Here is a 57,671-nt window from a genome sequence, read left to right as displayed (position 1 = left end):
TCTGTTTTATATTGAAATGTTGTAGGGAATTCTATCATCGATATCTCCCAAATTTATTACCCGGTTGGTCGAAGCCAAGCCCCAACTATAGCAATGGCCATACCCAAAAAGGTCGTCCCCATGTTAGCTACGTTTTGTGGGACATTTTCTGTTTTGGTGCTGAGAAAGGCCCAAATAACCACTGAGGCCAAACCAATTAGAATATAGGCCCAAGCATAAATGGACCCAAACAACTCCTTTTGCTTGTCTTCCTTGGCAGGAGAAGAATAGGTGCCGAGGCTCTGCATTTTTAACTGTCTTCTGGATATGGGTATGTTGACGCCCTTGGGTGGAGCAGATTTAGGAACCTGCACGCCAAATGCTGTTGCGACGATTCCCCCAACCAGTCCGGTAAGGGCACTAGTAATGTTCATGAATACCAAGTTCGGGGTCAAATCTGGATTGGCTACAATTTGAAAAGCTTCCTTGAATAGGGTAATGCTGAAAATAACATAGCCGACCAAAAAAGCTCCAGCCAAAAAAACGATAATTGCTTTTCTTTCTTTCATCATGGGATTTAAAATGAATTTTTACTGTTTCTATACATTCTGAAGTTTGTTCTTTGCATTTTCTACCGACTTTCTTGCATTGATTCTGCCATAGCCATAATAAATGCTATGCCCATTAGCGTCATAATTCGCATTTGCCTCATCTATTTTATCACAACTTTGCCGCATAACTTCTTTGACTTCTTCCAAATTCAGATTTGGATTTACTGCTAAAATAAGGGCAATTACCCCGGCTGCTCCAGGACATGCACTGGAAGTTCCCGAAAACGTCGCTGTATAATTTCCCGCTGCATCGCCAACCAAGGGGTTGGTTCCAAAGTCACCAGGGTTGTATCCCCTAGGGCCCGTAACGTCTGTGGTCCAAATCCCAGGGGTTAAGGGTTTTGGATGGTTGAACAATGGGTAACCAAAGTCTCCACTGGGAAATGCACAAAAAACCTCCTGTCCAAAATCACTGTACACCGATCTCTTACCTGTATCATTGCAGGCTGCAATGGCCAAAACCTTTTCGTAACTGGCATAGCCATCGTAGAAAGTATCTTCCCTGCCATTTCCTGCCGCCCAAGTAATGATGCAGCCTTTTCCATTACGCCCACTGGTCGCCGCATAGTCAATCGCCAAACGGGTACTATCTGGTAAATCAATTTTGTTGGTGTGGTTGGGATCACTTGGGTTCGACCAATCGCCATCTGGTGGCCCCCAACTGCACGAAATTACATCCGCACCATTTTCTACGGCCCAAACAAAGGCCTCTGCCTCTTGCATAGAACCCAAATTTGCGTTCAACTTAATCGGCATCAAAACGGATTCTGGAGCCACTCCTGCCGCAGAATCCAAACCAGAGGCACAAGCCACACCCGCACATGAGGTTCCATGTGCTTGTGTAGGGAATGTGGGTTTTGCATCAGACGAACCCGTAGCCATATCCTTAGGTGCTACAATTTTTCCGGAGGATATAAATTCAGGGTGGTCCGTGTCCACGGAATCATCAATAACGGCAATAACAATTCCCTCACCCTTGGTATGCTGCCAGGCAGAACGCACCTCAACGCTCGCATCCACAAAAACGGACATGAACGTAGTCTTTTCCAGATGCCATTGCTGTTGATAGATACTATTTTTATATTTTTTCTGGCGAATCAACTCAGGATGACAATACTCTACCTCATCTTTATCCAGTAAGTTTTCGGCCACTTGAAAAATTTGTTTGCCCTCAGCCTTTTTCGATTCCACAAAAAATGCATTCTTTGCGTAGACCACCTCTTTTTTAATGACCAAGTCATTTTCTTCTAAAATCCTTTTGCTTTCCGCTTCGCTTATATCATCAAAGAACTTAACAAAGATATTTTCAGTGTAAATCGAGATGGTTCCCTTATCGTCCACTAAAACCCTCCCCGAAAATTTAATGTCCTCCTCCATTGATGACATTTTCCGAACTTGGTTTCTAACCTGTTTCGCAGACTTCTCGCCCAAGGGATTGCATCGATAAATGTTCACATTGGCTTCAGGGAATGAATGAACCAACACCAAATTGTTTATCAATGTTTTTTGTTTGGTGCCCAAGTCGATACTATTGAAGTCTTTGTTCTCCTCAAATCGAACAACAACCAAATCATCGGCCTCTTTCAATTTTTGTTTTTTGGCATTTTTACCGCCCATTCTATAGGTTACCATACTTCTCTTTTTAGGGGTTATAATAGATTTTCCAAAAGATTCAACGAAAACCTTGCATATCGGGATTGGTTTTCGGTATTCATAAAATATGATTTTCGGGTTTCGCCTGAATTTATATTCTCGATTGCCGGTGTAAATGTTAAGCTGGCAGCAAATTCTATGGCATCCACATCGACGATATAGGGAATCAAATCTTCGTCAAGATCGGAGAATGGGTCCTTTACAAAGGCTTTACTTCTCACCCTATCACTGGGAAAGTAAATGAAATCAAGCTTTTTTAAGGCCATCTCTTGACTCAAAACAAATCCAATGCGGTGTAGTTGATTATTTTTAACATAGTAAACAACTTTCCAAAACTTAAGGGGAATGTGGAGGTTTTTGACTTCTTTGGATTCGTGTCCCGTATAAACAGCCACGGGGTCACTTTCCTGAAAAATGCAACCTGAAAGTACCGAAACCTTGTTTTGAACCTTGTCTATAACATAATCTTCAAGCTTTTTCCAATCGCCTTGATTGAGCAAATAATGCTGGGGAGCGATATTGGTGAAAAAAAATGTCTCTTTGGATGCGATTTCTGCTCTTTGCTTTGTTCCCCATTGCGGATACTCCCTTCGGATAACATGGCCACGATCTAAAAGATTTTTATTGTTAATGACAGGATGATCGTTTTCCTTGCATTTATAGAAATCATCTCCCACCTGTTCTTCCTTTTTAAGGCTGTTGGTATCTTTTCTGAATTTTTTGGGTCTTTCAATATCAATCCTTTGATCATGTTTGGGAATGTTGCAAGCACAGTACAGCGCAAGCCTTCTGTCCTGGTTGAAAAAAGTACTGAAGTGGGTATAATCAATAAGTTCGTATTGATTATCTTGGATTATGGGAGTTTCAATTTTAAACTTGTCACCATCACCCAAAAACCCCATATCAAATCCTTCTTCCGTAGACTCTGGCATGATTCATATTTAAAAAAGTTTTGTTCTAGAACAGTGGTCAATTGAACTAGTAATCAAAGCTTGGGAAGGGGAACTCTTTAAAGTTAACCAGAAATTTTGAAAGACGATTATACAAAAACTGCAAAAATTGTATGGTTTTTTATGTGGGCATATTAAACTACAGATGCTATTCACGCGGCCTTGGGAATCCGATGAAAGACGCTGTTTTCTGGTTTAAAAAAATAGGTTAAATGCATCTTTATTCGATAAAAATTGGGTGACAGGTCGTTTAACCCAACTTCTTTACATTAACCGATAGGTTTTTAAGACTGTAGCGTTTCTTGCCAATTTTAGGTCAAAAGTTACCCCAATGAAAGTCTTAGTTCAAAAACTCAAAAAAGAATTTACACCTGAAAATCGATTGGCCGCCATCAGTTGTTTGGTCTTGTCAATTACCGTTTACTTTATTATGGCCATCATGGAACGTAATATTCCACTCTAACAAAACCAAATAACCAAATATCTAAGGCCGCCATTTTTTGGCGGCCTTTTACTTTCTATGTACTTTCAATGTCGTTTATAGAAGATTACCTTGTACACCATCATCGACATAGAGACCACAGGAAATGGAATAAAGGGAAACAAAATTACCGAAATCTCCATATTTAAGTTCGATGGAGCACAGATTATTGAAGAATTCACTTCATTGGTGAATCCACAATGTCCCATTCCAGCCTTTATAACCGGTTTAACCGGGATTGACGACAACATGGTGCGCAATGCACCAACCTTTTCAGAAATCGCGACGGATATTTTGCGGCTTACAGAAAATTGTGTTTTTGTTGCCCACGCGGTCAATTTCGACTACGGAGTAATCAAGGAAGAGTTTCGACAAATTGGGACAGATTTTATCAGAAAGAAATTATGTACGGTCCGATTGTCCCGAAAACTGATTCCAGGGTTACACTCTTATAGTTTGGGCAAACTTTGCTCTTTAGTGGGCATCCCTATCATAGACCGGCACCGTGCCAGAGGGGATGCCCATGCCACCGTTTTACTATTTGAAAGATTGATGGGCATTCCAAATGCCGAGATTACTTTCAAAACCTTTTTAAATGCACGAAGCCAAGAGGCAACCTTACCTCCCCATCTGCCCAAATCGGTTTTTGATGCTATTCCTCACAAACCGGGCATTTATTATTTCAAAAACAAAAAAGGGGAGATTATTTATGTCGGAAAGGCCATAAATCTTAAAAAAAGGGTTCTTGGGCATTTCTATGATAAAAGCACTAAAGAGATCCAAATGTGCAATGAAACTGCATATATTGAATTTGAACTGTCTGGAAGTGAACTGATTGCACTACTTATGGAATCCGCCGAAATAAAAAGACTGTTCCCCAAATACAACCGAGCACAAAAACGGGGGCCAAAACAGTATGCCATCTTTGATTATGAAGACCGAAACGGTATTATACATCTTGCCTACAATATCATTAAAGCGGTTCCCAACCCGATAAAAATATTTTACAATCCAACGGATTGTAGGACTTTTTTGGAGAACATATGCAAGGAGTTTTCACTTTGTCCCAAATACTGTCATTTACTGCAAACCCAAGGGGCCTGTTCACACCATGAAATTGAATCTTGTGATGGCATCTGTACTTCAAATGAACCCGTGGCCATTTATAATGAAAAGGTAAGAACAGCCATTGCCTACATGAAAAGGGCTGAGAAAGAGGTGCGGATAATTAAAGAAAAAGGGAGGAACCCAAATGAGAATGCCGTGGTGCTCATCAGCCAAGGTATGTATAAAGGGTATGGTTTTATCGATTGTCAATTGGAGATTTCTACCTTGGACGATATCGAGGCCTTTATCATTCCACAAAAAAATACATTGGAAACCCAACGGATTGTTGAGTCTATGCTCTCCAAGACCAAGACTTTCTCTTTACAATCCTAGCTTTTTATTTTTCTATACATACGAACTACAAAAACAAACCAGGCCACAAAGAATATGCCCACAATAATGGAGTATGCCAAAATAAAATCCATTACTCTCTATGTTTAAAGTAGTTCATAAAGCCCAATATGGTGGGCGCCCAGAATGCAATAAAAATTGCTTCTAGTTTTTTTCCATTAAGGAACATGACCTCCGAAACGATAATTATAGATAGTACTACAAGGAGCATGATACAATTCATTACCCCGATTTTCTCAATAAAATTTTTGAACATCAATCTACATTCAAATAAACCACAGTCTAAGATAGAGATTTAATGCGTGATCTTTTTAACTTATTTTAAGATTTTTTTAACTCTTTTGAGGTTTTGGATGCAGCGCTACCTTAAAAATACGATGATCACCATCTAAACAATCAAATCCAAGGTGGATTTCTCTTTGCTCCACCGCATAGGGATAAAATGTAATAGGTTCAATGCACACCATGTTCCTTACCTCTGTCCAACACATGAAGTGCCCAAATCCTTCTGTTTGAATAGTGATGTGGTGTTTATCTTTAAGTGTGATTGAAGTTGTATCCGCAACTTGAAGCGCCCTACTACCTACCTCTATTACTTCGTCAAGAGAGATGGTTCTTGTAGGTGTAACAATCGTCGGATGCTGCGTCTGAAGTTTAAAAGCAGGATGATATCCCAACATGAAAGGCATGCCCTGTTCACCGCTAATCTTAAAGGTGATTTCTAACTGATTTTCTTTTAGGGAAAATGATTTTTCAAATTGAAAACCATAGGGCCATTCCAAATGTTGTTTTGTTGATTTTTCAGGGTATTTGGAATTTTCAACAGGCGTGCCTGCCCTATACTCCTTTACGTAAACTGCTTCGTTTTGGCTCTCCGAAATTAGGACATATGGCAATTCCCTCAACAAACCGTGCTGGTCTTGAATTGCATTATTGCGAGGCACCTGGACTCTGAACCCAGCTTGGTCAACGGGGCCAATTATCGGAAACATCTCTGTGTCCGAACTCCGCCATCCGGGACTGCCTTTTTGATGAATAAACTGATGCCCCTCCACTTCAAAACCAACCAATTCTCCCTGGTATATACGAACCAACGAAGCATCACTTTTAAGTTCAACCATTATTTTGAATTTATGAGCCTGTAAATTAAAATGGCAGTTCGTTTGGTCAGTGCCTCTATGGTATTGAGATTAACCGTTTCTTCTGGTGTGTGGGCCCCAGTACCCATGGTTCCCAAACCATCCAAACAATCTACATACTCGGCCACAAAGGAAACATCGGCAGCTCCCCGTTTTCCCGGGTCATAAGCGAGCACCTCCCCTTGATTCAAATCGAGACTTACGCTATTGAGCGTTTTCAAAAGTCCAAGGTTTCCCTCGGTAGGCTGCATAGCCGGGTAACTGTCTGTAAAACTGATGGATGCTGAGGTATTGGGCAGATTATTGGAAACAATGCTTCGCATTTTTTCTCTGGCCCGCTCTTTTTGCTCTTCAGAAATAAATCGAAGACCACCATGTACCATCGCCCTCTGGGCCACCACATTAGTCTTCCCAAAAACCTCACCCTTACTGGTAGACTTATCAAAATTGACAAAAGTTCCTCCCAACAATGTACCAGGATTGAAGGTGAGCAAATCCTCCCCTTTTACATCGGTATAAAATTGGTGCAGAATACGTGAAATCTCAAAAATGGCCCCAGCACCTACCCGGTCATTAAAAATTCCCGAAGAGTGCGCTCGTTTTCCTTCCACCTCCAACGCCCAACCAGAGGCACCTCTTCGAGCTACAGTGGCATAATTGAATCCGGTAGAGGTCTCAAAACCCAGGGCAATATCACTTCGTTTCGCAGCTTCCACTAAAGCTTTTCTGCTGATGGACAATGGCTTTCCGGTGCTTTCCTCATCGCCTGTTAACGCCACAATAATTTGGGCATTCTTAAGCAAACCGTGTTCTTGTAATGCTTTAAGTGCATATAGTATAATGACATCTCCACCTTTCATATCATTGCCTCCAGGCGCATGGGCAATACTGTCGTTGACCATGGTAAAGGTTTGAAAAGGACTGTCTTCTTCAAAAACCGTATCCAGATGTCCTATAAGTAGTAGTTTTTTTCCTTGGTCGCCCGAAGTTTCCGCAAATAAATGGCCCGCTCGATTCATTTCGTCAGGCATGGCTATCCAACGGGTATCAAAACCAATGTCATCAAATTCGTTCTTGAATACCATGCCAACCGCTTTGACACCTTTTGCGTTCAAGGTGCCACTATTGATATTCACCACTTTCTCCAAAAAAGTAACGGCTTCTTTGTTGTTTTTTTCAATGGAAGCAACAATCCTTTTTTCGGTTCTGGAAAGCTTTTGGGCTGTTAATGATAAGACAAACAGTAAAAATAATGGGGTTAACAAATACTTCATGGCAATGGTTTTGTGTTTTCCCCGAATTTATCAAAAATTTACTCGATAAACCCCTGTTCACGCATCCAATCGTCATTGAATATTTTGCCCACATAGCGACTGCCGTGGTCATGAAATAAGACCACGACCACATCATCCTCGTTAAAATGTTCTTTCAATTGAAGTAATCCTTTGACCGCAGCACCTGCAGAGTTTCCCAAAAACATGCCTTCCTCCTTCGCCAATCGCTGGGTATACACCGCCGCGTCTTTATCCGTCACTTTGGTAAAGCCATCAATGATGTCAAAATCAACATTCTTGGGCAATATGTCCTCTCCAATGCCCTCTGTGATGTAAGGGTAGATCTCATTTTCGTCAAAAATGCCAGTTTCGTGATATTTTTTGAACACGGAACCGTAGGTGTCAATGCCCCAAACTTTAATGTCAGGGTTCTGTTCTTTGAGATATTTTCCCACTCCAGAAATGGTGCCTCCTGTGCCCACGCCTACCACAAAATGGGTTACCTTGCCATCGGTCTGCCTCCAAATCTCAGGGCCTGTCGTTAAATAATGCGCTTTGGCATTACTTGGATTATCATATTGATTGACATACCAAGAATTGGGGATTTCTGTTGATAATCTTCTTGCTGTGGAATAGTAACTTCTGGGATCATCCGGGGCAACATCGGTGGGGCATACATGAACCTCACTTCCCACGGCTTTTAAGATATCGATTTTTTCTTTGGACTGCTTGTCACTTATTACACAGATCATTCGATAACCCTTCACAACAGCCGCCAAGGCCAAGCCCATACCTGTGTTTCCAGAAGTACCTTCAATAATGGTCCCCCCGGGTTTCAAAATTCCGGCAGCTTCAGCATCCTCTATCATCTGGAGCGCCATTCTGTCCTTTACGGAGTTCCCAGGATTAAATGTTTCGTATTTGGCCAGGACCAAACAGGGCAGTTTGGCCGTTAATTTGTTCATTTTCACCAAGGGCGTGTTTCCAATGGTTTCCAAAATATTTTCTGCGTATTCCATAGTTGGGCACAAAGATAGTTTTTTGGGGTGCACATCAACCCTAAAATTATTCCAAAAAAAGATTAGAAAAAGCGGAACATTGGACTTCTTTATTCAAACTTAATCGCTTTCACGGGTGTTATTTTGGTGATGATGTAGGAGGGCAACAGAAGCATCAAAAGACACAAAAACATCACGCCCAGATTGAGCAAGATGACCATTGGCGCATTTAGATAAACCGGAATATAATCAATATAGTACTCCTCTGGATTCGGAAACTTCAGAAATCGGTATTTATGTTGAAAGTAGAGCAGTCCCAAACCTATAAGATTGCCCCAAAACAAACCAACAGCAATAAGATAGGTGGCATTGTACAGGAACACTTTTCGAATGCTCCAATTGGCAGACCCCAAAGCCTTCAAAATTCCTATCATTTGTGTACGCTCGAGAATCAAAACCAAAAGTGCCGTAATCATATTGATGCCTCCAACAATAATCATTATACCAATGATCAGAGCAATGTTAAAATCAAAAAGACCGATCCATTCGAAAATCCGGTAGTATTTGGTTTTGATGTTTTGGGTATCCAGACTTGAAACGGTCTTCCCGTATATTTCATTGCTTTTTACCTCCAACTTGTCAAAATCATCCAGAAAAACTTCAAAACTTCCAATTTGGTCCGCCTCCCATTTGTTCATGCGTTGAATATGACGGATGTCCACAAAAACATAAGTGGCGTCAAATTCTTCGAAGCCACTGTCATAGATACCAACAATCTCAAACTTTCTATTGTTAGGTGCTTTGGAAGCATCTCCATCCTTCAGAAAAAAGGAAAAAAAGGAATCACCAATGTTCAATTGCAGTCGATTGGCCATCATTCGAGACAACAAAACCTCATCATTCAACTTTTCTGAATAATTTGGTAATCTTCCTGCTACCAAATACTCCATGAAAGTGTTCCAGTTATAATCCTTACCCACCCCTTTGGCAAGCATTCCCTCGAAGGTTTCCTCGGTTCTAATAATGCCCCCTTTCAAGGCCACGGCCTGAATATGGGCCACCCCTTCTACATCTTTGAATTCTGGGTAAAACTCCTGATTGAGAGAAATTGGGGTTACCGAAACATCAGAATTATTGTTGTCGTAATTGGAAATTTGAATGTGGCCGTTGAACGCAGCTACTTTCTCCCGAATTTTGTGTTTAAGCCCCACACCGGTGGCTATGGCAATGAGCATCATGACCACTCCAATGGCAATGGCTGCAATGGCTATTTTTATTATAGGGGCGGAAATGCTAATTTTATGCTCCTTCCCTGTAATCAGGCGTTTGGCAATAAACAATTCTAAATTCAACGAATGCCCATTTTATCAGTTTTCAAAAGTACGGTTTTCTTGTTGGTTTTGGTGTTTTCTTCCTGTAAGGGACAACCAAAAGACAATGTTAAATCCCATCGCCAAGTGGATTTGGACCGCCTGCCCCAAATTGAGGTGGCCGCCAACCGTATGAATTTGTACCTGCCTGATCTCTTCGAAAAAAAGGTGGGGATTGTGGCCAACCAAACGAGTGTCGTATTTCATAACGTAGGCTACACACATTTGGTAGACTCCTTATTATCCCACAAAGTGGATGTTGTCAAGGTCTTTGCCCCAGAACATGGATTTCGGGGCACAGCGGATGCTGGAGAGCATATCAAAGATGGCGTGGATGCAAAAACTGGCCTCCCTATAATTTCATTATATGGAAAAAACCGCAAACCTTACCAAGAACAATTAGATGGTCTTGACGTTGTCGTGTTCGATATCCAAGACGTAGGCGTCCGATTCTACACCTACATCGCCACCTTGCAATTGGTCATGGAGGCTTGTGCCGAAAAAGATATTCCTGTTATCGTTCTGGATAGGCCCAATCCCAACGGTCATTATGTGGATGGCCCCACAATGATGACGGAACACTCAAGTTTTTTGGGAATGAATCCTATTCCTTTGGTTTATGGCATGACCATCGGGGAATATGCCCAAATGCTGAATGGTGAGGGTTGGCTACAAGACAGTAAAAAAGTGGAATTAAAGGTTATACCTCTCAAAAATTATACACATCAATCGGAATTTCATTTGCCAATACGGCCCTCACCGAACTTGCCCAATGATGTTTCCATAACGTTGTACCCTAGTTTAGGACTCTTTGAAGGCACCAACGTTAATGCGGGAAGGGGAACGGAGTTTCAATTCCAGCGTTACGGGGCTTCCTTTTTGGATAGTACCGCGTACGATTTTAGCTATGTGCCCCAACCAAATTTTGGCTCCAAATATCCTAAGGAAGAAGGTAAAATTTGTTATGGAAAGGATCTTTCACAAAGTGAAAGAATGAATCGGGTATCGCTTCGCTGGATTATCGATGCTTATCAAAATGCCTTGGATAAATCCAAGTTCTTCAACACGGATGGATTTACAAAACATGCAGGAACTCCCTTGCTACAACAACAGATTGAATCTGGCCTTTCCGAAGCAGCGATAAAGGCAACTTGGCAAGAAGATTTAGAGGCCTTTGAAAGAATTCGAGAAAATTATTTGATGTACGAAGAGTAGTTCATTTGCCAATTGGAAAGCTATACGTTTTTGAACCAGTTCAAGGTTTTTGGCCACAGTGAGTTTTGAAATCTTCGACTGAAAAATCCAAAATGGCCTATTTGGGATACGCCAACGTCTTCCGGGGAAATAGAAACATAGTCTTTTTCAGCATGTACAAAGGCATCATGAACGCGCATCAAAGCCTGCTTGGTGCCTATCGGATCATCAGTAATGGCAAAAGTCAACAATTTTCCTTTGAACATATCAAAATAGATTTGGTGCCCATCTTCAATCAACTGTCTGGACATATTGGAATTCAATCGTCTGGCATGCCACTGTTGTATGACCCCTTTGGGAATATCTTCCAAGATGCCCAAATGCTTCCCAGGAAAATATCCAAAAACACGTGTCAACCCTGGTAAAAAAATGTGCCACATCAAGTACAATTTCATGCTATCTCTTTCCCAGTCCTTATAATAGGCCGTTTGTGCTCCGATAGTCAATATCCCATCGACCTGTTGATTCAAAGGGCAAAGCCCCAGAAGTGTTCCGCCAATGCTGTGACCCAACATCAGGATGGAATGTTTGGTATAGTTGCGCTTAACATAGTTGATAACCGCAAATAAGTCCTTTTGGGCCCAATCCACAAAAGACGCCCTAAATCCTCTTAATTTTTTGGGTCTGGAGCCGGCAATACCCCGATAGTCATACGTAATAACCTCGAATCCATTTCCGGACATATACAAAGCATAGTTTTGATACAAATCTTGATTGACAGCGGTAGCTGAATTGATGATTAAAACCTTCTTTCGATTCTTTGATTTTTGGGCCACAAATACTTTGGCGCAAAGACCGTAACCATCACTGCAAGTAATGATAATCTCTTCGTGCATCAATAACAGTTTAGATTTGAAGGGTCATTCAAGGCTTCGCCTTTTCGGTAGTTGGTCTTCTATACTTGTGAAAAGGTTGTTTCAACAGTCCTATGATACTACTATTTTCTTTTTCGTCCGGAAAGGTATCCACACCATAAATGATTTTATCCAGGTTCATGGTCATATAGGTGCCGAACAAGCGGTCCCAAATCGAAAAAATATTACCGTAATTGGAATCGGTATAGGGTAGTTTATAATGATGGTGTACTTTGTGCATATCGGGACTAACAATGAACCAACTTATGGCATTATCCACCATTTTGGGCAGTCGTATGTTTGCATGATTGAACTGGGAAAGCACCACGGACATACTCTGGTACAACATGATGATGCCAATAGGTGCTCCAACAAGAAAAACTCCTATCAATGTGAAGAAATATCGAATAAGACTTTCCAAGGGATGATGGCGATTCGCTGTGGTCGTATCCACATTATGATCAGAATGGTGCACCAAATGCACCATCCAAAGTAGCTTTACCTTGTGTTCCACCCAATGGGCCGTGTACGCACCTATCAAATCCAAAAAAAGTAAGCCTAGCAGCACATAGAGCCATAGCGGCATCTCTGGTAACCAATTGATAATCCCAAACTGGTTGGCCACTGCCCAATCTGATGTTTTGAGCAACAAAAAGGCCAAAGGAAAATTCACTAAAATGGTCGTTAGAGTAAAGAAAAAATTGGGAACCGAATGTCGCCACTTTTTGTATGGTGCATTAAATAGGGGCACAATACCCTCTAAAATCCAGAAAAAAGTAATGCCTCCCACCAAAATAAGGCTTCGATGCCAAGAAGGTATTGTTTCGAAGTAGGTAATGATTTGTTCCATACTTCCAAAGATAAGAAATGATTAAATTTTGATTCTTCGCTTCATTTGTTCTACAATGTTGAAAGCAGCAGGACAAATGGCTACGTTCTTTAAAGTAAGATTACTGATTTGCTGAAACTTTTTTCGGTCCGTATGGGGGTATTCCCGACAGGCTTTCGGGCGCACCTCATAGATGGAACAGTAATTATCATCTCCCAAAAATGTGCAGGGAACGCTCTGGAGTACATGGTCATTGTCTTCGTCCAGTCTCAAATACGTCTTAATAAATTGGGAGGATTTCATTCGAAGATGCTTTGAAATCCGTTCAATATCCGCGTTGGTGAAAAGGGGACCCGTGGTTTTACAACAATTGGCACAGGTAAGGCAATCTGTTCGTTCAAACTCATCATTATGGAGCTCCTGCATGGTATAATCCAAATCCTTGGGAGGCCTTTTCCGCAACTTGGCAAAAAACCTCTTATTCTCTGCATGCTTTTCCCCAGCTTTTAGAGACAGTTGTTCCAATTTAATTTTCATGGAAACAAACATAAAAAAGAGATTTCAATTAAACCTTTATCTCCAATAAAAGTCACAACTTTGTAATCCAAATCAATATGGATGGAAGATGTTTTCGGAAAAGCTTTGATGGACTACCATCTTGGAAATTATACGGAAGATATCCTAACGTTTTCCTCCCTGGATGAGGAAGACGCGATTCCGCTACCCTATCTATTTCGCAATTTTGAAGCAATGCCCCTGTTGGAACAAAAGGCTATGGAAATGGCCAGGGGTTCAGTACTTGATATTGGCTGTGGAGCGGGAAATCACGCACTGTATCTTCAGGAAAAGGGAATGAAGGTAACAGCCTTGGACTCATCTGCAGGGGCTATAGAGGTTTGCAAAAAAAGAGGTGTTATAAACCCGATAAACCAGACTCTTCTCGAATACAAAGAAGAAAAGTTCGATACCCTACTACTACTGATGAATGGCGTTGGATTGGCAGGAACTCTAGACCATCTAAATGTTTTTTTACGGCATTTGACATCTCTTCTGAAACCCAATGGGCAAATACTACTGGATTCCAGTGATATCATCTACATGTTCAACCAGGATGATGATGGTGGCTATTGGATTCCATCGAACGGCAATTACTACGGCGAGGTAACCTTTGTGATGCGTTACAAAGGCAATAAAACCGCTCCATTTCCTTGGCTTTACATTGATTACAATACGCTTCAAAATGCATGCGCCGCGAACAATTTATCCTGCGAACTGGTACTATTGGGCCCGCATTACGACTATTTAGCTAAACTTTCATTAAAAGAATACTAGAAATAACCTTTATAACGTTCTTCTTTAATAGTTTTAAAGCATGAAAAAGAGAAAGTTGTTTTTGCCATTAATGGTAATGGTGTTTTTATTCGGGTGTTCTTCAGACAATGAAACCAACTCTGGAGGCACTAATGTCACTATAGATAAATCTGCAAATCTTTTGGCAACGGGTGCTTCTGCCAACGACCTTTTATCCAATAACAATTTTGATCAATTATTGATTGAAATCGCATACGTTACTGGCTTTAGACCAACTGACGAGGCCTTGGAAAATTTTGAGAATTTTCTAATGCAAAGAACATTTAAGCAGAACATTCAATTTAGCTTTAATGAACTGCCATCCCCCAACGAAGAAACTCTTTTGTTGGATGAAATAGTAGACCTTGAATCCGAAAATAGAACCGCATACAATCAAGGGGGGACCTTAGCGATATATATTTATTTTGCTGATGCCCCAGCAGATTCCGATGATGAGAGCGAAGGGGTTGTCTCCCTAGGTGCCGTCTACAGAAATACCTCTATGGTAATTTATGAAAAGACACTTCGCGATTTAGTGGGGAATAGTGTTATCGTAACCGTTTCTGATGTTGAAACGGCGACGTTGAATCACGAATTTGGCCATTTATTTGGATTGGTCAATTTGGGCACTACCCCGGTAAATGACCATGAAGACCCGGATGCTGAAAACCACTGTGTTGTGAATGGATGTTTGATGCGTGCCGAACTTCAGTTTGGTGGAACGATGATGAAAGCTATGGAAAGTAATACTTCAAAAGGTCTTGCTGCGGTACCGGAACTCGACGCAGAATGTATTTTGGACCTGCAAAGTAATGGCGGGCGCTAATTTATAGTGTATTAGGGTATATTCAGGTATTTATGTGTTTGTAGGGACACTTTCCATTTAGGATTTTTCATTACGTAGTCCACAATTAAGGGAACCACTTTTTCCCGAACACTCCATTCTGGTTGAAGATATAACACACAATCTTCACTTACCTTGGCAGCCTGTTCTTCTGCAAATATAAAATCGTGCTTGTTGTAAACAATTACCTTGAGCTCATGAGCCTTTTTATGGATATCGCCGACAGGAAGCTTGTTTTTCTTTGGGGATAGACAAATCCAGTCCCAGGTTCCGGTCAAGGGGTATGCCCCTGAGGTTTCGATATGGGTTTTTAACTCCCTTTCTTTTAGACCAAATGTCAGCGGGCCCATGTCCCAGGTTAACGGCTCACCTCCAGTCACCACAATAGTATCGGAAAATTTGGTGGCATTATCAATAATGCTATATATAGGCGTAGGAGGATGGGTCTCGGCATTCCAACTTTCCTTAACATCGCACCAATGACATCCCACATCACAACCTCCCACCCGTATAAAATACGCCGCGGTACCTTTATGAAATCCTTCCCCTTGAATGGTGTAAAATTCCTCCATTAAGGGCAACATCAGTCCTTTTTCCACCAAGTCCATTACGTTTTCACTAACCATAATGCAAAGATAGGTATATGGCAAAAGAGCGGACAAACTATTTGGCGGGAAGTGGTAACAAATCAGCAATAAATACGTCTACTTCCTAAAACCATCCCTATGAAAAACAATAAGTCCAAGGCCCGTGTGGCCGGATTGCTTTACTTTATTGTAGTTATCACTGGAATTTTTTCGTTGATGTATGTTCCATCAAAACTTATTGTTTGGGACAATTCGCAGCAAACCTTGGAAAACATTCAAAGCTCTGAAAGCCTATTCCGGCTGGGAATATTGGCAGAATCCATCAGCTTTACCGCTTTTTTGCTTCTTCCACTGGTCCTTTACAGTTTATTAAAACAGGTGAACAAGTCCTATGCCGTTGTGATGGTGGCCCTGGTGCTACCAAGCGTTCCCATTTTTTTCAGTGCTTTGTTGAATAAATTTGCTGTACTCTCAACAATCTCCGGACCTGAAAATTCCGCATGGTCCAAAGCGGAACAAGTCATGTTTTACATGCATCAATTTAACGATGGTAACCTTTTGGGACAGAATTTTTGGGCTTTATGGCTTTTTCCGTTCGGGTATCTTGTATTCAAATCTGGGTTTCTTCCCAAATTATTGGGTTACCTTCTTATGGTAGGAAGCGTAGGTTACTATCTGGACTTTTTGGGAAGAATAGCGATTCCCAATTATTCGGGCTTCATCATTGCCGACTATATCACTATTCCTGCCAGCATTGGAGAAATAGGGATCTGCCTGTGGTTATTGATAATGGGCACCAAGGAAAAGGAATGACTATTTAATCGCCATTGCTTCAATCTCAATTTTGGCATTTCGAGCCAAACCACTGGCAGCAAAGGTAGTCCTGGCAGGTTTTTTGGTAAAATGCTTGGAATAAATCTCATTGAAGGCTCCAAAATCGTCCATGGTGCTCAAAATCACCGTGCACTTGACCACATTGTCCAAGGTCATGCCATGCTGGGCCAAGACAGCTTTGATGTTCATAATGACCTGTTCGGTCTCTGCCTGTATGCCACCTTCAACCATGGTTCTGGTGGAATGGTCCATGCCAATCTGCCCAGCCAAAAAGAACAGGTTTCCTGCCTGAACGGCATCACTGAATGGAGCTTGCTGCTTTTTCACTTCGTGGGATTTATGGAAAACCAGTTCCGTACCTTCTTGGGCATGGGTTGAAAAACTCAGTCCAAGCATCAAAACAAAAAGCAAAACATATTGAAAGCGTTTCATAAGCGCATTTTTAGATTTGCTTAAAATTACCCTATTTTTATCGGAAATTGAACGGAATGGACCGCAAAGAAAAATTCTTTAATCATATTGAAAAGGGATACGCCACCAAAGGTGACTTCATTACCATGGGTGCTGGCATGCTGGATGGTGAAACGGTGACCAAGGCTTTTATAAAGATACCCCTAAAAACTCTGAACCGCCACGGCCTCATTGCGGGAGCCACAGGAACTGGAAAAACCAAAACCTTGCAAGTATTGGCCGAAAATCTTTCCGAAAAGGGCATTCCGGTTCTATTGATGGACCTAAAAGGTGATTTGAGCGGTATAGCCCAACCTAGTCCGGGACATCCCAAAATTGATGAACGTCACGAAAAAATTGGATTGCCCTTTGAAGCTAAAGGGTTTCCCGTGGAGATTTTGTCACTCTCGGAACAAGATGGGGTCAGATTGCGAGCCACCGTATCTGAGTTTGGTCCTGTCCTACTTTCCAGAATATTGGACCTGACCGTTACCCAAGAAGGGATTGTGGCCGTTGTCTTCAAATACTGCGATGACAACAAACTGCCCTTGTTGGACTTAAAAGACTTTAAAAAAGTATTGCAATATGCCACCGGAGAAGGAAAGAAAGAGTTCCAAGAATCCTATGGTCGTATCTCCACCAGTTCTACTGGCACCATCCTTAGAAAAATCATTGAATTGGAGCAACAAGGAGCTGACTTATTTTTTGGAGAAAAATCCTTCGAAGTTGATGATTTAGTCCGAATTGATGAAAATGGCAAGGGGTATATCAATATCATTCGCCTTACCGATATTCAGGACCGACCCAAACTATTCTCCACATTTATGTTGAGCCTTTTGGCCGAGATTTACTCGACCTTTCCTGAGCAGGGCGATAGTGATAGACCCGAACTGATTCTCTTTATTGATGAAGCACATTTGATTTTTGACAATGCCTCCAAAGCGCTTTTGGACCAGATTGAGAGCATTGTGAAATTAATACGTTCCAAAGGAATCGGACTTTATTTCGTGACCCAAAACCCCACCGATGTACCCGATGATGTGTTGGCACAGCTTGGGTTGAAGGTACAGCATGCCCTCAGGGCTTTTACGGCAAAAGACCGAAAAGCGATAAAGTTGACCGCGGAGAACTACCCCATTTCGGAATTCTACGACACCAAGGAGGTACTGACCTCTTTGGGAATTGGCGAAGCATTGATATCCGCTTTGGATGAAAAAGGTAGGCCAACGCCTTTAGCCGCAACCTTGCTACGTGCACCGATGAGTCGCATGGACATTTTGACGGATGCTGAATTGAAGAAAACCATCGGAAAATCGAAGCTGGTCAAAAAATATAATGATGAGATTAATCGCGAAAGTGCTTATGAAATTTTGAATGAAAAAATTAAAAAGGCAGAAAAGGAAGCAGAAAAAGAGAAGGACCAAAAAACATCCTCAAGAAGAAGAACTTCCACAAGACGAAGCACGAGAATGAACCCGGTGGTAAAAGTCCTTACCAGCGCCACCTTTATCCGTGGGGTTTTAGGTGTGCTTAAGAAAGTGATTCGTTGACGCTAAAATTATTACAGTTTTGAAAAGGCACATCGAAAATGCGGAACATTACCATTGGGGAGAAGGTTGCGATGGATGGCATCTCGTCAAAACTGATTCATTGAGCATTATACAAGAGACAATGCCCCCCAAAACAGCAGAAAAACCCCATTATCATAAGTATTCGCAACAGTTTTTCTATGTTTTGCAGGGCAGACTCGTAATAAAACTTCAGAATGTGTCTTATAGTCTGGCAAAGGGCGAAGGTTTTCATTTAGCACCTGGAATCCAGCATCAGATAATAAACGATTCGGATAGCTCATCACATTTTCTGGTCATATCCGAACCAACAACCAAAAATGATAGAATTGAAGAATCCACTTAGAAAAAAATGAAGAACCCATATCATGTCGCCTTATATTTTTTGTTATTAACGGTTTCCTTCAACTGTTCGAAGAAAGACACCGCTTTTCTTATTACCGAACAAAGTGTGGGTCCCTTATTGAAAACGACTCAAGTATCCCAATTGGAATCGGTTTTTGTGAGGGATTCGATAGTACAGGATACTTCAACCATTAAAGTGGGAAAAACAACGAAAATCAAGATTTTCACAAAAAGCGGAAAGCATCTGTTAACGCTTACCCCTTCATTAGATAGTATTCCCACCATTGAAAATGTAAGGGTTTTTGATGCTCGCTACCAAACTGACAAAGGTATTGGCCTAAGAAGTACTTTTCGCGAAATCCAAAAAAATTATTCCATCAAAAAAATAGTGACCACTTTGAACAGCGTGGTTATTTTTCCAAGGGAAAGCAACCTATATTTTACTATCGACAAGGAAGAACTGCCTACCAACCTACGATATACAACATCCAATATTGAAGCGGTGCAAATACCTGGAACGGCCAAAATAAAGTATTTGATGATTGGGTGGGATTAGTCACACCGTTAACAAATTCCTAAACCTAAAGGTTTTCTGGCCGCATTTGGGTAATTTGTGTGAAAACCAATCCAAATGAAAAACCTTTTATTATCCCTGTTTCTGTTTCCTTTGACTTTGTTGGCTCAATATGATTATGAGCCTTCATCAGAACATCCGTATGGGCTCCCAAACCCTGAAGCTCCCAAAGAGTTGTTGGATTTTGCACCTATGATCGGGGAATGCAACTGCATATCGGAGTTGCGAAACCCTGACCAAACGTGGGCTGAGCCAACAAACATGGTTTGGCGTTTCAAATATATCATGAATGGCATGGGGGTTCAGGATGAAACCCTAAAAGAAGACGGCACCTATTCCGGAAGCATCAGACAGTTTATCCCGGATAGCACCAAATGGTATGTGCACTATTATAGTCATCCGAGAGCATCTCCTACATTGCCAGCCTGGGAAGGAGGAAAAACTGAGGACGGAAATATAGTACTCTACCGCGAGTCAAAGGCACCAAACGGAATGGACGGTTATTACAGACTTACCTTTTATGACATGGATGAGAAAGGTTACAAGTGGGTTGGGGAATGGGTCGACAAAACGGAATCCATAGTATTCCCAACTTGGAAAATCGACTGCTCCGGAGCAAAAGTTTCAAAAAATGAGGCCCATGAAAAGGAGAAAATACTGGAGGCTACCCGAAATTTTTCAACCGCTTTTATCAATGGTGATTATGAAACTATTGCCAACAGCTATACCTTGGATGCCAAGATTTTTCCAAATAATGCCGATATCATCTCCAGCAGGGAAGCAATCAAAGCCAAATGGATGCAAGGGGCTGGAGCCAAAATCCTCCATCATGAAATCCTACCACAAGAAATCAAGTTTTTTGGTAATTACGCCCATGATTACGGATACTATCAGGGAAAAACCGAACGTAAAGATGGTTCTGTGGTCGACTGGAAAGGAAAATATGTAGTAGTCTGGAAAAAAGAAAATGGCAATTGGAAAATGTACTTGGATATTTGGAATCGAATCCAGGACTAAAGCAATCCATATTTTTCGCGATTCGCCAATACCTTGGGACTGTTGGTCTGCATCCACTCGGTCAGTTCCAATAATTTTTCCACATAGGTCTGTCCAAATTCAGTTAAACTGTACTCTACTCTGATAGGAACCTCTTTGTATGCTTTGCGCTTTAGATATCCATCAGCCTCCAATACTTTTAGTCGCTGACTTAAGACCTTGTTGGAAATTCCGTAGACATATTTTTTAAGCTTGTTGAATCGTAACACATGAAAAAAACCCAGCCAAAGAAGAATCAAAGTGCTCCACTGGTCAGAAGCCACCGACATCACATCCCGCACTGGACAAAGTTCAGGCGGATTCTTGTAATCAATATGCCCAAACATTTTTTCTAATTTTTTTGCCGTTCTAATCTTCTGATTTTCAACTACAGTTTCCATTGTTATACTTGGTAGGGGTTAAGTGACTTCTTTTATTTTACAAAATGAATGTGTATTTTTAGTTTCTTTAATAGAGTAAGTTACAAAAAGTAACCTTATGAAAAAACTCCTGACCAAAATACTTCCATTGGCTTATGGTCAATTTTTTAACCTCTATGCCTTTTTTGCTCCCCAAAAAGCCGCTCATTCCGCTTTTACCCTATTTTGTAGAGTACGAAGAGGTCGTGTTCTGCCACAGCAAAAGACATTTTTAGAAGTATCCAAGATGGACATTGAAGAAGTTTCGGGCCATCAACTGCAATCATATCGATGGGAGGGGCGTAAAGAGACTGTGCTGTTGGTGCATGGTTGGGAAAGTAATGCCTTTAGGTGGCGAAACCTCATCAAAAAGCTTAAAGAAGCTGATTTCAACATCATCGCTTTTGATGCTCCCGCACATGGCCATTCCTCCGGAAAATTACTGTATGTACCCCTTTATGAAGAAGCAGTTCACCATATGATAAAAAAATATGACCCCAAACATGTAATCGGACACTCTGTGGGTGGAATGACCTTAATCTACAATGAATACAATAATCCAAATCCACAAGTTGATAAGATGGTCATTATCGGAGCTCCTTCGGAGTTCCACGAAATAATGGGACACTATCAGGATTTACTTCGATTCAACGACAGAGTGATGCAGACCTTGGACAATTACATCTTAAAACGTTTTGGATTCCGCATCCATGATTTTTCAGCGTCCAGGTTTGTAAAAAACAATACGAAAAAGGGACTTCTTTTTCATGACCGATTTGATGCCATTGCACCTTATCATGCTTCGGTTGCGGTGCACGAAGCGTGGAAAGGAAGCCAATTGGTAACTACGGAAGGTTTGGGACATTCCATGCATCAGGAAGAAGTCAACAATCAAATCATTGATTTTTTGGAAGCTTAGCAAAGAAGTTTTACTTTACTTAAAAAATCATTCATGCAAAAAATAACTCCTTTCCACATCGCCATTCCGGTACATAATCTGGATGCATGTAGAACATTTTATAGCGAAATTCTTGGGTGCGAAGAAGGTAGAAGCAGTGATCATTGGGTAGATTTCAATCTTTTTGGGCATCAATTGGTCATTCATTACAAGCCCAAGTCAGAAGAAGATTTGCACACCAACCCAGTGGATGGTAAAAATGTCCCTGTGCCCCACTACGGCGTGGTGCTTCCATGGGATACGTTTCAGTCATTTTCCAAACAATTGAAAGAAAAGGGAGTTAAGTTCATTATTGAGCCCTACATCCGTTTTGAAGGTGAAGTAGGAGAGCAAGCGACCATGTTTTTTCTAGATCCTGCTGGAAATGCCTTGGAATTTAAAGCTTTCAAGGACATTGGGCAACTGTTTGCCAAGTAGGTTTAATCTATCGTAAGCCCTTTTCTACGAACCCATAAGTGGGCAAAAATGATATTGGGTACCCAGCAAAGCCAGGCCACTATCTTGTAGGCTATCAAAAACTCGCCGAAAGCCATGGTCAAAAGTGGTAACCATATTCTCAAAGTAACAGCTGCAAAACAGGCAGCGTAACTATAGATCATCATGCCTTGGTGCAAGGATAAATCGCCTCGTTTTATTGCCAAATAGGCCTTTCCGGTGGTAAAAAGCCAAACCAAGCCCAATAAAATGAATCCCAAAGCAGGAATAAATCCACCTGTTGCGAAAAATCCAATATATACACCGCATACACCACTTATCAGAACAGAGAATACATATATCTTGCCTAGGTTTCTATGCAATTGCAAGTTCTTGGCCCTAATTTTTTTGCTAAACTGTGACCACCCCGTGAGCAAAGCCAAACCCCCAAATGAAATATGTCCATAAAATCCAATTTGCCATACCACATTGGTCAATATTTCGCTGGATTTACTTGCCAATAAACCTGCATCCTGAGGCATAATAAGATACATAGCGGGATATAGACCTATGGAAATTGCCAAAGTCGCAAACACAATCCATGCTATTTTATTTCTGGTACGTCCCATGTCTTTATTTATATCGCCAGCTTGTCAAGTCCGCACCTTTCGGAGCGCTCTCCGCAATACGTTTCATAATCTTGGGCACATACATGCTATTGTAACGCAAACGGCTTATATGGTTCGGGAGTTCTGGGTCGCCATTCCAGCAATGTTCTGCCCTATCGCCATACAACACCTCACCATCGTAATAAGGATCTGAAGTATTTTCCAGAAAATCTTCCATCAAATAAACGGCATTGTTCAAATAATAGTTATCCATATCGCCGCAATAGATATGAATTTTGCCCCTCAATTTTTCTCCTAATTTCTCCCAATCCCTTTCCAAAATATACCTCAGATCATAGTTTTCTTTCCAATATGCTGCCACTTTTGGATCAATTTCTCCTGTCATTTTATCCCAAAGGCGTTCTGGATAGCCATCTTTTCCTTGGGGTGAATAGGTGGCTTCCCAAATATCCCATTGTTGTCCGGACCTGGATTTGGTGCCCAAGACCAATTCCAATTGATTGTATTCCCTGGTCGTGGTCTGAACATGCCCCAGATAGTCCCGATGCGCGGGAACCTCTAATGACTTGTGCTCACTATCATAGTAATACGCATTTGTGTCCTCATAGATATTGGTGAGGCAATATGCCCTAAAATCGATGGGGTCCGGACATGCGGCAAAGCAACCATTATATTCTTCTGGATAGTTTACCTGAACGGCCAGGGCTTCCCAGCCTCCTGTGGAACCGCCGTACAAAAATCGAGACCATCCTTCGCCGATACCCCTAAACTCTTTCTCGATATACGGAATCAATTCGTGTGTGATTGCATCGCCATAGGGGCCTTGACTGGCGGAGTTCACGGCATAGGAATCATCATAATAGGGTGTGGGATGCTGAATCTCAATAATCAAAAATCTGGGGAAATCAGGTTCGTTCCACCTTTTGTAAAAATCATAGGCCTCTTGTTGCTGAATGATATTATATCCTTCAACATCGAATCGTGCTGAGTATTCGGGTTTTAGATTCGGGTCTGGCGGTGTCGTCCTAAAACCACCAAAGTCGTCTGGAAAGTGCCCATGAAAAATCATCATCGGATACTTGGCTTCTGGATGCTCCTTAAAGCCTTTTGGCAGTAAAACGTGGGCACCCAAATACATGTCCCTACCCCAAAACTCCGATAGTTTTTCTGATTTTATCTTGATGTGTTTTATCCATTCGGTATCCTCTGGTTCTTCAATGGGCGAAATTACCTTTTCCATGACAACCTTGATATCTTGGATTCCTTTTTCACCAATACTGATCTTGAACGGCTCGCTATACAGATTTCCGGGTGACCTGTTCCATTGTTGTCCTTCGCCATTGTCCATGGGCAGTTTAACCGTGTGGCCCGTAGCCAAATTAAAGGTCTCATAGGTGTGCAACAGTGCTTGCACATTGTATTCCCCCTCAGGGATTTCATCTAAACTTGTATAGGGAAATCCGAGAATGGTATCATCAAAAATGATTTCATCTCCCGGATTCATACCATCTACATCCACCCCAAAAATCAATTGCGTATTTAAACCCCCATTTATCTGAAATCGGGGTTCCTGATCATCATTTGTGGAAAGCATTAGAAGCAATCTTCCATCCAAGGCTTTTTCATTAGCTGCTTCTGTAAATGAGACGAAAATATGGTTTTGGTTTTCTTTTTTTGCACATGCGCCCAATAATAACAATAAGAGCAATGTCAGTTTTGCCTGGATTTTCATGGATGGTCTAGTTTGAATGAAAAAGATACTGAATTTAAATTGCTAATCAAACGAAAACCTTTTTGATCTTCTGCAGATACTATTTGGGGAGTTTGAAACGTTATTATATGGAAATCATATGGGTATGACACCTACTAAATTACCAGATGATGAAAACCATTCTCCTCTTAATAAGCATACTGTTTAATAAGCATACTGTTTGCTTCGTTCGCGATTACCGGTTGTACCAATGATGAAAGTGATAATGATTTGGATTTTATAACCCCCGATGAAGAGGAACAGCTTGCACTTGTCGATACTGAAGTCGAAAATGTAGATTAGGCATTGGAAGCATTGTGCCTTTCCCTGGCCAATAAGGTGTTTTTAAGCAGCATGGCAATGGTCATCGGACCAACCCCACCAGGCACAGGTGTAATATGGGACGCCTTTTTGCTGACGTTTTCAAAATCAACATCTCCGGTAATGTAATACCCTCTTTTTCGGGTTTCGTCGGGAACACGGGTTATACCCACGTCAATTACTACGACGCCCTCCTTAACCATATCTTCTTTTAGAAAATTGGGCACACCCAGGGCAGAAATAATGATATCCGCCTGCACAGTAATCGCTTTAAGATCCTTAGTTCGGCTATGAGTAAGAGTGACCGTAGCATTGGCAGCTTTTCCCTTTTGGCTCAGCAATATGCTGATGGGGCGACCCACAATATGGCTCCTTCCTATCACCACAGCATGTTTTCCTTCGGTATCGATGTTATACCTGCGAAGCAGTTCCATAATTCCAAAAGGCGTGGCTGGTATAAAAGATTCCATATCCAAGGCCATTTTACCAAAATTTGCAGGATGAAATCCATCCACATCCTTATCAGGGTCCACCGCCATTAACACCTTTTGCTCGTCGATATGTTTGGGCAAGGGCAATTGCACAATATAACCATCAATGTCTGTGTTCTTGTTTAAGTTCTCCACTTGCTTCAACAATTCCTCTTCGGTGGTTTCCTCGGGTAGATGAATCAAAGTAGATTCAAAGCCTATTTTTTCACAAGACCGTACTTTGCTTCCAACATAGGTAAGACTGGCACCATCATTTCCCACAAGTACTGCAGCCAAATGAGGAACTTTTTCGCCTCGTGCTTTCATCTGGGCGACCTCCACGGCAAGTTCTTCTTTGATTTGGTTTGAAACTTTCTTTCCGTCCAGAATTTCCATGGATTGTATATCTTTTTGCTACTGACTACTGACTACTGACTACTGACTACTGACTACTGACTACTGACTACTGACTACTGACTACTGACTACTGACTAAAATTACCGCATATTCTGCATCATCTGCATCATTTTTTTACCTCCGCCGCCTTGCATCATTTTCATCATCTTGCTCATTTGCTGAAACTGTTTCAACAATTGGTTCACCTCTTGAATAGAAGTGCCGCTACCTGATGCTATACGTTTTTTGCGACTTGCATTAAGCTTGGAGGGGTTGGAGCGTTCATCTGGGGTCATGGAGTGGATTATGGCCTCAATATGCTTGAAAGCGTCATCATCAATATCCATCCCTTTTAAGGCCTTTCCGGCTCCTGGTATCATTCCCATGAGGTCCTTCATGTTCCCCATTTTTTTTATCTGCTGAATTTGGCTCAGGAAATCATCAAAACCAAATCGATTTTTTGCAATCTTCTTTTGAATTTTTCGTGCCTGTTCCTCATCAAATTGTTCTTGGGCACGCTCCACAAGGGATACCACATCCCCCATACCCAAAATACGGTCCGCCATCCTGGAAGGATAGAACACATCAATGGCCTCCATTTTTTCTCCAGTCCCAATAAATTTGATGGGCTTGTCCACCACCGATTTAATGGAAATGGCCGCACCGCCTCGAGTATCACCATCCAACTTGGTCAGGATAACCCCATCAAAATTCAATACGTCATTGAAGGCTTTTGCGGTATTCACAGCATCCTGCCCCGTCATGGCATCCACCACAAAAAGTGTTTCTTGCGGTGATGCTGCTTTATGGATATTGGCAATTTCGGTCATCATTTGTTCATCCACCGCCAAACGTCCTGCCGTATCTATAATGACCACACTGGCACCAATTTCCTTAGCATGCTTTACCCCTGCCCTAGCTATTGCCACAGGGTCATTGTTCTCCCTGTCTGAGTATACTTCAACACCTATTTGCTCACCGACAATGTGCAACTGGTCAATAGCTGCGGGACGATACACGTCACAGGCTACCAAAAGGGGTTTCTTGCCTTTCTTGGTTTTGAGATAGTTGGCCAGTTTACCTGAAAACGTGGTCTTACCAGATCCTTGTAAACCAGACATTAGAATTACAGAGGGATTCCCCGATAGGTCAATTTCTTCCGCCTCGCCCCCCATCAATTGGGTGAGCTCATCCTTTACAATCTTCACCATAAGCTGGCCAGGCTGCAAGGTGGTCAGTACATTTTGACCCAAAGCCTTTTCCTTTACCCTATTGGTAAATTCTTTGGCTATCTTAAAGTTGACATCGGCATCCAATAGGGCCCTACGAACCTCTTTTAAGGTCTCTGCAACATTAATTTCCGTAATCTGTCCATGCCCTTTGAGGACGTGGAGGGCTTTATCCAGCTTTTCGCTTAAATTATCAAACATGGGCACTCTGCATTTTTAGAGGGACAAATTTAATAATAATAAAAAGAAAAGGACGGCTTTGGGGAGGGCCGTCCTTTTCAATAAAGATTAGGGGGAAAATCTATCTAGTTCTTTTCGAAAACCAAGTTATCAGTTCCACCATTTCCACCACTAACATCGATTAACTCAATTCGAACTGATGAGTATTCCACAATGTCCCAGTCGTCACTTAAATCTTCAAAATCAGCTGGCGATGAAAAGGCTATGTTGAAATCTGCTCCACTATCGTCATCACTGCTATCATCATTACTATTGCTATCGGAATCTGTTATGGACCAAGTTCCGGTGACCTCATTTGATCCATTGGAAGCAGTAAGTGTGCCATCCGAATTGAAAGTGAACGTATATCCATTGAAATCGGAGGTTTCCTCTTTGTCTGTATCAAAAAAGTAGGTGATTGTCCATGAACCGTCTTCTGCAATAGCTTTAAGTTCTGCTATTTGTGCAGGAGAAAGGTTGTTTTCCATTGCGCTATCCTGATTGTCATCACTACAGCCTATTGTTACAACCATGGTTGTGATAGCCATCAATTTTAGAATTGCTTTTTTCATTTTATATAGTGTTCTCGTTTTTTAAGTTCTAAGGTTTTTCAAAGACAAGTATGTCCACAGTGCCATCACCACTTTCATCCCTAAGCTCGATTCTGTTCTCAGTGACTTCTACGATTTTCCAATCGTCAGTCAAATCACCCAAGGCATCCATACTGTCAAAATTGATATAGAATTTCAACCCTTCTTCAGAATCTCTTAGGATTCTCCAAAGTCCAGCGGCTATGGGATCGTCATTTATGGAAACCTCAACTTGGTGCATAGTGGAGAAGTTAAAATCCATATCGGTATAATCGGCGGTCATGTCCATTCCATCTTCTTGATAAAGAGCCACATTCCATAATCCTCCAAGCATAATATTCCTAATCTCGGTAACATCACCATCTCCAGCGCTGTCATCACACACTCGAAGTAAAATCAATTCGTAATCAATTTCTTCGACTTCAAATCTAAGTCTGTCATTGTCCAGATCTCTTAACGGCCAATCAAAGCTTACGCTAGTTTCACCTTCAATGGTAATCAGCAATGAGAGTACTTGTTGGTCATTGTATCCAACTTCCCATGTACCTTCGGAAGTTGAAATTCCGTCGCTCAAGGTAACCACACCTTCGGGCATAAACTTAAACTCGAACCCAAGTAGTCTTTCTATTTCCTCACCTTGGTTTTTTACCTTTTTGATGATCCACTCACATTCCTTAAGAATCTCTCTCAATCCGCTCAAATCAACCTCGTCATCATTATCACAAAGCTGTTTAAGGATAATTTTATTGCCGTTCTCGGCATATAACTTTATGGTATGGTCTCCAATTTCATATACCAACCACTCTAGGTTGAAGTCCACCAACATATCGAACTCCAAGGTCAATAATGGACCATGGTCGGTGAATCTGGAACTCCAAGTTCCATTCAAAACGTTTCCTGTCCTATCCTTAACCGTAACACCTCCATCTTCGGTAAAGGTCATTATGTATTCCAGGTACTGTTCTGTGTTGTCGACGTTGTCACGAACCACTTCCTGCACCAACCATGGGCATTCAGTCAAACAAAAATCGAAACGTTCTTCATCAAAATCATCATCATTATAATCGTCATCATCATCCTCGTCGCATTCATCCTCAGCATTTTCCAAGGCCATGGCCAATTCAGCATTACTATTTACCACAAGCTCGGTACCGTCAAATTTCTTAAGTGTTAATGGAAACTCAATGCCAATAAGGTCATCATCATCGAGTTCGTCAAAGAATTTTCGCAATTGCTCATCGCTTTCAATAACAACCTCACCAGACTGCTGCTCGTTGATATCAAATGTGAACAAGGTAATGGGATAAACAAAATCTATACATTCGATGTCATCATCATCACCTCCCTCAAGACAGTCTTCTGCCAAATCCTCTAACTGATCTAGATTTTCAATGACGATCTCAGTAAAGTCAGCAAGGGTGATAGTAATCGGGAAAAGAATGTTCAAAATGTCCTCATCATCATCAAGTTCATCAAATATTTCCTCGATGGCATGAAGATCTTCTCGGGAATCAATAATAATTTCAATTCCATTTACCTGAACGGTGTAGGGAAAATTTACAGCAACACAACTTGCGCCATCCACAATGTTGTCGAAAGAACCATCGTTCGAGGATGTCTTTTCTATTAGTACCGCTGTAGTGGAGTTTGCTTTGATGGCTTCAGTATCCTCACCACCGTTAATTTCCTCAAATTCCGACTGGCATGCCGTAAAATTAAGGGCAATGATAAAAAAGCCAAGGTACATCAGGCTATTTAAAAACTTTTTCATAACGAATTTGGATTATGGGGTTAATTTTCATCACTAGAACAACGCTCCGATAAAAAACCCTACTTTTTCTAATTTTTTTTCAAATATCTTTGGGTTCCGACAATTTCGAACCCATGGACAATGTATGTGAAGAACAAATCTTCAACACTATATTTAAAACTAACTCTAAAACGATTTTTAATTACATCTATTATAAGTTTGGCAATGAGGAAAGGGCGCATGACGCTGTTCAGGAAGCCTTCGTAAAGCTTTGGGAGAATTGTGGCAAGGTTACCCCGGACAAGGCAAAGTCCTTTGTTTATAAGGTTGCCAACAATCTTAGTCTTAATATGATAAAGGCAGAAAAGGTAAGGTTGAACTATACTAAAAACGCCAACGAACGTTTTGGTGAATCTCCAGAATTTCTGTTGGAAGAAAAGGAATTTCAACAGAAACTGGATAGGGCGTTGAACGCATTGCCCGAAAACCAAAGGACCACTTTTTTATTGAATCGGATAGACGGAAAGAAATATGCTGAAATTGCTGAAATGGAAGGAGTGAGCATAAAGGCCATAGAAAAAAGAATGCATTTGGCGCTGAAAAGTTTACGGGAGCAGATTGATGGCATCTGAACTTCAATGGACAATTGATAATCAACAGTAAACAGATTGCAGAAAAATATCTCGCAAACTAATTTATTAATAATTGTAAATTGAAAAAGTAGGGTTTTTAATAACCAAATTGTTTAAATAAGGTAAAGCATAGAAATCATGCAAGAAAATTACTTGGCAAAATGGCTTAGTGGTGAGCTTACGGAAGGGGAACTCAAGGAATTTGAAAATTCCGAAGAATATGCCTCTTATCAGAAGCTTAAGGAGATTTCGGGTGCTCTTGAAGGACCGGATTTCGACGTGGACCAAGCATGGAAGCGACTTAAAGAAGAGCGTATTGACCAAGCACCGAAGGTTATCAGCCTCAATCCTTTCAAGAAGTTTCTTCGAGTGGCTGCTGTTATTGCCATATTGCTTGCCAGTTCCTATTTTTATTTGTCCAATTTGGGCGAATCCGTTTCCACAGACTACGCTCAACGTACCGAGGTTACCTTGCCCGATAATTCGGAAATTATTTTGAATGCTGACTCCAGAGTGTCGTTCAGTGAAAAAAAATGGGATAAAAAACGTGATGTCTCCCTCGAGGGTGAAGCTTTCTTCAAAGTTGCCAAAGGCAAGAAGTTTACAGTTACCACCAGTCAAGGTACCATTACAGTGCTGGGCACCCAATTTAATGTGGAAAACAGGAAAAACTTTTTTGAAGTTACCTGTTATGAAGGCTTGGTAAGCGTAACCTATGATGGAAAAGAAACCCAGTTGCCTGCCGGAAACTCCTTTGTAATCATCAAGGGTGAACAATTGAACACCTCCGAAGCCAAAGATATCCAGCCCAGTTGGTTAAACAATGAAAGTAGTTTTGAAAACATTCCTTTGCAGTATGTTTTTGACGAACTGGAAAGGCAATACAACCTCAAGGTAAAAACCGAAAAAGTGGATACCGAACTTCGATTTACCGGTACCTTTAGCAACACAGATTTAGATATGGCTTTGAAAAGTATAAGTTCCCCCTCAAAATTGCGTTATAAATTAGAGGGCAATAATGTACTTTTTTATGCTGAGAACACTCCGTAATAGCCAAATAACGTTTTTATCAGCGCTATTACTGTTGCTTTCCTCTACCCTAACAGCCCAGGAAGAACAGCAAGATACCGTGAGCCTGATTTCTTATATCAAGAAATTGGAAAATCGGTTCAGTGTCAAATTTTCATATCTGAATGAAGATTTGGAGGGTATCGAATTGTCCACAACCGATAATTTAAACACGCTGGAAGATGTACTGAAGCACATTGAAACCCAGTTCCAAATCACAATAGAAAAAATAAGTGATCGCTACTACAGCCTGTCCAAGAACGCATTGGTCAATCTCTGTGGTTTTGTTTTGGACAATTTTGCCGAAAATACGATTCCAGGGGCCACTTTGGAAGTGCTGGGTACAGATACTGCGCAAATAACGGGAACGGACGGTGCCTTTGCCTTATCAAATATCCCTCGGAATGCCTCATTGAGAATCCGTTATCTGGGGTACAGTACAAAGGTAATCAAGGTGGAAGAAATACTTAAAGACAAGGGCTGTTCCAAAATTCTGCTGGCACAGCAATACGAAAGATTAAATGAGGTCATCGTATATGAATTTCTTACCTCGGGCATCATTAAGGAAAAAGACGCGAGCATTACCTTGAACACGGCCGATTTTGGTATTTTGCCAGGCCTTATTGAACCAGATGTCCTGCAAACCGTCCAAGCACTTCCGGGTATAAAAAGTATAGATGAAACCGTTTCAGATATAAACGTAAGGGGCGGCACCAATGACCAGAACCTAATTCTTTGGAACGGCATTAAAATGTATCAATCCGGACACTTTTTTGGATTGATTTCTGCTTTTAACCCCTACCTAACGGATAAAGTCACCGTCATTAAAAATGGCACCCCTGCTGCTTTTGGCGATGGCGTAAGCAGCGTAATTCAAATGGAGACGAACAATCAGGTTCCCGATTACTTTTCCGGGGGGGCCGGAGTCAATCTTATCAGTGGCGATATTTTTGGACAAATTCCAATCTCCGAAAATATAGGCCTTCAATTTTCCGCCCGGCGCTCCACCACCGATTTTTTGAATACACCAACATACAACAACTTTTTCGACAGGGCTTTTCAGGATAGCGAAGTGACCAACCAGAACAACATTGCTGTGGACGAGGATATTGAACGCAGTGAAAACTTTTTCTTTTATGATTTCACGGGCAAGCTGTTATATGACATCAATGATGACCACCAATTTCGTTTGAATTTCATCAGTATTACCAACAACCTGGATTATCAGGAAACCGATGTGGAGAACGATGAGACCACCAACAGTATTTTGAAACAGAACAACTTTTCTATTGGAGGGCAATTAGTAAGTCGTTGGACGAACCGATTCTCGTCCCATTTGAACGTGTACTATTCCAATTACAATTTGGATGCCCAAAGTATTTTTGCAAATCAGATTCAAATACTCAATCAAAAAAACATAGTAGACGAACGGGCCATAAAACTAGACACCCAATATGAACTTTTGGAAAACTTGGGATGGTCAAACGGCCTTCAATATGTGGAAACCGGTATCGTCAATCGAGCTTTTGTATCACAGCCCAACTTTGACAGCAACACCAAAGGTGTTATTCGCATATACGCCCCATACTCAGAAATCAATTTTGCTTCTTTTAAAAACAGATTTATCGCCAAGATAGGGGCACGTTTAAATTACATTGAAAATCTGGATACCTTTTCCAAGGTTTTGGTGGAACCCCGGCTGAATCTCAATTTTAGGTTGGCCAACTACCTTAGGGCCGAGGTTTTGGGAGAATTCAAAAGCCAGACCACCAATCAAGTGATTGATTTGGAGCAAAATTTTTTGGGTATTGAGAAACGTCGCTGGATTTTATCCGATGACAACATTCTTCCCATAACAGAAAGCAAACAAGGGTCAGTCGGCATCAACTACCAAAAAAACAATTTGTACTTAGGTCTTGAAGGCTTTTATAAAAAGGTGGACGGTATAAGCACCCGAACCCAGGGATTTCAAAACCAGGACCAATTTAATGGAGAAATCGGAAGCTATGATGTCGCAGGAATGGAGTTTCTTATCAATAAAAGGGGGGATAACTATAGTACTTGGTTCAGCTATACGTACAACAAAAACGATTACACCTTTGAGTCTATCGTGCCCAATAGTTTTCCAAACAATTTGGACATTCGACATACCCTTACCTTTGCAGGTACTTACACCTACAGCAACCTAAAAATGAGTGTGGGGGTCAATTACCGCACAGGGAGGCCAATTACGGAGCCTTTGGCGGGTGATGAGGCCTTGGACACCACGGTTTTCCCTATCAGCATCAATTACCAAACACCCAATAGCAGCCGATTGCCCGACTATTTCCGAGCTGATGCCTCTGCTGTATACAACTTTGATTTAAGTCGCCGTGTAAAAGCCAGTGCGGGCATTTCGCTACTGAACATAACCAATAGAAAGAACACCTTGAACCAATATTATCGCATTAATGAAAACGACCAGATAGAAACGGTTCAAAACATTTCGCTTGGACTAACCCCCAACGTCAGTTTTAGAGTCAGCTTTTAAATATTTTTCAAGTCGCGACATAATAAATACATGTGGGAACGTAATAGCGGCCAAAAAACAAATTAAAGCCGATACCAAAAAACCATCATCCGAGCCAAGTAGCAGATAAATTCCAAAAAAGCCCATTACTGAAATCAACCAATAGATAAAGCTGCTTTTAAGGTATTTAAGAAAGGCTTTCCCGCTTATTTCTCCATACAGAAACTTCATCTGGTCCAATAGAGAGGGCACACTGTGCCATATAACAAAATAAATGCAGAACCCAAGTAAAAGTGATGAGGTCTTGAAAATCACATAGAAAATTCCCAAGAGAAATAACTCAAAGAAGAATTGGTGCTTTAAATGCCCCAATAAAAGACCCAATGCCCATTGTACTGCCAAAAGTAAGCCTAAAAGTATAAGTGTAAAGCGGTAGAATTGTCCGGATAACTTAATTCCGGATATTTCTCCTATTATTACTTGAACTTGTTCATTATTCACATAAAATATCATAAACAAAATGAAAGAGCCATACAAAAAATAAAATACAGCCTTCCAAAATGGTGCAAAGCTTATTTTTTTATTCCAATGTTGCTCGCCAAAATGATATCCGCTAATAAGCACAAAGGCAATCAATGCCAAAAACGGATACACATAAAAAAGGGACCAAATACATAATATAGTGAGTAAATAAACTATAACATATTGAAAATTAGACTTTTTAATTCCTCTTTTTCTGGCATAAGCACCAATCAGGTCAATGTCATTGGCCCCATGAAGCACCCCAAAACTCAATATCAAAACATAGGACAATATCGCTTCGGACCTATCACCAAGAAAGACCGACAACCATAATCCAAATACGGTTGCCACAATCATAAAACTTGTTGATCTGATAAAATACAATAGCTTTTGTTTAATAATTTTTAAAAAAAGTTACGCAAAAATATGAATATTTTGTTTAATTATTATTACATTTGATTAAACAAATTAAACTAATAATTATATATACTATGGAAAGTTTGATTACTTCTTTGCCCATGGTGGCCAAAATTGCCACCAACGACTATGTAGGCTTTACCTTCTTTGTGGGGTGTATGGCCATGATGGCAGCAGCTGCATTCTTCTTCTTATCAATGAATAGTTTTGATAAAAAGTGGAGAACCTCAATCCTTGTTTCCGGGTTGATAACATTCATTGCCGCAGTACACTATTGGTACATGCGCGACTATTGGGCGGTGAATGGCGAGTCTCCAACGTTCTTCCGCTACGTGGACTGGATTTTGACCGTTCCGCTTATGTGTGTCGAGTTCTACTTGATTTTAAAAGTTGCAGGAGCCAAAAAATCCTTAATGTGGAAACTGATTCTTCTCTCTGTTGTTATGTTGGTAACGGGTTACTTAGGAGAAACAGTCTACAGGGACCAAGCCCAAATATGGGGTCTAATCTCAGGTATCGCCTATTTTGTAATCGTATATGAGATATGGCTGGGCGGAGCAAACAAAATTGCCCGTGAAGCCGGTGGTGCTGTGCTTTCTGCCCACAGAATGCTATGCTGGTTCGTATTGGTAGGATGGGCTATCTATCCAATCGGTTATATGGCCGGAACTCCTGGATGGTATGATGGTATCTTTAGCGGTCTTTCTATGGATGTTGTTTATAACATTGGTGATGCCATAAACAAAATTGGTTTTGGACTTGTTGTTTACAATTTGGCGGTAACAGCCACTTCCAATGAATAATTGATTTAGTTGGTTAAGAAGAAAGGTCATGGAAACATGGCCTTTTTTTATTACATCCGTTCTGGAACGTCAATTCCCAAAAGTTTGAACGCAGACCGAATCACTTCCCCTACCTTTTTGCTCAACTGCACCCTGAACACTTTTTTATCGGTATTCGGTTCTCCCAAAATGGACACTTGTTGATAAAACGAGTTGAACTCCTTCACCAAATCATACGTATAGTTCGCAATTAAGGCGGGACTATAATTTTCAGCGGCCAATTGTACGGTTTCTGGAAACAATTGGATAAGTTTCAACAATTCCTTTTCTTTTTCATGGAGGTCAAAGATCATGTCTGGTGCTGTCAAGGTATCAAAATCCGCCTTGCGAAGTATGGATTGAATTCTCGCATAAGTATACTGAATAAAAGGCCCTGTATTCCCTTGAAAATCAACCGACTCCTCCGGATTGAACAAAATCCGTTTCTTGGGGTCCACTTTTAAAATATAATATTTTAAGGCCCCCAATCCAATGGTTCGGTACAAACACTGTTTTTCTTCTTCGGAATAACCCTCCAATTTTCCCAGCTCTTGGGAAATCTCGGCGGCAGTGTCCTCCATATTTTTAATAAGGTCATCAGCATCTACCACAGTCCCTTCCCGACTTTTCATTTTACCGCTCGGCAGGTCCACCATACCATAGCTCAGGTGATACAATCGTTCGGCCCAAGAATAGCCCAATTTTTTCAATATCAGGAACAGTACCTTAAAGTGATAGTCCTGTTCGTTCCCAACGGTATAGACCATTCCATTAATATCAGGAAAATCAGTTGCCCGTTGGATGGCTGTACCAATATCTTGGGTCATGTATACGGCCGTGCCATCGGAACGCAGTACAATCTTTTCATCTAGGCCATCTTCCGTAAGATCAATCCAAACACTGCCATCTTCTTTTTTAAAGAAAACGCCTTTCTCAAGACCATCCTTTACCACATCCCTGCCCAGTAGATAGGTGTCACTTTCATAATAGAGTGTGTCAAAATCGACACCCAAATTCTTATAGGTCGTTTCAAATCCATCATACACCCATCCGTTCATCTTTTTCCAAAGCGCGACCACTTCATCATCTCCAGCCTCCCATTTACGAAGCATTTCTTGGGCTTCCAATAAGATGGGAGCTTCTTTTTCGGCCTTTTCCCGCTCCATACCATCGGCTATCATCTGGGAAACCTCCTCTTTGTATACCTTGTCAAAAGCTACATAATACTTTCCCACCAAATGGTCGCCTTTCAGCTCCGAAGATACAGGAGTCTCTCCGTTTCCAAATTTCTGCCAGGCCAGCATACTTTTACAAATGTGTATGCCTCTGTCATTTATAATTTGGGTCTTATACACTTTTTTTCCTGAAGCCTTTAAAATCTCAGCCACGGAATAGCCCAACAAGTTGTTTCGGATATGTCCCAAATGCAAAGGCTTGTTGGTGTTGGGCGAGGAATATTCCACCATTACGGCATCCTGAGAGGTACTTTTTACATAGCCAAAATCCACTTCATCCCTAATCTCATTGAAAAAATTGAGATAGTATCCGTCTGCAATCACGAGGTTTAAAAAACCTTTGACCACGTTGAACTTGGCTACTTCATCCATATGCTCCTGTAAAAAAGCCCCTATTTGGTTGCCCAGCTCCACAGGATTTTGCTTAACAAAGCGCAAGAGCGGAAACACAACCACCGTAATATCACCCTCAAAATCTTTTCGGGTAGGTTGAAATTCCACAGAAGGCAAATCTATCTGGTGAAGTTGTTTCACCGCCTCCTTCACTTTTTGGGTCAATTGATCCTGCAAACTCATCTAAATTGCGTTTCAGCCCGCAAAACTACATATTTTTTGGCCTATTGTAACATAATTCCCGGGGCATTGCCCCAGAGATAGGTACAATTTTGATTAATTTTAAGCATGCTACTGAACGTATCCTATAATGACAAGAAAATTACCCAAAAAATTGACGAAGCGGTGGGCAAACCTTTTTCGATAAAAGAACGTCTTGCCCTGGGGGGAATAGGGTCACCAAAATTGTTTATTACAGAGACGAGCATTGAAATCCAAAATTTGCTGATTTTGGACAATAATCTGAACTCCTGCAATATTGAAATGCGGCCCAAGGGCATCATTGTAAGATTCCGTTCGTTGTTGGAAACCTATGCCTTGGTTATACCGTATTACAAACTGAGTGTGTACAAAGGTGATTTGGCCATCCATTCCATCTACAGAGACCATTATTTCATCAAAGTTAGGTCGGACACCAAAGCCATACAGAAGTACTTCAAAAAGCTGATGGATTACAAAGCCGATAATGCGCCAACCTCAATAGAAGATCTATGAGTCTATTAAAGAGCCATCCCAAAATAGAGGTCAAACCCACCACTTTGGACAAAAGCTTGACCCGGGCAGGGTGGGCAATCGTAGCTTTTAATGCAGTTTTGGTACTCCTTTTTTACTTTGACCTGCCCGAGACCATTCCCACCCATTTCAATTGGGAAGGTCAAGTAGATGGCTATGGGCATAAACTCAGCTTGTGGATCATACCTTTTATCAGTGCCCTAATGTATATGGGGTTGGGGTTTTTGATTTCCAAAATGAGGCCCCACCAAATGAATTATCCAGTCAAGGTTACGGAAAAAAATGCGCCAAAACTATATGCCACGATGCTCCGGATGGTAACCGTAATGAATCTTTGTTTTGTAATTGCTTTTTTGATCACCACGGCCGTCATCCTCCTTAAGGTAAAAAACTTGGTCGATACCGTGGACGTGCAACTATTGATTGGCTTATGGGTAGTGAATGGGCTGGTGCCTTTCTACTTTATTTATAAAATGTTCACCCTTTCCGATAGATGAAAATACTACTCACCGGTGCCAACGGTTACATTGGTATGCGACTGCTGCCCAAATTGCTGGAAATGGGACATGATGTGATTTGCGCTGTCCGAGATGAAAAACGCCTCTCGGTCGATGCCAAATTACGCTCAAAAATTGAGGTGATTGAAGTGGACTTTTTAGAGGAAGTTCAGGAAGAAAAAATTCCGCAGGACATTGATGCCGCCTATTATCTCATCCACTCCATGACCTCTTCCATTTCCGATTTTGATGAAAAAGAGGCCATTGCTGCCCACAATTTCAACACCTATCTGGCCAAGACCGATGTGCAACAGGTGATCTATCTCAGTGGAATCGTCAACAACGAAGAACTTTCCAAACATCTGAGTTCCCGAAAAAATGTAGAGGACATTCTCTATCAAGGTTCCTTTAATTTGACTGTGCTCCGTGCGGGCATCATTGTAGGTTCCGGAAGTTCCTCTTTTGAAATCATTCGTGATCTATGCGAGAAACTACCTGTGATGATCACCCCAAAATGGGTGCTGACAAAAACCCAACCCATTGCCATACGGGATGTGATCCAATTTTTGACCGGGGTTTTGGGACATACTGATACCTATAACCAATCGTTCGACATTGGAGGCCCGGATGTGCTCACCTACAAAGACATGCTAAAAGGCTACGCCAAGGTACGTGGCTTCAAAAACTGGATATGGACCGTTCCCGTGATGACCCCCAAACTCTCCTCCTACTGGCTCTATTTTGTCACCTCCACCTCCTATAAACTGGCCATTAACTTGGTGGACAGTATGAAGATGGAAGTCGTGGCCAAGGACAATAGATTACAGCAGCTATTGGGCATTGAAACCCACACTTATGAACAGGCGATTGATATGGCCTTTAAAAAAATCGAACAAAATTTGGTGGTCAGTAGTTGGAAAGATAGCATCGCCAGCGGGCAAATAAGCGAAGACCTCGAAAAATACATCCAAGTGCCCAAATATGGTGTGCTTAAAGATGAACAAATGATATCCATTGAAGATGAACAGGCTGTTTTGGACAAAATTTGGCGCATTGGTGGAGAAACCGGTTGGTACTACGGCAGTTGGCTCTGGAAAATACGGGGATTTTTGGACAAACTGAACGGCGGTCCCGGGCTGCGTCGCGGACGTACGCATCCAGATAAAATCTATCCCGGGGACGCGCTCGATTTTTGGCGTGTGCTCTTGGCGGACAAAAAAGGAAAACGCCTCTTGCTCTTTGCAGAGATGCGAACTCCGGGCGAGGCGTGGCTCGAATTTAGAATTGATGAAAACAAGAAGCTGCATCAAACCGCAACATTCCGACCTAGAGGACTCTGGGGCAGACTGTACTGGTACAGTGTGCTGCCCTTCCACTACTTTATTTTTGGCGGCATGATTCGAAACATAGCAAAAAGTTGATTTCTAGTCATTTCGACATGAGGCGTACAATGATGATTGGGAAATCTCTCTTGAAGTTTTAGATTTCTTACACTCGCTCCGCTCAGTTCGAAATGACAAAATATTTAAACAGGCTTTTTTTTGGAATAATTCGTGTTACAAATCCCAATGAAATTCGTCCTAATACCATGCAACCCTTTTAGGGTTGCCCTGTCTTTAAAACAAATGCATCAAAAAACGAATATGAGCAAGACCCCATTTCTATTATTTTGTTTTTCATTCCTTTTCACAACATCCCTTATTGGTCAAACCATCAGCTCCCAACTGATAGATGCCAAGACCCAAAAAGGGATTCCCTACGCCACCGTGCAATATGGGGAATACCAAGGGGTGATCACCAATGAGGAGGGCCGTTTTAGTTTTGTAGTGGATGACACCACCACCCTACTCGATTCCATCTATGTTTCGTCCATGGGGTATGCGAAAAAAGGATTTGCATTGGAGCAGTTGCAGGACAGTGTGCTTGCCTTACAACCCAAGGCCATTGAGCTCAGCGGGGTGTACCTATTTGACAAGGAACTCACCGTGGAGGAAATCTTGGAAAAAATGAAAGAGCGTTTGCCCCAGAACCTGAACAACGAGCCCGTAAAACAGCGCTTCTTCCTACGGAAGTCCGAATTGGGCAACATCCAGAAAGTGGATTTTGGGTTTGAGAAATCCAGCATCAAGGAACTCAACAAGGCATTGATGGACAGTTTGGCGGCCTCTATCCCCAGAAATGCCCATCACTATACCGAAACCTTGGGTGACCTCTATCTGAACGATGGCAAATACAAACTGGACATTATAAAAGCCGCTGATCTGTATGACAAAAAAGAAATCGCCTCCATGGAGGATCTCGGGGCCAAGATGGAGGATATTTTTACCAAGAACATCAAACCGGATTCCTATTTGAAGATAAAATCTGGGATTTTTAGCCAAAAGGTGCAGGTAGATTCCATTTTGGCCGATATGGAAGAAGAGCAGGCCGAAGCGGTGCAGGATGAGCTGGAAAAGGACAGCATCAATGGGTTGTTGGACGGACAGCGTTATGTGTTCCGGGAGTTGTTGAAAGAGCTGTATTATAAAGAAGACACCAAACTGGATGTGATTGACAAGACGCGCCGGTACGATTTTAAACTCGTGGGCTATGCTGACATTGCCGATAAAGGGGTCTATGTGATTGATTTTTGGCCCGACCGCAGCAGTGCGGATTTTAAGGGGCGGCTCTATATCAACATTGAAGATTTTGCCGTGATGCGTATGGATTTTGAAAACGTACAGCGCCTGCGCAACTTTAAGCTGTTGGGCATTACCTACCGCGAAGTGCTGTACAAGGGCACCATGCGTTTTGCCCAACTCCCCAACAAAAGGTACGAGCTCCAATTTATGGACCTCAGCTTTGGACAGTATTTTGCCGTGGACCGACCCCTAAAAGTGGTGGAAAAGAACAAAAACGTAAAAGGCCGCCGCAAACAGAACGAACTGCTGCTCAACATTGATTTTAGAATGGGAAACACCAACAAATGGGAACTGGTGGTATTTAGCAACAGCCTGATCGGCGCACCCGAATACGAGGAATTTACCGAGGACAAGACCGTGGAGGCCACCTATATGCCTACCTATAACCCCGAGTTTTGGCAAGGTTATACCATTATGGAACCCAACCAGGCCATAAGGGAGTTTACGGTGGAGGAGGCCAAGTAGGGATTGCTATCTTTTTATTTGTTGACCCATTCGCTTAAGTAGCGCATAAGGATATCGATGTCATTTTTTTCAGAGTCATTGGTATACCGTTCCCATAAATCTTTGTCATCTCCCATATAGTGCATAAGATCCTTGTCAGTGATAAGGTAAACCTCTTCGGTTTCCTTATACAATATGTAGGGCACGCGAATCAAAGCCCTTTTGCCAGCACTCAAACCGGCGAAAATACCTCCAAACATATTGGGTAAAGCAGAAGTTTCTATCCCATAACGTTCAAAATTGGAGGGTAGGCCTGCCCTAAAAAGAAAACATTCGTCATTTTCCGCCTCAACCTTGCTATACCAAAATTGAATCTCATACTTGTAGCCATTCAAATACAAATCGGTGCCGTCAGCATAGGCATGCAGTTCTTTGCGCAAGTATTTCTTTTTTACCGACTTTTCCAGAGGATTCAGCTGGTAGTCGTTACCAGCGCTCATCCAAATTTTTCCTTCGGAACGTTTTTCAATCTCCAGATTATAATCAGCGGAGGGGCTTCGCTCCAAAACTTCCTGAAAACTGGCATAACCACCTTTGGGATAAGATTCGGTTTGGGCAGAAAGTTTGTTGCATATGAGAATAAGAACAAGCAGGGGGAAAACATTTTTCATAGGTTGATTTAATTAATTCTGTACCCAAAATACTACGAATTCACAGTACTACCGCATAAATTTTATAGAGAAATTGCACCCGTGAAAGATCTTTAACGGGCCGAACACTTTTTCGAATGGTTCAACGATACCTACGGTTCAACAGAAGAACTGGCTAAAGTTTTAGACTTTGGCATAGAAATGCTATTTTATTTAGAAGAAGATTCCTTTGACCGGAAAGAGGTACGCGAGGTGGTAGCGGCGCTACGCGGGGTAGTATGGGTTTTGAGGAGGTAATCCCGTATTTTAGACCTAATATTCACCGGTTTAAAAGTCCTCTTTTATTTGCTTGGTAGTTATTATTTTGGATGTCAAAATGTCAATCTCTTTCGGACTAAATCTTTGTTTTATGTTCCTTAATTCAGTCATCATTTGGTGAATTTCATTATCATCCTTTACAAAAATGTACTTTATGTCTTTTGGTTTGAAACCTAATCGATAATCTAATAGTTTGGCATTTTCCTCTTGCAGAACCTCTGGTTTCGAATAATGGGATTTGTCAAGGTAATTCCCTACATCTGAATCGAATTCAATCTTTGGAACATAACGCCATTCTCTTTCATTATAAAACCGGACATTCTTGTAAATCTTATCTCCTCTTTTAAAATTACCCTTGTACGGTTTTAGGAAGTTAGAAAGATTCATAAATTCATCAGATATTCCCTTTGTTACCTCACCGCAATATTTATCTAATGCTTGGTAAACACTTTCAGCTAATTTGCTAATAGATTCTGATACGTTTGAGTTAGGGTTAATATAAATAATCGGGTTCAACTTGTTCCTGATTCCCCATTCTTTTGTCATTCCAATACCGTATTCCCCATAAGTTTTAATATGATTGCTAATTTGGCTTAATGATATATCGCAAAAACAAACCATAGGTATAGCTGATTCAAATTTTTCTCTCTTCAGCTGGTCACTAAGTTGTATTTCCTCGAAACAATACCTCGGCACGAAAGTTTGTCTCAGAATGTTGAGAAGATATTCCCTTTTTGGGGTAAAATGAAACAGACTATTTGAACTAATATTGCTCATTAGGTAATTCTAGCAAACTGCGCATAACGCTATGTTTCTACTATTACTTTACAAATCGGGAAGCATTCTGAAAAAGACAAATTTTATTTTTTTAGACTATCGCCCCCTTGGTCTCCTCCTTTTTCAATAGTTGATCTTTGAGAAGGATCAGTTTGAGGAATCTGTCTACCGCGGTTTCCAGAGTTATTGCTTCCATTAGAATTTCCCGAACTACTACTGTCGTTTTCTTCAGCCATTACAATTGTTTATAATTAAAAGTTGTATCAAAATGATTAGGGTCAGACAAACGGCGCTTACGTATATAAAAGTAAGTCCAAATTTCAAATTGTTGTTTTGTTTATTCAGTGTCCCCTGATTGTCCACAAACGAGTCTCTATTTGCTCCAATCTCAAAATCGAAAATGTCCCTTACATCATCTTTGTTGATTAGATTATCAAATTGGCTGAAATTCATTCCATGAAATACCTTCTTTGGAAATAATGATTTGACTAGGAAATAAAGTCCTATCAAATTCAACATTATTGGTACAGCAAATATTGAAATCCACCCAATGTTCTTGTCAAAATTATCAAGCAAATTAAAGGCCAATGGGATAAAAAGAGAAGATATTGAAACAAAGATTCCAGCTTTATTGTTATTTGCATCAATTGAATTTAGTTGATCACTTAACAATTCTCTTGATTTCTGAGCTAATATCTCTGAATTTCTATTTTCCATTTTTAAAACAGTTTATAAAAAAAGACCTTATATGATTACCCACCGTAGATATCGGAATCAATATCAATTGAAATTTCGGTAATAATAATCTCTTTAGAGTTTTTAAAGTCAAACTTTCCATTTGCCGAAAAGGGTTTGCTATAATTTTCATTGAAGCTGTGTTCTCCTTTACTAGCACCCATTACCAAATTTGCTGAAAAACTGCCACTATTTACAACAAAAGTCCTTTCAGGAATATTTACATAAATATCCTGATAATCCACAGACGCATCCCAATGATTACAGCCATAATTTCCTGGTGTAGTATCATTTAATACGTCATTCCAAACGTCCAAATCAATCATTATTTTATTAGCTAATTGCTCTCTAATTTCATCCAGTATCATTGCGCTTCTATTGTTAAAAGTATTCCCAAAAGTATTGAGTAGGGCAAGTAATAAACGTCTCCAATGAATACCAAAGCCACGAACAATGTTTAGTAACATAAACCAAAGGTTTGGAATTGGATAGTTTACCTGATCAGGCCACTATGAAGATACCACATTTTTTGGTAATTTATCTTACGTAAGTTGAAAGGTGTTGGATATAAGGTTAAGGTAAAGTCTTAACCATATACCTTCAGCCTTTCTACCTTTAGCTTTTACCCTTACACCAAAGATCAGTACCTTCGGGTATACCAAACCCATAAACCCATTTTCCAATTCCTAAAAAATAACAAGTTACTCTCCGTTTCCACCGGGCTTTTGGTGCTGTTTTCGGCTGTGGTGTTCCTATTTACGCAGTGGAGCTACCAGTCCATAGAATCCCTATCGCTTTGGGTGCGGAACTATTTTGGGTATTTCTACCTGTATTTGGGGTTGGGCTGTGTGTTGTTACTATTGGGTATTGCTATTTCACCCTGGGGTACCTGTAAACTGGGCAATCCCGAGGAAAAACCGGAACATTCCACCTGGGCCTGGGCCAGTATGCTTTACAGTACGGGCATGGGGGCTGGTATTTTGCTCCGAGCGGTTCAAGAACCGGTGTTTATGCAACAAAATCCGCCGTTTCCCTCCAACAGCGCACCGGAGATTTTGGCCCTAGAGTTTACCTTTTACCAATGGGGGTTTACGGCATGGGCTTTTTATGGCATCTTTGCCCTAGTCATTGGGCATGCGCTCTTTATCAAAAAACAAAAAGTGTTGGTCAGCAGTGCGGTGCCCCAAAAGTTTAAGGGACGTAAACGTGCCAATGCCATCGATATTTTGGCCATCCTTACCACCGTTTTTGGGCTTATAGCTGCCGTGGGGTTGGGAACAGCACAAATCACAGGAGGTCTCAACCATGCGTTCAATTCCAATTTCGGGGTAGTAATCACCCTATTGCTTGCCGTGTTGATTTCCACCATCGCCTTTATCTCGGTCTGGATGGGGGTGGACAAGGGCATCAAGCAAATTTCCAAGTTTAACATTGCCGTCACGCTGCTCTTGTTGGCCTTTGTGTTTGTCAACAGCAATATGGGTCAGATTTTGCTTTCCTTTGGAAAAGCTTCACTGCAATATCTTATCGATTTTATCCCCATGAGCCTAGCGGTGGGGAAATACAACCCCGGCATCGCCTTTCTTACGGATTGGACGTTCTACTATTGGGCCTTTTGGTTGGCCTGGGCACCATTTACGGGCATCTTTATCGCTCGTATTTCCCGGGGAAGAACCCTGCGGCAAATGCTTTTAGGTGTACTGATCCTGCCATCGTTGGGTACCTTCTTTTGGTTTTCGATCTTTGGCACCTCCGCTTTTGAAATCATAGCAACCTGGGGCAGCTACAACGGCGAATTTGCAGATGTGTTTTCCTCCATCTTCGTGTTCCTGAGTGCGTACCCTCTATCCGGGTTACTCAATGGGGTCACTATCCTTCTTTTGGTCAGTTTTTTGGTCACCTCGGTGGATTCTGCGGTTTTTGTGCTGAGCATGTTCACGGACAAGGGCAACCCCAACCCAGATAGAAAGCATCGGCTTATCTGGTCGGTGCTGATACTTTTCACCACCCTGGCTCTAATTCTTTTGGGATACGCCAAATCCGATATTGACGTCCTGGTGGCCGTACAAAAATTGTTGATTGTCACCTCCCTCCCTTTCGCGTTCTTTATGGTGTTTATGGTTGCGGTTTTTTTGACAGGATTTGGAAAAGGTAAAGGGTAATGGGGTCATTCTGAAAGGAGATGCGAAGCGACGATTGAGGAAATCTAAACTGCCACAAAAAGATTTCTCACAGCCCCTTCGTTGTACTTAGGACTGGGTTCGAAATGACAGACCACATCCAATAAACAAGCATAGGATTCGTGACAATTGGAATAATTTGTGTAAAAAACTCTAAAAAGGGAAGCGACCCCTTCGCTCAGAATGATATAACCATGTAATCTTAGGCCCTTGGCAAGAAAACTTCCGCCATCATGCAACGGGCACTACCGCCTCCACAAGTTTCAATGGTGTCCAAAGGACTGTGGATGATTTCACAATGCTTTCGAATGGCTTCTATTTGATCTTGCCTTAAACTATTGTAAGCGGCTGAGCTCATCACCATATAGCGTTTGTCATCCTTACCAATAACCTGAAGCATATTCCCGGCAAAGTGGTACATCTGCGCTTCGGTAATCTCAATGATTTCACGTCCGTCCTTTTTGATATGGTCCACCACATTTTTTCGCTCTTTTTTGTCGTCTATGGTATCCAAGCAAATCACCACAAAGGTTTCTGCCATGGCCATCATAACATTGGTATGATAAATGGGCAATCGCTGCCCATCCACCGATTGATTGGCATGAAAGATTACGGGAAAGCAATCAAAGTCCTCACAGAATTCAATGAATAGATCTTCATGGGCACGCTGCGATAACGCACAATACGCTTTTTGATTCACACGATCTTTTAGGATACTTCCAGTGCCTTCTAAAAACACCCCTTCCTCCTCGGCCGAGGTATAGTCTATAATATTATTGATTATAAAGCCTTCCTCTTCCAATAGGTCAAAAAGGTCTTCTCTTCGCTCCTTGCGTCGGTTCTCGGCAAACATCGGATACACACAGACCGTTCCGTTTTGGTGGAAGGATACCCAGTTGTTGGGAAAAATGGAGTCTGGGGTATCCCGCTCTTTGGTGTCATCCACCGCTACAACGTTTACGCCATGTTCCCGAAGTACTGAAACAAACTGGTCAAACTCTTGTTGCGCCTTCTGATTGATTTCGGTGTTCTTGATTTGGATGTCTTCCTGAAAATAATTGTTGACCGCTGTTTGCTCGTTCATCCGAAAATTTACCGGACGAATCATTAAAATGGTGTTGGTAATTTGCTTGTTCAATTGTAATTAGAGTTTAGAATTACCTGTGGCAGCAGGTCGGTATGTATAAAAGTTTTATTCTCGTATCAAAGGCATAGTGCTGCATCGTAACAATCCTTCTTGTTTTGCTATTTCGGCATAGGGAATCTCCTCCACGGTAAAACCTTGTTCTCGAAGCCATTGGTTCAATCGGGTGAAGTTTTTTTCGGAAACCACCACTTCTGGAGATATGGAAAATACATTGCTGAACATTTGGTACATCTCGTCTTTGGTAATCTCAAACACGTTTTCCTTCCCAAAATAATCAACCAGCCATTGGTATTCCTCTTCCACTAAAAACCCATTTTTGTGCAAAATGGCCTTGTTTTTTCCCACGGGTTGAAAACAACAGTCCAAATGTAGAGCATTTTCTTTGGGGTCGGTGTTGGATTTTCGCAGTTCAAAAGCTTTCACCTGCTTTTCAGGAAACAATTTCTTTAGATACTCAACGGCCTCTTTGTTTGTTCGGGCAGTGATATAGTCCGGGTAATCTTCCTCGGTATAGGTTCCAACAAAAATATGTTCATTCCATGGCATTACATCGCCTCCTTCTATGTGCACTTCTTCAGGTGGCCTGATGATTTTGTTTGGATCAATTTTTTCCAAAACTTCATGGATGGCCTCAAATTCACGTTCCCTATCCGGCAAAATATTGGCATGAAAGAGTTTATCCTCGATTACAAAAGCAATGTCCCTAGTAAAAATTTGGTTGCAATCTTCCAATACTTCAGGGCGGTAGACTTTAACCCCATATTTTTCAAAAACGCCCTGAAAAGCTTCCATCTCCTTGACCATATCCTCTTCTTTGGGATAGGTTCCCGCCAGTATGTGTTCCAAGGATTTTGGGTCGTATGCATCCTCGGGTTTTGGAACAGGGCCACAGCTTTTGGCCGTCCCCAAAATAACTGCCTTTAAAGGACTGGTCTCATCAACTATATTCAAGTGCATCATATCCTATTTGTTTTCGGACCTTTTGGTTTCATGAAAAGGTCTGGAAAGTGTTGGGAACAGGTCCCAAAAAAGTTGAAACAAATCTAATGTTTTACCCTCTAATTACCATTCAGAAAAATGAAAAAGCTTTCCTTGTTTTCTTGGAATTGCAGTTCTGATTACGGTAGGTGATTTTCCATTGATGCTACTGGCAAATTGGGACAATAAATCCATGGTTTTAAAAAGAAAAGAGCGGCAGAGCCACTCTTTTTTAATTCTATTTCCGCTTATCCAATGGAACAAACGGCCTATGGTTTTCCCCAATGTACACTTGTCGTGGTCTTCCTATGGGTTCTTTTCGCAATCGCATTTCGCGCCATTGGGCTATCCACCCTGGCAACCTACCTAGAGCAAACATAACCGTGAACATCTCCGTTGGAATCCCCAAGGCCCTATAAATAATGCCAGAATAGAAATCCACATTGGGGTACAATTTTCTTTTCACGAAATATGCATCTTCCAAGGCTTCTTTTTCCAAACCTTTGGCTATGTCTAAAATAGGGTCCTCAATGCCTAAACTACCCAACACCTCGTCTGCGGATTTTTTGATTATTCTGGCCCGTGGGTCAAAATTCTTGTAGACACGGTGTCCAAATCCCATCAACCTGAAGGGGTCATTTTTATCCTTGGCCTTGGCCATATATTTTTTTGTATCCCCGCCATCTTCCTCAATGGCCTTAAGCATTTCGAGCACAGCTTGATTAGCACCTCCGTGCAAGGGCCCCCAAAGTGCGGAAATTCCTGCGGAAAGGGAGGCAAACAGTCCGGCATGTGATGATCCCACAATTCGCACTGTGGACGTTGAACAGTTCTGCTCATGGTCGGCGTGCAAAATCAACAACTTGTCCAAGGCATCAATAACAATCGGATTTTTCTTATATTCTTGATTGGGCTTTTTGAACATCATTTTGTGAATGTTCTCCACGTAACCCAACGTATCATCACCATAATCCAAAGGCAGACCTTTCTTTTTACGTTGTGTCCAGGCTACCAACACGGGGAATTTAGCCAAAATGCGCACAATGGAATTGTACATGGCCGATTCGGATGATACATCCACAGAAATAGGATTGAAAGCAACTAGCGCACTTGTCAGCGAGGAAAGTACTCCCATCGGATGGGCCGCTTTTGGAAAGGCATCCAAAATCTTCTTCATTTCCTCATCTACATGCGATTCTTCTTTAATGTCATTATGGAACTTCTCAAGTTGTTGCTCATTGGGCAGCTCTCCGAAAATAAGCAGGTAGGCCACTTCCAAGAAATCTGCCTTTTCGGCCAACTCCTCAATGGAATATCCACGATACCTCAAAACTCCCTTTTCGCCATCCAAAAAGGTAATTGCGCTTTCGCACGAACCTGTATTTTTATAGCCCGGATCTATGGTCACCATGCCGGTGCTAGCCCTTAGCGTTTTTATATCTACGGCCAATTCATCTTCAGTACCTTTGATTACCGGGAATTCATATCGATTCCCTCCATATTCGAGTATAGCTTTATCCGACATTTTATGATTTAAAAGATTAACAAAATAGGACATGAAAATTACGAAAAAGCGCAACCATTAACAATTTCTAACGCTTATTTATGAAAGCCTTAAGGATTCGTGATCACGTATTCAGATGATGGTTGTTCTAGTCCAATTTGTAAAGTAATTTATAGTAGTTGTCCACCGACTTTTTCCAAGTAAAACGCTTTCTTTTGGCAGCTTCCTGAATCTTCTTCCATGTTGGTTTGTCATTTTGAAAAACGTCCAATGCCATGTCGAATGCCTCCAACATGTTCTTTATTTTTTCATCATAGCTATCGCCAGCAAAACAAAAGCCTGTTTTCATGTGGTGGACCGTATCCTTGAGTCCTCCAGTATAATGCACCAAACACGGATTGCCGTTTCTCATGGCCAACATTTGGCTTATACCACAGGGCTCAAAGAGACTCGGCATAAAATACAGGTCAGATTCCAAATAGATGGAATCAATCAGTTTTTCCGATTGTCCATTGGTAAATATGAAGTTTTTGTGTTCGTAGCTTAGCTCCCGGAACAGTTCTTCATATTCTGGGGCGCCAGTTCCCAAGAGCATAAAAATACCGTCCGCTTTCTCCAATTTTTTTAGAATCTCAACAAACGCTTCGGGCGAACGTTTGAAGAAATAAAACTTTTGTTCTGTTAATCGAGCTACGCTCGAGGCTATGAATTTGGGTTTATTTCCCACGTATTCCATGATTTTTTCCCCGGTATGGGCCAAAAAATCCGCTTTATATTTTTTATCCTCTTGTTGCAACCATCCAAAGAGTGCCTTAACCGTATTTCGATAAATCTCTCCTTTTGCCTCTTGATTCACATTTTTGTAATTGCAGCCATTGAGTATTCCGAACAATCTGCCCTCTTGGTCAGCCTTCTGCAAGTCCTTTTCCAAACCTTCCCCTCCAATAAATTCGGGAGGTGAGCTGGGCAGTAGTACATCTTCCTTGTAAGACGGGGAAACGGTATGCACTGCATCTGCAAATCGAATGCCCAATGCCATAAGGTTGATGCAGTCTTGATAACGGTAGTCCATAAGTGCCATATAGTCGATGGGGACCTCCGGAAACCAATTCTTCAGCGAAGAATAATTGTTATCGAATGGCCTGATACCCTGTATGGCCAAATTGTGAATACTGAAAACCACCCTGACATCTTTAAGGTTAATGTATTCTTGATGATATTCACGAAGGAACAGCATAAGACTGGTGTGCCAATCGTGAAGATGTATCACGTCTAACTCGCCAAAAGACCCTTTTTTAACTGCTTCGGCAACTGCCGTACAGAAAATAAAGTACTTGATGGCATCCGTATAGAATGGTTCCTTTGGGTCGTCATGGTAAATATGGGCTATGCCGCCTGCTTCAATTTCTGGGTGATGTATTACGTAATGAACAATATTCGGAAGTTCCTTTTTGGGTTTTACTTCATATAGCTCAGCCGTATAGGGCAAACCTCTTAGATTAAAATTGAGGTGGGTCTTAAAAAGTCCATTTTGATGAAGGCGGCCATAAGAAGGCACCACCACATGCACTTTATCACCCCGTTCGGAAATCTGTCGGGGAACATCGCGGACCACATCACCCATTCCTCCGGCCTTACAATTGGCCAGTGCATCATTCTCCGCTGCAACAAATAGAAAGTTGTTCATTAAAAAAAGAAAAGTTTGCTAGTTCGGTTGAATCTTCAATTTAGACAAAGTTTGTTAGTGTAACAAAAAAAAGCCTTTCCCGATTGAGAAAGGCCTTAGCTATGCTAAAAAATCATTATCATTTATTTCACCTTAAAGGCTTTTTCCTGAGGATAGTACGCAGTATTGCCCAACTCCTCCTCAATGCGCAACAACTGGTTGTATTTGGCCATCCTGTCACTTCTGGATGCTGACCCGGTCTTTATTTGTCCCGTATTCAATGCCACGGCCAAATCGGCGATGGTGTTGTCCTCGGTTTCTCCAGAACGGTGCGACATTACAGAAGTATATCCGGCGTTTTTGGCCATGTTTACCGCAGCAATAGTTTCCGTAAGGGTTCCTATTTGGTTTACTTTGACCAAAATGGAATTGGCAATGCCATTTTCTATGCCCCGGGACAAACGTTCCACATTGGTCACGAAAAGGTCATCCCCAACCAATTGGACTTTGTCTCCCACTTTTTCAGTAAGCAATTTCCAGCCATCCCAATCGTTTTCATCCATTCCATCCTCGATGGAAATGATGGGGTACTTTTCACAGAGTTCAGCCAAATATTCGGCTTGCTCCGCTGAACTTCTTACAGCTCCTTTATCTCCTTCGAATTTAGTATAGTCATATTTCCCATTAACGTAAAATTCGGCAGCAGCACAATCCAGAGCTATCATAATCTCATCACCAAATTTATATCCTGCTTTTTCAACAGCTTTTGCAATTGTATCCAAAGCATCCTCGGTTCCATCCAAAGTAGGCGCAAAACCTCCTTCGTCTCCCACTGCAGTGCTTAAACCACGGTCGTGCAACACTTTTTTCAGGTTGTGGAAAATTTCGGTCCCCATTTGCATGGAATGACTAAAATCCTTGGCCTTTACAGGCATAACCATGAACTCTTGAAATGCAATTGGGGCATCAGAATGCGAACCTCCGTTTATAATGTTCATCATAGGTACGGGTAGCGTATTTGCGCTTACCCCACCCACATAACGATACAAAGGCATTCCCAATTCGTTGGCTGCAGCTTTGGCAACAGCAAGGGAAACACCCAAAATGGCATTTGCACCTAGTTTGGATTTATTCGGTGTACCATCCAGATCGAGCATGGCTTGGTCAATATGGTTCTGTTCAAAAACTGATGCGCCCACCAATTCCTCGGCGATGACGGTATTGACGTTATCAACGGCCTTTCCTACACCTTTTCCCATAAAGGAATCTCCTCCATCACGCAGTTCAACGGCCTCATGTTCTCCGGTAGATGCTCCAGACGGCACTGCAGCCCTTCCCAAGAAACCATTTTCGGTAACTACATCCACCTCTACCGTAGGATTGCCCCGTGAGTCTAAAATCTGTCTCGCATGAATGTTTATAATTAAGCTCATCTTTTATTAAAGTTTTTGGTTGACAATGAATTAGGCTAAGATACGAAAGCATTGCCTTTTTTACTTCAAGATATCATCGCAAAAACACATGAAATAACCTAAAAATAAAACTATAACGTTTTAGTTACGTCCTGTTTTGATGACCTCAAAAAATTGGTCAAAAAGATACTCGGCATCATGGGGGCCGGGACTTGCCTCGGGATGGTATTGTACCGAAAAAACATCCTTTTCCTTCATTCGTATACCGGCGACGGTATGGTCGTTCAAATGGTTATGCGTAATCTCTAAATCGGGATGCGCCTCGGCTTCTTCCCTATTAATGGCAAAACCGTGGTTCTGGGAAGTTATTTCGCCTTTACCTGTGACCAAATTCAGAATGGGATGATTGATGCCCCTGTGCCCATTGTGCATTTTATAGGTGGAAACGCCGTTCGCCAAAGCCAAAACCTGATGTCCCAAACAAATTCCAAATAAAGGTTTATTGGATTTGATCATTTCTTTGGTAGCCGCAATGGCCTCAGTTAGTGGTTGTGGATCCCCTGGACCGTTTGATATGAAATATCCATCTGGATTCCACTCCTTCATTTCCTCAAATGAAGTGTTGTATGGAAAAACCTTTATGTAGGCGCCCCTTTTGGCCAAATTTCGAAGAATATTCTTTTTGATGCCAATATCCAAGGCCGAAATACGAATGTCGGCATTTTCGTCTCCGTAATAGTACGGTTCCTGTGTGGAAACCTTAGAGGAAAGCTCAAGGCCCTCCATACTTGGAACCTGTTTCAATTCCTTTTTCAAGGTCTCTATTTCGTCCACTCTTGTGGAAATTAACGCATTCATGGCGCCATTTTCTCGAATATAACTTACCAATGCACGTGTATCAACATCTGAAATGGCAAACAGGTTGTTCTTTTCCAGAAATTCCAATAAGCCCATATTGGCACTGGGGCGGGAATATTCATAGCTGAAATTTTTGCAGATAAGTCCAGCAATCTTAATGGAGTCAGACTCTATTTCATCATGATGGGTACCGTAGTTGCCTATATGGGCATTGGTAGTCACCATCAATTGACCGTAGTACGATGGGTCGGTAAAAATTTCTTGATATCCGGTCATACCCGTATTGAAACATACTTCCCCTACTGCGGTACCATCCTTGTCCCCAACGGCCTTTCCGTAAAAAATGGTTCCATCGGCCAACAAAATCAATGCTTTTTTTCTTGTTTGATACTTCATTGTGTGATTAGTTTTATACTGCTCCCTACTTCTATTTTTTGTCTTCCTTTATTCTCTAGTTTGAAAACACCCCTTTAGTACCCTCAAGGGGACAATTCAATTTCAGTTTCACAAAAAAACATAAAAAAAGGATAAGTTTTCACTTATCCTTTTTCCACTAATACAATAGTTAATAACATTTTTATTATTCTTCAGAGTCATCGGTTACCGTTTCAGCGACCGGTGCGGCTGCTTCCACTTTTTTACCTCCTCCTCTTCTACTTCTTCTTGTGGATTTTTTCTTAGGCTTTCCAGCGTTGTAAACTTCGTTGAAGTCCACCAACTCAATCATGGCCATGTCGGCATTATCACCAAGACGGTTACCCAGCTTAATGATTCTTGTATATCCACCCGGGCGATCACCCACCTTTTCGGCAACAGTGCCAAAAAGTTCAGTTACCGCATATTTGTTTCTAAGGCTGCTAAACACAATTCTTCTATTGTGCGTTCCCTTTTCGACAGTTTGGTTATTCTCTGACTTCGATTTGGTGATCAAGGGCTCTACAAATTGCTTCAAAGCTTTGGCCTTGGCCACAGTGGTATTTATTCTTTTATGCTCGATTAGGGAACAGGCCATATTGGCCAACATAGCCTTTCTGTGGGCTGCTGTTCTTCCTAAGTGATTGAATTTCTTTCCGTGTCTCATTTTCTTCGTTTTATCATCTTGCTTCCAAACCCATTTATTATGGGGAGCAAAATATGATTACTTAATCTTTGTCTAATTTGTATTTGGAGAGGTCCATGCCAAATTCAAGTCCTTTGTTCAATACCAATTCTTCCAATTCGGTCAACGATTTTTTACCAAAGTTCCTGAACTTCATCAAATCATTCTTATTAAAGGAAACCAAGTCGCCCAAAGTATCTACTTCGGCAGCTTTTAAGCAGTTCAATGCCCTTACGGAAAGGTCCATGTCCACTAATTTGGTCTTCAACAATTGTCTCATGTGCAACGATTCCTCATCATAGGTCTCCGTTTGGGCGATCTCATCCGCTTCCAAAGTAATGCGCTCATCAGAGAACAACATGAAGTGGTGTATCAATACCTTCGCGGCCTCGGTCAATGCATCTTTAGGATGTATGGAGCCATCGGTCACAATTTCGAAAATCAATTTTTCGTAATCGGTCTTCTGCTCTACCCTGAAGTTTTCGATGCTATATTTTACATTCTTTACTGGAGTGTAAACAGAATCTACAGCAATGCTTCCCAATGGTGCATTGGATTTCTTATTTTCCTCCGCAGGAACATAACCACGACCTTTTTCGATAATGATTTCCATGTTGATGCCCACTTTGGGATCCATATTACAGATCACCAAATCTGGATTAAGCACTTGATATCCTGAGATGAATTTTTGGAAATCCCCAGCTGTCAACTGTTCTTTACCGCTGATGGAAATGGACACCGTTTCGCTCTCTACATCATCAATCTGTCTTTTAAATCGAACCTGTTTAAGGTTCAAGATAATTTCGGTCACATCTTCAACAACACCTGGAATGACAGAAAACTCATGTTCCACTCCATCAATGCGCACAGAAGTAATGGCGAAACCTTCCAAGGAGGAAAGTAAGACCCTTCTCAGGGCATTTCCAACTGTCAATCCATAACCAGGTTCCAAAGGGCGGAATTCAAATTTCCCCTCGAAATCTGTGGAATCTATCATTATAACTTTATCGGGCTTCTGAAAATTAAGTAATGCCATAATTTGGATTAGTGTTGAATTTTTATTTAGAGTACAATTCCACGATCAGTTGTTCCTTGATGTTCTCAGGAATCTGGATTCTTTCGGGAATGGCAACGTATGTGCCTTCCTTCTTTTCTGAATTCCATGTGATCCATTCGTAAACGCTGCTGTTGGCAGACAAGGAATCTTGAATGGCCTGGACGGATTTTGATTTTTCTCTTACGCCTACAACGTCACCTGCTTTTAGATTATAGGATGGGATATTGACCACATTTCCATTAACAGTGATGTGACGGTGTGAAACCAACTGACGGGCTCCTCTTCTAGAAGGGGCTATGCCCATTCGGTATACTACGTTGTCCAAGCGGGATTCGCACAATTGCAGGAGCACTTCACCGGTAACGCCATCTTTTCTTTTGGCCTCGGCAAATAGGTTTCTAAATTGACGCTCCAAAATACCGTAGGTATATTTGGCCTTTTGCTTTTCCATCAACTGGACAGCATATTCTGATTTTTTTCCACGGCGTCTGTTATTACCGTGTTGTCCTGGAGGATAATTTTTCTTTTCAAAAGACTTGTCGTCCCCGAATATCGCTTCTCCAAATTTTCTAGCGATCTTTGATTTTGGTCCTGTGTATCTTGCCATCTTCTTTTAGTTTGAAAGTGCGATTATGAATTAAGGCTTATCCTTCGATAATCTAAAATGCACCATCGTGAAGACCCTTTTGGGCCATATTATTAATGATTGTTAAACTCTTCTTCTTTTTGGTGGTCTGCACCCGTTGTGTGGAAGTGGGGTCACATCGATGATTTCGGCAACCTCTATTCCTGAATTATGGATGGAACGGATAGCCGATTCCCTACCGTTTCCTGGTCCTTTCACATAAACCTTCACTTTTCTAAGTCCTGCTTCGTGAGCAACTTTTGCACACTCCTCGGCAGCTACTTGCGCAGCATACGGGGTGTTTTTCTTAGAACCGCGAAATCCCATTTTACCCGCTGAGGACCACGATATCACGTCTCCTTTTTTGTTGGTAAGGGAGATGATTATATTGTTGAAGGACGCCACAATGTGGGCTTCGCCAGTAGATTCTACGACTACCTTACGTTTTTTAGTTGTTTTGGTACTTGCCTTTGCCATATTTTTTAGTTTATAGTTGTTAGCTCTTAGTTATTGGAATCCTAGACTTTTACATTTCAAACAGATTCTTCTAACGTCTAAATACTAATGACTACTATCTGATAATTATTTCGTTGCTTTCTTCTTGTTGGCAACTGTTTTTCTTTTTCCTTTTCTCGTCCTAGAGTTGTTCTTGGTACGTTGACCCCTCAATGGCAAGCCTGATCTGTGACGAATTCCCCTGTAACAACCGATGTCCATCAAACGTTTGATGTTCAACTGGGTCTCAGAACGCAGTTCACCTTCAATTTTATAATCGGAAACAGCTTCCCTGATTCTTCCAATCTCATCATCGTTCCAATCTGAAACTTTGGTGTCCTGACTTACTTGGGCTTTCTCCAAAATTTCTTGGGCCCTACTTTTGCCTACACCGTAAATGTAGGTAAGTGAAATAACGCCGCGTTTTTGTTTAGGTATATCTACCCCTGCAATTCTTGCCATAATTACCCTTGTCTTTGTTTAAATCTAGGATTCTTTTTATTGATCACGTACAATCTGCCTTTTCTGCGAACAATCTTGCATTCGGCACTTCTCTTCTTTATGGATGCTCTTACTTTCATCGTATTAGTATCTGTAAGTAATTCTTGCTTTTGTTAAATCATATGGGCTCATCTCA

At 41.5% G+C, this 57,671-nt stretch carries 60 protein-coding genes (1 of these 60 cut by a window edge); 21 read left to right on the top strand and 39 right to left on the bottom strand.

The features are described 5' to 3' along the window. Positions 1-56: 56 nt before the first annotated feature. The 3 genes from GTQ34_RS13890 to GTQ34_RS13880 are packed head-to-tail and all read right to left on the bottom strand — an operon-like array spanning position 57 to position 3,175. Positions 57-551, bottom strand: coding sequence for a hypothetical protein (locus GTQ34_RS13890; protein WP_166524412.1), 495 nt, complete (start codon positions 549-551; stop codon positions 57-59). Positions 552-578: 27 nt separating this feature from the next. After that, the gene (locus GTQ34_RS13885; protein ID WP_166524411.1) at positions 579-2,222 is read right to left on the bottom strand and encodes a S8 family peptidase; all 1,644 of its coding nucleotides are present in this window, start codon (positions 2,220-2,222) and stop codon (positions 579-581) included. 17 nt (positions 2,223-2,239) lie between these two features. Continuing rightward, a complete protein-coding gene (locus tag GTQ34_RS13880) occupies positions 2,240-3,175 on the bottom strand; it encodes a DNA/RNA non-specific endonuclease (RefSeq protein WP_166524410.1) in 936 nt (311 codons plus the stop codon). Positions 3,176-3,524: 349 nt separating this feature from the next. On the opposite strand from GTQ34_RS13880, the gene GTQ34_RS16875 reads away from it, so the two are divergent. Then, positions 3,525-3,656: a hypothetical protein gene (locus GTQ34_RS16875; protein ID WP_262885616.1), complete on the top strand. Its 132-nt coding sequence runs from the start codon at positions 3,525-3,527 to the stop codon at positions 3,654-3,656. Positions 3,657-3,746: 90 nt separating this feature from the next. Continuing rightward, entirely contained in the window at positions 3,747-5,114 is a 1,368-nt protein-coding gene (locus GTQ34_RS13875; protein WP_166524409.1) for an exonuclease domain-containing protein, read from the top strand. A 350-nt stretch (positions 5,115-5,464) separates the two neighbouring features. Here the strand turns inward: GTQ34_RS13875 and GTQ34_RS13870 are convergent, their stop codons facing one another. The 4 genes from GTQ34_RS13870 to GTQ34_RS13855 all read right to left on the bottom strand — a co-directional run bounded on the left by GTQ34_RS13870 (position 5,465) and on the right by GTQ34_RS13855 (position 9,895). Next, entirely contained in the window at positions 5,465-6,253 is a 789-nt protein-coding gene (locus GTQ34_RS13870; RefSeq protein ID WP_166524408.1) for an aldose epimerase family protein, read from the bottom strand. Further along, the gene (locus GTQ34_RS13865; protein ID WP_166524407.1) at positions 6,253-7,545 is read right to left on the bottom strand and encodes a M20/M25/M40 family metallo-hydrolase; all 1,293 of its coding nucleotides are present in this window, start codon (positions 7,543-7,545) and stop codon (positions 6,253-6,255) included. Before GTQ34_RS13865 ends, GTQ34_RS13870 begins: the two co-directional genes overlap by 1 nt. A 38-nt stretch (positions 7,546-7,583) precedes the next feature. Beyond that, positions 7,584-8,564: a PLP-dependent cysteine synthase family protein gene (locus tag GTQ34_RS13860; protein WP_166524406.1), complete on the bottom strand. Its 981-nt coding sequence runs from the start codon at positions 8,562-8,564 to the stop codon at positions 7,584-7,586. Between the two features lie 89 nt (positions 8,565-8,653). Continuing rightward, entirely contained in the window at positions 8,654-9,895 is a 1,242-nt protein-coding gene (locus tag GTQ34_RS13855; protein WP_166524405.1) for an ABC transporter permease, read from the bottom strand. Positions 9,896-9,898: 3 nt separating this feature from the next. On the opposite strand from GTQ34_RS13855, the gene GTQ34_RS13850 reads away from it, so the two are divergent. Next, complete coding sequence (locus tag GTQ34_RS13850; protein ID WP_166524404.1) at positions 9,899-11,128, top strand: exo-beta-N-acetylmuramidase NamZ family protein; 1,230 nt, start codon at positions 9,899-9,901, stop codon at positions 11,126-11,128. A gap of 20 nt (positions 11,129-11,148) precedes the next feature. Here GTQ34_RS13850 and GTQ34_RS13845 read toward each other — a convergent pair whose 3' ends face one another. From GTQ34_RS13845 to GTQ34_RS13835, 3 genes are read right to left on the bottom strand one after another with little or no spacing between them, the layout of a single operon-like run. Continuing rightward, positions 11,149-12,003: an alpha/beta hydrolase family protein gene (locus GTQ34_RS13845; protein ID WP_166524403.1), complete on the bottom strand. Its 855-nt coding sequence runs from the start codon at positions 12,001-12,003 to the stop codon at positions 11,149-11,151. 28 nt (positions 12,004-12,031) lie between these two features. Beyond that, positions 12,032-12,871 carry a sterol desaturase family protein gene (locus GTQ34_RS13840; protein WP_166524402.1) on the bottom strand — a complete coding sequence of 280 codons (840 nt, stop codon included), beginning with the start codon at positions 12,869-12,871 and terminating at the stop codon, positions 12,032-12,034. Between the two features lie 21 nt (positions 12,872-12,892). Further along, positions 12,893-13,387 carry a YkgJ family cysteine cluster protein gene (locus GTQ34_RS13835; protein ID WP_166524401.1) on the bottom strand — a complete coding sequence of 165 codons (495 nt, stop codon included), beginning with the start codon at positions 13,385-13,387 and terminating at the stop codon, positions 12,893-12,895. Positions 13,388-13,468: 81 nt separating this feature from the next. On the opposite strand from GTQ34_RS13835, the gene GTQ34_RS13830 reads away from it, so the two are divergent. Next, positions 13,469-14,182: a class I SAM-dependent methyltransferase gene (locus GTQ34_RS13830; RefSeq protein WP_166524400.1), complete on the top strand. Its 714-nt coding sequence runs from the start codon at positions 13,469-13,471 to the stop codon at positions 14,180-14,182. A gap of 40 nt (positions 14,183-14,222) precedes the next feature. Next, on the top strand, positions 14,223-15,026 hold the full coding sequence (locus tag GTQ34_RS13825; RefSeq protein WP_166524399.1) for a hypothetical protein: 804 nt from the start codon (positions 14,223-14,225) through the stop codon (positions 15,024-15,026). A gap of 11 nt (positions 15,027-15,037) precedes the next feature. Here GTQ34_RS13825 and GTQ34_RS13820 read toward each other — a convergent pair whose 3' ends face one another. Next, positions 15,038-15,670 (bottom strand): 7-carboxy-7-deazaguanine synthase QueE, encoded by a 633-nt coding sequence (locus GTQ34_RS13820; protein ID WP_166524398.1) that lies wholly within the window; start codon positions 15,668-15,670, stop codon positions 15,038-15,040. Between the two features lie 99 nt (positions 15,671-15,769). Between GTQ34_RS13820 and GTQ34_RS13815 the strand changes: the two genes are divergently transcribed. Next, a complete protein-coding gene (locus GTQ34_RS13815; protein ID WP_166524397.1) occupies positions 15,770-16,444 on the top strand; it encodes a DUF4386 domain-containing protein in 675 nt (224 codons plus the stop codon). Here the strand turns inward: GTQ34_RS13815 and GTQ34_RS13810 are convergent, their stop codons facing one another. Then, positions 16,445-16,897 (bottom strand): Rid family detoxifying hydrolase, encoded by a 453-nt coding sequence (locus tag GTQ34_RS13810; RefSeq protein ID WP_166524396.1) that lies wholly within the window; start codon positions 16,895-16,897, stop codon positions 16,445-16,447. It lies immediately after the preceding gene. A 56-nt stretch (positions 16,898-16,953) separates the two neighbouring features. On the opposite strand from GTQ34_RS13810, the gene GTQ34_RS13805 reads away from it, so the two are divergent. From GTQ34_RS13805 to GTQ34_RS13790, 4 genes are all read left to right on the top strand, one after another. Then, the gene (locus tag GTQ34_RS13805; RefSeq protein WP_166524395.1) at positions 16,954-18,465 is read left to right on the top strand and encodes a helicase HerA-like domain-containing protein; all 1,512 of its coding nucleotides are present in this window, start codon (positions 16,954-16,956) and stop codon (positions 18,463-18,465) included. A 19-nt stretch (positions 18,466-18,484) separates the two neighbouring features. Continuing rightward, positions 18,485-18,829, top strand: a complete 345-nt coding sequence (locus tag GTQ34_RS13800; RefSeq protein WP_208103899.1) for a cupin domain-containing protein — start codon at positions 18,485-18,487, stop codon at positions 18,827-18,829. 6 nt (positions 18,830-18,835) lie between these two features. After that, a complete protein-coding gene (locus GTQ34_RS13795; RefSeq protein WP_166524394.1) occupies positions 18,836-19,384 on the top strand; it encodes a hypothetical protein in 549 nt (182 codons plus the stop codon). A gap of 75 nt (positions 19,385-19,459) precedes the next feature. Then, entirely contained in the window at positions 19,460-20,419 is a 960-nt protein-coding gene (locus GTQ34_RS13790) for a YybH family protein (RefSeq protein ID WP_166524393.1), read from the top strand. Here the strand turns inward: GTQ34_RS13790 and GTQ34_RS13785 are convergent. Beyond that, positions 20,416-20,838 carry a winged helix-turn-helix transcriptional regulator gene (locus GTQ34_RS13785; protein WP_166524392.1) on the bottom strand — a complete coding sequence of 141 codons (423 nt, stop codon included), beginning with the start codon at positions 20,836-20,838 and terminating at the stop codon, positions 20,416-20,418. The two genes, GTQ34_RS13790 and GTQ34_RS13785, sit on opposite strands and share 4 nt — an antisense overlap. Positions 20,839-20,935: 97 nt before the next feature. On the opposite strand from GTQ34_RS13785, the gene GTQ34_RS13780 reads away from it, so the two are divergent. Both GTQ34_RS13780 and GTQ34_RS13775 read left to right on the top strand, forming a co-directional pair. Further along, entirely contained in the window at positions 20,936-21,775 is an 840-nt protein-coding gene (locus GTQ34_RS13780) for an alpha/beta fold hydrolase (protein WP_166524391.1), read from the top strand. A gap of 33 nt (positions 21,776-21,808) precedes the next feature. After that, positions 21,809-22,231, top strand: coding sequence for a VOC family protein (locus GTQ34_RS13775; RefSeq protein ID WP_166524390.1), 423 nt, complete (start codon positions 21,809-21,811; stop codon positions 22,229-22,231). 2 nt (positions 22,232-22,233) lie between these two features. Here the strand turns inward: GTQ34_RS13775 and GTQ34_RS13770 are convergent, their stop codons facing one another. From GTQ34_RS13770 to GTQ34_RS13745, 6 genes are all read right to left on the bottom strand, one after another. Continuing rightward, positions 22,234-22,857, bottom strand: coding sequence for a DUF2306 domain-containing protein (locus GTQ34_RS13770; protein ID WP_166524389.1), 624 nt, complete (start codon positions 22,855-22,857; stop codon positions 22,234-22,236). 4 nt (positions 22,858-22,861) lie between these two features. Then, positions 22,862-24,589 carry an alpha/beta hydrolase-fold protein gene (locus GTQ34_RS13765; RefSeq protein ID WP_166524388.1) on the bottom strand — a complete coding sequence of 576 codons (1,728 nt, stop codon included), beginning with the start codon at positions 24,587-24,589 and terminating at the stop codon, positions 22,862-22,864. Positions 24,590-24,906: 317 nt separating this feature from the next. Then, complete coding sequence (gene folD, locus GTQ34_RS13760) at positions 24,907-25,794, bottom strand: bifunctional methylenetetrahydrofolate dehydrogenase/methenyltetrahydrofolate cyclohydrolase FolD (protein ID WP_166524387.1); 888 nt, start codon at positions 25,792-25,794, stop codon at positions 24,907-24,909. Between the two features lie 101 nt (positions 25,795-25,895). After that, positions 25,896-27,224, bottom strand: coding sequence for a signal recognition particle protein (ffh, locus tag GTQ34_RS13755; RefSeq protein ID WP_166524386.1), 1,329 nt, complete (start codon positions 27,222-27,224; stop codon positions 25,896-25,898). A 104-nt stretch (positions 27,225-27,328) separates the two neighbouring features. Continuing rightward, on the bottom strand, positions 27,329-27,814 hold the full coding sequence (locus GTQ34_RS13750; RefSeq protein ID WP_235915045.1) for a hypothetical protein: 486 nt from the start codon (positions 27,812-27,814) through the stop codon (positions 27,329-27,331). A 28-nt stretch (positions 27,815-27,842) separates the two neighbouring features. After that, positions 27,843-29,603, bottom strand: coding sequence for a hypothetical protein (locus GTQ34_RS13745; RefSeq protein ID WP_166524385.1), 1,761 nt, complete (start codon positions 29,601-29,603; stop codon positions 27,843-27,845). A 113-nt stretch (positions 29,604-29,716) separates the two neighbouring features. On the opposite strand from GTQ34_RS13745, the gene GTQ34_RS13740 reads away from it, so the two are divergent. The 3 genes from GTQ34_RS13740 to GTQ34_RS13730 all read left to right on the top strand — a co-directional run bounded on the left by GTQ34_RS13740 (position 29,717) and on the right by GTQ34_RS13730 (position 33,812). Further along, complete coding sequence (locus GTQ34_RS13740; protein ID WP_166524384.1) at positions 29,717-30,214, top strand: RNA polymerase sigma factor; 498 nt, start codon at positions 29,717-29,719, stop codon at positions 30,212-30,214. Between the two features lie 138 nt (positions 30,215-30,352). After that, complete coding sequence (locus GTQ34_RS13735; protein WP_166524383.1) at positions 30,353-31,264, top strand: FecR domain-containing protein; 912 nt, start codon at positions 30,353-30,355, stop codon at positions 31,262-31,264. Next, positions 31,245-33,812, top strand: coding sequence for a TonB-dependent receptor (locus GTQ34_RS13730; protein ID WP_166524382.1), 2,568 nt, complete (start codon positions 31,245-31,247; stop codon positions 33,810-33,812). Before GTQ34_RS13735 ends, GTQ34_RS13730 begins: the two co-directional genes overlap by 20 nt. Here GTQ34_RS13730 and GTQ34_RS13725 read toward each other — a convergent pair. Further along, on the bottom strand, positions 33,777-34,670 hold the full coding sequence (locus GTQ34_RS13725) for a Brp/Blh family beta-carotene 15,15'-dioxygenase (protein WP_166524381.1): 894 nt from the start codon (positions 34,668-34,670) through the stop codon (positions 33,777-33,779). The genes GTQ34_RS13730 and GTQ34_RS13725 overlap by 36 nt on opposite strands. 134 nt (positions 34,671-34,804) lie before the next feature. Here GTQ34_RS13725 and GTQ34_RS13720 point away from each other — a divergent pair, with 134 nt between their 5' ends. Beyond that, positions 34,805-35,533 carry a bacteriorhodopsin-like gene (locus tag GTQ34_RS13720; protein WP_166524380.1) on the top strand — a complete coding sequence of 243 codons (729 nt, stop codon included), beginning with the start codon at positions 34,805-34,807 and terminating at the stop codon, positions 35,531-35,533. 50 nt (positions 35,534-35,583) lie between these two features. Here GTQ34_RS13720 and argS read toward each other — a convergent pair whose 3' ends face one another. Beyond that, positions 35,584-37,362: an arginine--tRNA ligase gene (gene argS / locus GTQ34_RS13715; protein WP_166524379.1), complete on the bottom strand. Its 1,779-nt coding sequence runs from the start codon at positions 37,360-37,362 to the stop codon at positions 35,584-35,586. 105 nt (positions 37,363-37,467) lie between these two features. Here argS and GTQ34_RS13710 point away from each other — a divergent pair, with 105 nt between their 5' ends. From GTQ34_RS13710 to GTQ34_RS13695, 4 genes are all read left to right on the top strand, one after another. Further along, on the top strand, positions 37,468-37,893 hold the full coding sequence (locus tag GTQ34_RS13710) for a hypothetical protein (RefSeq protein WP_166524378.1): 426 nt from the start codon (positions 37,468-37,470) through the stop codon (positions 37,891-37,893). Beyond that, positions 37,890-38,408: a DUF1648 domain-containing protein gene (locus GTQ34_RS13705; RefSeq protein ID WP_166524377.1), complete on the top strand. Its 519-nt coding sequence runs from the start codon at positions 37,890-37,892 to the stop codon at positions 38,406-38,408. Before GTQ34_RS13710 ends, GTQ34_RS13705 begins: the two co-directional genes overlap by 4 nt. Beyond that, a complete protein-coding gene (locus tag GTQ34_RS13700; protein WP_166524376.1) occupies positions 38,405-39,829 on the top strand; it encodes an SDR family oxidoreductase in 1,425 nt (474 codons plus the stop codon). The genes GTQ34_RS13705 and GTQ34_RS13700 overlap by 4 nt, the downstream gene beginning before the upstream one ends. Positions 39,830-40,051: 222 nt before the next feature. Beyond that, positions 40,052-41,554 carry a carboxypeptidase-like regulatory domain-containing protein gene (locus GTQ34_RS13695; protein ID WP_166524375.1) on the top strand — a complete coding sequence of 501 codons (1,503 nt, stop codon included), beginning with the start codon at positions 40,052-40,054 and terminating at the stop codon, positions 41,552-41,554. 14 nt (positions 41,555-41,568) lie between these two features. Here GTQ34_RS13695 and GTQ34_RS13690 read toward each other — a convergent pair whose 3' ends face one another. The 5 genes from GTQ34_RS13690 to GTQ34_RS13670 all read right to left on the bottom strand — a co-directional run bounded on the left by GTQ34_RS13690 (position 41,569) and on the right by GTQ34_RS13670 (position 44,480). Further along, complete coding sequence (locus GTQ34_RS13690; RefSeq protein WP_166524374.1) at positions 41,569-42,204, bottom strand: DUF6563 family protein; 636 nt, start codon at positions 42,202-42,204, stop codon at positions 41,569-41,571. A 306-nt stretch (positions 42,205-42,510) separates the two neighbouring features. Beyond that, positions 42,511-43,278 (bottom strand): abortive infection system antitoxin AbiGi family protein, encoded by a 768-nt coding sequence (locus tag GTQ34_RS13685; RefSeq protein WP_166524373.1) that lies wholly within the window; start codon positions 43,276-43,278, stop codon positions 42,511-42,513. A gap of 83 nt (positions 43,279-43,361) precedes the next feature. After that, positions 43,362-43,514, bottom strand: coding sequence for a hypothetical protein (locus GTQ34_RS13680; protein WP_166524372.1), 153 nt, complete (start codon positions 43,512-43,514; stop codon positions 43,362-43,364). After that, complete coding sequence (locus GTQ34_RS13675) at positions 43,507-43,995, bottom strand: hypothetical protein (protein WP_166524371.1); 489 nt, start codon at positions 43,993-43,995, stop codon at positions 43,507-43,509. Before GTQ34_RS13675 ends, GTQ34_RS13680 begins: the two co-directional genes overlap by 8 nt. A 35-nt stretch (positions 43,996-44,030) precedes the next feature. Then, positions 44,031-44,480, bottom strand: coding sequence for a hypothetical protein (locus tag GTQ34_RS13670; protein ID WP_166524370.1), 450 nt, complete (start codon positions 44,478-44,480; stop codon positions 44,031-44,033). A 207-nt stretch (positions 44,481-44,687) separates the two neighbouring features. Between GTQ34_RS13670 and GTQ34_RS13665 the strand changes: the two genes are divergently transcribed. After that, on the top strand, positions 44,688-46,175 hold the full coding sequence (locus GTQ34_RS13665) for a BCCT family transporter (RefSeq protein ID WP_166524427.1): 1,488 nt from the start codon (positions 44,688-44,690) through the stop codon (positions 46,173-46,175). A 220-nt stretch (positions 46,176-46,395) separates the two neighbouring features. Here GTQ34_RS13665 and ctlX read toward each other — a convergent pair whose 3' ends face one another. The 13 genes from ctlX to infA form a co-directional block, all read right to left on the bottom strand. After that, positions 46,396-47,301: a citrulline utilization hydrolase CtlX gene (ctlX, locus tag GTQ34_RS13660; RefSeq protein WP_166524426.1), complete on the bottom strand. Its 906-nt coding sequence runs from the start codon at positions 47,299-47,301 to the stop codon at positions 46,396-46,398. A gap of 84 nt (positions 47,302-47,385) precedes the next feature. Beyond that, positions 47,386-48,300 carry a dimethylarginine dimethylaminohydrolase family protein gene (locus GTQ34_RS13655; RefSeq protein ID WP_166524369.1) on the bottom strand — a complete coding sequence of 305 codons (915 nt, stop codon included), beginning with the start codon at positions 48,298-48,300 and terminating at the stop codon, positions 47,386-47,388. A gap of 256 nt (positions 48,301-48,556) precedes the next feature. Beyond that, a complete protein-coding gene (locus GTQ34_RS13650) occupies positions 48,557-49,843 on the bottom strand; it encodes a citrate synthase (protein WP_166524368.1) in 1,287 nt (428 codons plus the stop codon). Positions 49,844-49,970: 127 nt separating this feature from the next. After that, positions 49,971-51,509: a glycogen synthase gene (locus GTQ34_RS13645; RefSeq protein ID WP_166524367.1), complete on the bottom strand. Its 1,539-nt coding sequence runs from the start codon at positions 51,507-51,509 to the stop codon at positions 49,971-49,973. A gap of 122 nt (positions 51,510-51,631) precedes the next feature. Continuing rightward, positions 51,632-52,921, bottom strand: a complete 1,290-nt coding sequence (gene eno, locus GTQ34_RS13640; RefSeq protein WP_166524366.1) for a phosphopyruvate hydratase — start codon at positions 52,919-52,921, stop codon at positions 51,632-51,634. Positions 52,922-53,041: 120 nt separating this feature from the next. After that, positions 53,042-54,154: a glutamine-hydrolyzing carbamoyl-phosphate synthase small subunit gene (gene carA / locus GTQ34_RS13635; RefSeq protein WP_166524365.1), complete on the bottom strand. Its 1,113-nt coding sequence runs from the start codon at positions 54,152-54,154 to the stop codon at positions 53,042-53,044. Positions 54,155-54,338: 184 nt separating this feature from the next. After that, a complete protein-coding gene (gene rplQ, locus GTQ34_RS13630; RefSeq protein WP_166524364.1) occupies positions 54,339-54,839 on the bottom strand; it encodes a 50S ribosomal protein L17 in 501 nt (166 codons plus the stop codon). A gap of 61 nt (positions 54,840-54,900) precedes the next feature. Beyond that, a complete protein-coding gene (locus tag GTQ34_RS13625) occupies positions 54,901-55,893 on the bottom strand; it encodes a DNA-directed RNA polymerase subunit alpha (protein WP_166524363.1) in 993 nt (330 codons plus the stop codon). 22 nt (positions 55,894-55,915) lie between these two features. After that, positions 55,916-56,521, bottom strand: a complete 606-nt coding sequence (gene rpsD, locus GTQ34_RS13620) for a 30S ribosomal protein S4 (protein ID WP_166524362.1) — start codon at positions 56,519-56,521, stop codon at positions 55,916-55,918. Between the two features lie 102 nt (positions 56,522-56,623). Next, positions 56,624-57,016, bottom strand: a complete 393-nt coding sequence (gene rpsK, locus GTQ34_RS13615; RefSeq protein WP_166524361.1) for a 30S ribosomal protein S11 — start codon at positions 57,014-57,016, stop codon at positions 56,624-56,626. Positions 57,017-57,121: 105 nt separating this feature from the next. Continuing rightward, positions 57,122-57,496, bottom strand: coding sequence for a 30S ribosomal protein S13 (gene rpsM, locus GTQ34_RS13610; RefSeq protein ID WP_166524360.1), 375 nt, complete (start codon positions 57,494-57,496; stop codon positions 57,122-57,124). Positions 57,497-57,498: 2 nt separating this feature from the next. Then, positions 57,499-57,615 carry a type B 50S ribosomal protein L36 gene (ykgO, locus tag GTQ34_RS13605; protein ID WP_013621733.1) on the bottom strand — a complete coding sequence of 39 codons (117 nt, stop codon included), beginning with the start codon at positions 57,613-57,615 and terminating at the stop codon, positions 57,499-57,501. A gap of 4 nt (positions 57,616-57,619) precedes the next feature. Beyond that, a protein-coding gene (gene infA / locus GTQ34_RS13600; RefSeq protein WP_014031991.1) for a translation initiation factor IF-1 crosses the window boundary here: on the bottom strand, positions 57,620-57,671 show its final stretch. Its footprint extends 164 nt past the window's final position; the window shows 52 of its 216 coding nt (coding positions 165-216); its start codon lies off the right edge, out of view — the gene reads right to left on this strand; the stop codon is at positions 57,620-57,622.

This window comes from Flagellimonas ochracea, assembly GCF_009903685.1.
GTDB lineage: Bacteria > Bacteroidota > Bacteroidia > Flavobacteriales > Flavobacteriaceae > Flagellimonas > Flagellimonas ochracea.
This window is presented reverse-complemented; position numbering and strand designations above follow the sequence as displayed.

Coding starts and splice junctions, on each gene's coding strand:
- GTQ34_RS13890 (WP_166524412.1), bottom strand. CDS start 551: ATGATGAAAGAAAGAAAAGCAATTATCGTTTTTTTGGCTGGAGCTTTT.
- GTQ34_RS13885 (WP_166524411.1), bottom strand. CDS start 2,222: ATGGTAACCTATAGAATGGGCGGTAAAAATGCCAAAAAACAAAAATTG.
- GTQ34_RS13880 (WP_166524410.1), bottom strand. CDS start 3,175: ATGCCAGAGTCTACGGAAGAAGGATTTGATATGGGGTTTTTGGGTGAT.
- GTQ34_RS16875 (WP_262885616.1), top strand. CDS start 3,525: ATGAAAGTCTTAGTTCAAAAACTCAAAAAAGAATTTACACCTGAAAAT.
- GTQ34_RS13870 (WP_166524408.1), bottom strand. CDS start 6,253: ATGGTTGAACTTAAAAGTGATGCTTCGTTGGTTCGTATATACCAGGGA.
- GTQ34_RS13865 (WP_166524407.1), bottom strand. CDS start 7,545: ATGAAGTATTTGTTAACCCCATTATTTTTACTGTTTGTCTTATCATTA.
- GTQ34_RS13860 (WP_166524406.1), bottom strand. CDS start 8,564: ATGGAATACGCAGAAAATATTTTGGAAACCATTGGAAACACGCCCTTG.
- GTQ34_RS13850 (WP_166524404.1), top strand. CDS start 9,899: ATGCCCATTTTATCAGTTTTCAAAAGTACGGTTTTCTTGTTGGTTTTG.
- GTQ34_RS13845 (WP_166524403.1), bottom strand. CDS start 12,003: ATGCACGAAGAGATTATCATTACTTGCAGTGATGGTTACGGTCTTTGC.
- GTQ34_RS13840 (WP_166524402.1), bottom strand. CDS start 12,871: ATGGAACAAATCATTACCTACTTCGAAACAATACCTTCTTGGCATCGA.
- GTQ34_RS13835 (WP_166524401.1), bottom strand. CDS start 13,387: ATGAAAATTAAATTGGAACAACTGTCTCTAAAAGCTGGGGAAAAGCAT.
- GTQ34_RS13830 (WP_166524400.1), top strand. CDS start 13,469: ATGGAAGATGTTTTCGGAAAAGCTTTGATGGACTACCATCTTGGAAAT.
- GTQ34_RS13825 (WP_166524399.1), top strand. CDS start 14,223: ATGAAAAAGAGAAAGTTGTTTTTGCCATTAATGGTAATGGTGTTTTTA.
- GTQ34_RS13820 (WP_166524398.1), bottom strand. CDS start 15,670: ATGGTTAGTGAAAACGTAATGGACTTGGTGGAAAAAGGACTGATGTTG.
- GTQ34_RS13815 (WP_166524397.1), top strand. CDS start 15,770: ATGAAAAACAATAAGTCCAAGGCCCGTGTGGCCGGATTGCTTTACTTT.
- GTQ34_RS13810 (WP_166524396.1), bottom strand. CDS start 16,897: ATGAAACGCTTTCAATATGTTTTGCTTTTTGTTTTGATGCTTGGACTG.
- GTQ34_RS13805 (WP_166524395.1), top strand. CDS start 16,954: ATGGACCGCAAAGAAAAATTCTTTAATCATATTGAAAAGGGATACGCC.
- GTQ34_RS13795 (WP_166524394.1), top strand. CDS start 18,836: ATGAAGAACCCATATCATGTCGCCTTATATTTTTTGTTATTAACGGTT.
- GTQ34_RS13790 (WP_166524393.1), top strand. CDS start 19,460: ATGAAAAACCTTTTATTATCCCTGTTTCTGTTTCCTTTGACTTTGTTG.
- GTQ34_RS13785 (WP_166524392.1), bottom strand. CDS start 20,838: ATGGAAACTGTAGTTGAAAATCAGAAGATTAGAACGGCAAAAAAATTA.
- GTQ34_RS13780 (WP_166524391.1), top strand. CDS start 20,936: ATGAAAAAACTCCTGACCAAAATACTTCCATTGGCTTATGGTCAATTT.
- GTQ34_RS13775 (WP_166524390.1), top strand. CDS start 21,809: ATGCAAAAAATAACTCCTTTCCACATCGCCATTCCGGTACATAATCTG.
- GTQ34_RS13770 (WP_166524389.1), bottom strand. CDS start 22,857: ATGGGACGTACCAGAAATAAAATAGCATGGATTGTGTTTGCGACTTTG.
- GTQ34_RS13765 (WP_166524388.1), bottom strand. CDS start 24,589: ATGAAAATCCAGGCAAAACTGACATTGCTCTTATTGTTATTATTGGGC.
- folD (WP_166524387.1), bottom strand. CDS start 25,794: ATGGAAATTCTGGACGGAAAGAAAGTTTCAAACCAAATCAAAGAAGAA.
- ffh (WP_166524386.1), bottom strand. CDS start 27,224: ATGTTTGATAATTTAAGCGAAAAGCTGGATAAAGCCCTCCACGTCCTC.
- GTQ34_RS13750 (WP_235915045.1), bottom strand. CDS start 27,814: ATGAAAAAAGCAATTCTAAAATTGATGGCTATCACAACCATGGTTGTA.
- GTQ34_RS13745 (WP_166524385.1), bottom strand. CDS start 29,603: ATGAAAAAGTTTTTAAATAGCCTGATGTACCTTGGCTTTTTTATCATT.
- GTQ34_RS13740 (WP_166524384.1), top strand. CDS start 29,717: ATGGACAATGTATGTGAAGAACAAATCTTCAACACTATATTTAAAACT.
- GTQ34_RS13735 (WP_166524383.1), top strand. CDS start 30,353: ATGCAAGAAAATTACTTGGCAAAATGGCTTAGTGGTGAGCTTACGGAA.
- GTQ34_RS13730 (WP_166524382.1), top strand. CDS start 31,245: ATGCTGAGAACACTCCGTAATAGCCAAATAACGTTTTTATCAGCGCTA.
- GTQ34_RS13725 (WP_166524381.1), bottom strand. CDS start 34,670: ATGATTGTGGCAACCGTATTTGGATTATGGTTGTCGGTCTTTCTTGGT.
- GTQ34_RS13720 (WP_166524380.1), top strand. CDS start 34,805: ATGGAAAGTTTGATTACTTCTTTGCCCATGGTGGCCAAAATTGCCACC.
- argS (WP_166524379.1), bottom strand. CDS start 37,362: ATGAGTTTGCAGGATCAATTGACCCAAAAAGTGAAGGAGGCGGTGAAA.
- GTQ34_RS13710 (WP_166524378.1), top strand. CDS start 37,468: ATGCTACTGAACGTATCCTATAATGACAAGAAAATTACCCAAAAAATT.
- GTQ34_RS13705 (WP_166524377.1), top strand. CDS start 37,890: ATGAGTCTATTAAAGAGCCATCCCAAAATAGAGGTCAAACCCACCACT.
- GTQ34_RS13700 (WP_166524376.1), top strand. CDS start 38,405: ATGAAAATACTACTCACCGGTGCCAACGGTTACATTGGTATGCGACTG.
- GTQ34_RS13695 (WP_166524375.1), top strand. CDS start 40,052: ATGAGCAAGACCCCATTTCTATTATTTTGTTTTTCATTCCTTTTCACA.
- GTQ34_RS13690 (WP_166524374.1), bottom strand. CDS start 42,204: ATGAAAAATGTTTTCCCCCTGCTTGTTCTTATTCTCATATGCAACAAA.
- GTQ34_RS13685 (WP_166524373.1), bottom strand. CDS start 43,278: ATGAGCAATATTAGTTCAAATAGTCTGTTTCATTTTACCCCAAAAAGG.
- GTQ34_RS13680 (WP_166524372.1), bottom strand. CDS start 43,514: ATGGCTGAAGAAAACGACAGTAGTAGTTCGGGAAATTCTAATGGAAGC.
- GTQ34_RS13675 (WP_166524371.1), bottom strand. CDS start 43,995: ATGGAAAATAGAAATTCAGAGATATTAGCTCAGAAATCAAGAGAATTG.
- GTQ34_RS13670 (WP_166524370.1), bottom strand. CDS start 44,480: ATGTTACTAAACATTGTTCGTGGCTTTGGTATTCATTGGAGACGTTTA.
- ctlX (WP_166524426.1), bottom strand. CDS start 47,301: ATGATTCGTCCGGTAAATTTTCGGATGAACGAGCAAACAGCGGTCAAC.
- GTQ34_RS13655 (WP_166524369.1), bottom strand. CDS start 48,300: ATGATGCACTTGAATATAGTTGATGAGACCAGTCCTTTAAAGGCAGTT.
- GTQ34_RS13650 (WP_166524368.1), bottom strand. CDS start 49,843: ATGTCGGATAAAGCTATACTCGAATATGGAGGGAATCGATATGAATTC.
- GTQ34_RS13645 (WP_166524367.1), bottom strand. CDS start 51,509: ATGAACAACTTTCTATTTGTTGCAGCGGAGAATGATGCACTGGCCAAT.
- eno (WP_166524366.1), bottom strand. CDS start 52,921: ATGAGCTTAATTATAAACATTCATGCGAGACAGATTTTAGACTCACGG.
- carA (WP_166524365.1), bottom strand. CDS start 54,154: ATGAAGTATCAAACAAGAAAAAAAGCATTGATTTTGTTGGCCGATGGA.
- rplQ (WP_166524364.1), bottom strand. CDS start 54,839: ATGAGACACGGAAAGAAATTCAATCACTTAGGAAGAACAGCAGCCCAC.
- GTQ34_RS13625 (WP_166524363.1), bottom strand. CDS start 55,893: ATGGCATTACTTAATTTTCAGAAGCCCGATAAAGTTATAATGATAGAT.
- rpsD (WP_166524362.1), bottom strand. CDS start 56,521: ATGGCAAGATACACAGGACCAAAATCAAAGATCGCTAGAAAATTTGGA.
- rpsK (WP_166524361.1), bottom strand. CDS start 57,016: ATGGCAAAGGCAAGTACCAAAACAACTAAAAAACGTAAGGTAGTCGTA.
- rpsM (WP_166524360.1), bottom strand. CDS start 57,496: ATGGCAAGAATTGCAGGGGTAGATATACCTAAACAAAAACGCGGCGTT.
- ykgO (WP_013621733.1), bottom strand. CDS start 57,615: ATGAAAGTAAGAGCATCCATAAAGAAGAGAAGTGCCGAATGCAAGATT.